A 57,211-nucleotide genomic window follows, 5' to 3' on the forward strand; every position below is an offset into this window, starting at 1 on the left:
TTTAGCGTGAGCTACTAGGAAATCTATACGAATTCAGGAGGCGCTGAACTGCGTGGTTTCGAGCGTCTAAACAAGGCCCTCTCAAACCCAACGACGAGCGACAGTCATGATCGGGTGTTGAAACACCGACCGAGGAGCAGATGCTACCGTGCCAATTAAGTTGTGTATACAACTATCCGTTGTATGTCCGATCGCGAGTCAGTCGCCTGGCACGTTTCCCTGGCGGGTCGTGCACTCAGCCGGACAATCGAAGCCGAGTTGTCGACGGTAGATCTGGGTCGCGGGGAGTATCGCGTGCTGTTCGCCCTTACAGAGCGCGAGGGTATCACGCAATCAGATCTGGTCGAACGCCACCACCTGGAGAAGAGTTCGATCGCCCGTGTCGTAGCCCAACTCGAGTCGAAGGGCTACGTCGAAAAGCGACCGGATCCAGACGACCGCCGCCGAAAGCGACTCTATCTGACTGAAACTGGCCAGACACTCCGTGAGGAGATTGCGGCCGTGAAAGATCGCGTCGAGTCACGCCTCACAGCGGGATTGTCACCCTCGGAGACTGACGCACTCCGTGAGCACCTGCGGGCAGTCTGTCGGAACCTGGACGTGGAACTAGCGGAGGAGCAAGCGTGACCAGTGGAACCCTAGGCCATCGTCTCCGGGATCGAATTCCGCTGTCGCCATCCGCGCGTGCCGCCCTCTGGGTGATCGTCGCCTCGGGCACGCTGACGGTCATGGCTGGAGCGATTCTCGGCCCGGTCGTCAACCAGATCCAGTCCGGGCTGGGAGTCAGTCAGTCGCTGGCGGGACTCATTATTACCACGCACGGTCTGTTCATCGTCCTTACGAGCCCGATCGCCGGTGCCCTCATCGACCGGTATGGGCCTCGAAAGCCCTACATTCTCGGGTTAGTCATCTACGCTGTCGCTGGCGGTGCCGGCCTGGTCGTCACGTCGTTTCCCGTCTTGCTCGCGACGCGGGCAGCCCTGGGCGTCGCCGTCGCCTTCGTCTACACGGGTGTGACCGTCCTCATCTACAATCTCTACGAGGGGCGACGGAAGGACCGCGCGATGGGGTTGCGAGCGAGTGCGAACAGCGTCGGGGCGTCGGTCTGGCCCCTCGTCGGCGGGATCCTCGGGACGATGTCCTGGCAAGTCCCCTTCGGCGTTTATCTCATTGGACTGCCACTGGGCGTGCTGGCGCTCCTCTTCGTCCCCGAACCGGCGATGGTGTCGACCAGTTCGGAAACGGGAGAGGCAAGCAGTAGTCTCGAAGCGCTCCTGGACGTGATCACGGGAACGCCGTTGCTCGTTCTCGTGTACTTGCTTTACTTTCTGGCGAACGTCCTGTTGTATTCGATTATCGTCTTCTATCCGGGCGTTCTGGCGACCTTCGGCATCGAGTCGTCCTTCCAGATCAGCCTGTATCTCTCGGCGATGGGCGTCGCCGGCGGCGTCAGCGCCGCGCTGTACGATCGGATCCATCAGCAGTTTTCCTACGGGCAATTGGCCCGGATCGCGCTGGTCCTCTGGACAATCGGCTTTGGGATCGTGCCGATCGCGGAATCGCCATTGGTCGCCATTCTCCCGGTCGTCCTGTTCGGACTGGGCCAGGGCCTGGTCTTTCCGACGGCGATGCTCTGGGTCGAGGAGTTGGTCCCACCCGATCGAAAGGGGCAGTTCAGCTCCTACATCGCCATGTTCGGCTACGTGGGACAGTTCCTCTCGCCGGTGCTGTTCGGTCCCGTCGCCGCCGGGTTAGGCGTCACTGCGGTCTTTTGCGTTGCTGCCGGCGTCGTCGCTGCGCTTCTGGCTGGAACGACAGTCTGGTATCTGGCGTAATCAATCGTCACTTGCTGGCACCCTTTCCGTCGAAGACTCGCCGACGACCACCCGATCGGGAATACTCGGATCCGGTTCTCGACCGACGGTCAACAACCGTTCGGTGAACGTCAGATCTGCCGTGGCGGGGTCGGGTTTCTCCATCGTCTCGTACTCGACTGCCACACCCTCCTCAGTCGGGGCGAACCGGGCGATGCTCAACCGGAACGACGGATGGAACACCGGCGGGAGCAATCCAGCGATGACAGGGCGACGGTGGAAGCGCTTCAACCACGACCCGGTGTTGACGATCGCTCGGCCGTCGACCTCCTCGACCGATGGTCGGTGGGTATGCCCGTAGCAAAAGACCGCGACCTCCGGGTCTTCCTCGAAGAGATCCCTCGCCACGTCGACGTAGGGCTCGCTCGGATCGACGGTAAACTCAGTCTCGACGAGGCCGAACCGATCGATCGTTCGCTTGAAGTCCTGGAGAATGAACCGGAGTGGAATCCAGACCAGCACCAGGACGCCGACGATAGCCACGTTGATCGCAAGCACCGCAAGGGCGAGCGTCCCGGCCGACCCGAGCCGACCGAAGGTCCCCTCGATTGTCTCGGTCGGCAACGACCAGACGCCGACCAGATCGAGAACGGCAGCGATCGCGATCAAGGCGCTCAAATTGAACAGCAGGAGGAACGGGACGGCGGCATACCGAAGCAATGGGTGCATCTCGTTGTAGAAGTACTTCGAGAGGAACCAGACGGGAACCCGCTCGGTCGGCGTCACCGCCTGGATGTCCTTCAACCAGTTGCGTCGCCCGCGATCGGACACCTGCCCGGCGCGACTCGTCACCAGCGTGTTGTAGTAGTAGCCCAGGGGCTTCTCGTGGGGATTGCCGAAGTCCTCGAAGCGGTTGTTCGGGTCGTGTTGATTGCCGTGCTCGAAGTGGATCACGCGGTCACCGATCGGTCGCCTGAGAGACTGTTGCTGGACGAGATCGACGTTGTAGGCGGCGAAACGAGCAACGTACTCTTCGTAGGCGGCGAGTTCGTGATCGTGATTGCCCGGCAAGAGCGTGATCTGGATGTTCTCGCCTGTCGCACGCAGTTGCTCGAACAACGCCGGGTAGCGCTCGACGAGAGCGTCGAACTTATCGAGTCCGTCCATCATGGTAAACTCCCAGAGCCCGAAGGCGTCCCCGTTAATGAGGAGTTCGGCGCGTTCGTCAGTTTCTTCGAGCCGTTCGAGGAACGCGAGCAGTTCGTCGAGAAACTCGACGTGTTCTAACTGTTCGTCGCCACCGATGTGGAGGTCACTGATCGCATAGTATATCGTCTCGGCGTCGGCCATCGTCTGTACGTTCGCGCCCAGCCCCAAAACGTCTCGTGAGTGGGACTTGCGCGATTCGCAACTACTTTGCTGGCGGCACGCGCCCACTCGCACATGAAGCTCGCCGGAATGGCCTCGAACAGAGGGCGCAACCTGCTGAATATCTCCGACCGCGCGCCGGGCGGGGCAGAGTTCGCCGTCGTCGTGACGAACGACGCCGACGCACCGATCCTCGACGCAGCCGCCGATCGCGGTATTCCGACTGAAGTCGTCGAACAGGCCGAAGACGAAAGTCGCACGGAACACGAAGAACGCGTCCTTGAGACACTCGCCGACTACGAGTTCGACGTCGTGGCACTGGACGGCTACATGCGTATCTTGTCAGAAACGTTCCTCGAAGGAACACCGACGACACTGAACGTCCACCCCGCGCTCTTGCCCGCATTCAAGGGCATGAGCCCCCACGAGGACGTCCTCGAGTCGGGGGTCAAGACGACTGGCTGTACTGTCCACGTCGTCGGGGAGTCCGTCGACGACGGCCCCATCGTCACCCAGGAGCCGATCCCCGTCCGGGACGGCGACACGGTCGAGGACCTCAAGGAACGCGTCCTCTATGAGGGCGAGTTCAAGGCCTATCCGCGCGTAATCGAGTGGTTCGCCGAGGATCGGGTCGAGATCGACTGGGAAGCAGGGACAGTCTCTGTGGAGGGCGACGACGGGGGGGCCTACCCTGCACGTCGGCTCGATAGCGATGACCGCGTTCGAACGCTCCGGTACGGCGAAAATCCCCACCAGGATGCCGCCCTCTATGCCGATCGCACCTGCGAGGAGGCAAGCGTCGTCCACGCGCCCCAGCTCAACGAGGGCGCGAAGGGGATGGGGTACAACAATTACAACGATGCCGACGCCGCGCTGAACATCGTCAAGGAGTTCGAGGATCCGGCCTGTGCGGTCATCAAACACACCAACCCAGCGGGCTGTGCGGTCGCCGACTCGATCAGTGAGGCCTACGCCGACGCGCTGGCGACTGATCCCAAAAGTGCCTTCGGCGGGATCGTCGCGCTGAATCGGGAGTGTGACGCCGCGACGGCCGAGCAGATCATCGACTCGTTCAAGGAGGTCGTCGTCGCGCCGGGCTACACCGACGACGCCCTGGACGTGCTCTTCGAGAAGGAGAACCTCCGAGTATTGGACGTTACCGATCAGTACGATCCAAGCGAGACCCTGACCGAGAAGCCGATCGTGGGGGGTCGACTCGTCCAGGATCGGGACCTGCAGACGGTCACCGCGGACGATCTTGAAGTCGTCACGGAGCGCGAACCAACCGACGAGCAAATCGAGTCGCTGCTGTTTGCCTGGCAGACCATCAAGCACGTCAAATCCAACGCGATCCTCTTTGCGAAGGGCACTGAGACGGTCGGCGTCGGTGCAGGCCAGGTCTCCCGCGTCGATGCGGTCGAGATCGCGAAGATGAAAGCCGAAAGTGATGCAGAGGACAAGGACGCCGATGGCGCCGTGATGGCCTCTGATGCCTTCTTCCCGTTCCCGGACGGTATCGACGCGGCCGACGAGGCAGGCATCGAGGCAGTCATCCAGCCCGGCGGGAGCGTGAATGATGACGACGTGATCGAGCGGGCTGACGAACTCGACATCGCGATGGTCTTTACGGGATCACGGGCGTTCCGGCACGATTGAATCCGGACCAGTCCGAGAAACACCCGGGAACGCTCAGCAGTAGCGATTGACCCGACCACTGCCGAAATGAGGATGCTTTAATAAGAGCCAACGAAACGGCAAGACGAATCCATGCGACGACACACATTCGCCCTGGTTGCCCTCGCCGGGATGTTGGTCCTTGCCGGGTGCACCGGTGGCGGGACCACGACCGCGCCGAGTCCAGACCAGGCAGACGACGTGCCGACAGCAACGCAACTCCAACAGGAAGCGATTGGGGCCATGGCCGAGGTCGAGGCATATCAGGCTCACCAAAACGCCACGATCCGCCAGCAGGCAAACAACCTCAACCGGACGACGACACTCGATATCGACTATCGAGTGGATCGCTCGGTACGCTCGCTTGCGTCCCATCGGACCGCGGTCCAAGGTGGTCGTGAAGACGTGGTCGATCGATACATCGTCGACCAGATGCTCTACCAGCGCAGTGACCGATACACGTCCGTGTACGGGTCCGAATGGGTCAAAAATGATCTCTCGGACAATTTCACTCGTCAATGGCATCTGAGCGACCAACTCTGGCGATACAAGTTCATGCTCGGGAACGCGTCACTGTCTGACGTCACAACTGAAACGATCAACGGCAGTGAAACGTACGTCGTCACCGCTGACGTGGACATGGAAGAATTCAATCAAGCGTTGAACGAGCAACTGGACCTCCCATCGAACGCCTCGCAAACGAGTGGCGGGAATACGATCATCGAGGCGACGTTCTGGATCGACGCCGAAACCGACCGCCCGATCAAAGTCCAGCGGTCAGTTACCGGAACCCAGACCGTCCAAGGCCAGACAATCGAGTTCGAACGGGAAATCGAGACGATGATGCAGTACGATGCGGTCTCGATTTCGCTTCCCGACGAGGCTGAAAACGCAATCGACATTGGCAATCAATAACGACTGCGATCAGCGACCGAATTCAAACGGCTGTTTTTCCAGTGAAGTTGCCGCCACATCGAGGGGAACTCCAATTGACTGCCGAACAGCCGCGTTTTTATTGCCGTGGCTGTGACAGTGACAACAATGAGGAAGTCACGATGGGTGGGCATCGCCCTGGTAGTGTTACTCGTCCTCGCGGGGTGTAGCGGCAACTCCGCGACGACGGAAGGGGCGCCGGACATCGCCGAGAATGGCACAGTCCCCGCGGCGGCTGACCTACAGACAGCGACCCTCTCAGCGATGAGTGGCGTCGATGCGTACACAGCCAATCAGACCACGACGATCGTCCGGGAAACGGACGAGGGCAATCGAACGACGACCGTGTCGGTCAGGTATGCCGTCAACCGGAGCGAGCGAACCTTGATTTCGAACCGGTCGACGACCAGCACGGACGGTACTGTAAATGTCACTCGCTACCTGATCGACGAGACGCTCTACCAGCACGGCGAGCAGTTCACCGAGGAATACGGCAGCACCTGGATTAGTCGCGACCTCTCGGAAAATCCGACTCGGTACAGTCAGTTATCTGACCAGCTCTGGCGACACCAGTTCACGCTTGGCAACGCCACGCTGTCGAACGTCACTACGGCAACCGTCGACGGTATCGAGACCTACGTCGTCACGGCTGACGTGGACACGGAAGCGCTAAACAACGCACTGAGAGAATCGCTCGATATCCCGCGGGGGACTTCGCTTGCGTCCGAACGCAACGTGAGCCTGACAGCGACGTTCTGGATCGACACGGACACGTATCTGCCAGTCCAGGTCGAGCGAACACTCGTGGAAACGGAAACGGACGACGGCACGACGGTTCGAGTCACGCGAGACGTAAAGACGAACCTGTCATACGGCAACGTGTCTGTGTCGCTCCCTAAGGCCGCTGAAGACGCCCAGTCAATCGACGGCCAGTGACGGTGGGCGGGACGCTGCAGGAACGAATCTGGCTCACGGCTGTTTGGGGAGATCGCTGTAGATCGAGACTGGCAAAGTGACTACATTTTTGCGTGTGAACGGTTTTCCAATGACCAACCACCGATGAGAACCGCTCGACTCGCCGTCGCCCTCCTCGCTATCCTCGCCGTGACCGGGTGTCAAGCGCCGATGGAGGAACCGCAGCTAGATGGGTCGATCGCCATCGAAGGTGAGACCATCTCGGTGTCCCCCGAACCGGTGTATGCAGGCGTTCGAACCGTCGCCGAAGCCGACGTCCCAGCGCCCGAGCGCATCAGCGTCCTCCCGAACGCGTCTGCGTTTCGATCGCTCCCCGGCTTCAGCGGCGGAAATCTGCCCCGGTTCTACGAGGTCCTCGGATTCGTCAACGAAACGGTCCCGAACGGATCGGCGCTCGAACGAATGGAGAACGGTGCCACCTACAACACGGGACTCATATACATCCTCCCGGCAGCGGACGCCGATCCCGCGAGCACCGAGTGGGTGCTGGCCCACGAGTTCGGCCACTACGTCAACCTACAACTCGGTCGAGTCAGTGATCTCGGGGCGAAACTGGGGACCTCGACGGACGAGTCCTACGTCGCGGGGGCACTCAGAGAGGGAGCGACCGTCTTCACGACGGACACGTACCTCCAACGGTACGGCAATCGAACCGAGCCGACGGCCCCGATGTACGAACGGCTACTCAGCACCCTCCCGGCGGGTGAGTACACCCGGTTCAGTCTCAGCAAGTACGTCCACGGGTATCGATACGTGTCGAACCGTGTGAACGATCCAAGCGAACTCGATACTGTCTTCTCCCAACCGCCGACGACGAGCGAACAACTGCTTCACGGCTATCTGCCGGACGAGGAGCCACCCGCGGCACTGAACGTGACTGTCAACGAATCCGACTCCTGGCGGGTCAGCAGAACCGACCGCCTCGGTGAGGCGTTCCTGCGTTACGCCCTCGAAAACGGCGTCGCCACGGATCGGGCTGTCGAAGCTGCGGCCGGATGGGGCGTCGACCGGCTGTACTATCTCCAGCCGGACGGCGAGGGGCACACGTCGTATGCCTGGACCTTCCGCTGGGACGACGCGGCGAATGCCAGCGAGTTCGAACAGACGCTCGAAGCGTATCTCGACGAGCGAGGGGACCGGCGGGGCGATGTCTGGACGATGATGGCACAGAGTTCCGCGGCCATCCGATCACCGAGCGATCGGACGACGGTTGTCCTTCTGGGGAACCGAACGCTCGTCTCCGAGACGACGGTGACCGCAGCCGCCGAGGGGCACGTACGACTCGACCTGCCGGACGGTTCGAACGCGGAGAACCAGTCGAGTGAGCGGTCCGACCAGTGAGGTGACAGCCGGACAATTTCGCTTGCGTGTCTGAGGAGTGACTCCGATAGGCTAAAGCGCGCCCGGCCGATGCCAACAATCATGCCCTATCACGAGGCGGCGAACTTTCTTTTCGACCTTCGCCGGTTCTCGCCACGGCCCGGGACCGAGGCGACTCGCGAGCTTCTGGCCCATCTGGACACCCCCCAGGAATCGCTGACCGCCGTCCAGATCGCCGGCTCGAACGGGAAGGGAAGTACTGCCCGAATGCTCGAATCAATCCTGCGCGAAGCCGGACTCGACGTGGGGATCTACACGTCGCCACACCTCGAAGACGTTCGCGAGCGGATCAACGTCAACGGACGAAAAATATCGAAGGCAGCGATCAGTGAGTTCGTTGCAGACATCGAGCCGTACGTGACTGATCGTGCGGCGTCCGGCGACTCGCCGACGTTTTTCGAGACGATGACGGCACTGGCCTTGTGGGAGTTTGGCCGTCAGGATGTCGACGTGGCAATCCTGGAGGTCGGCATCGGCGGGCGTCACGACGCGACGAGCGTCGTGGACCCGGTTGCTGCAGGGCTCACCAGCGTCACGCTCGAACACACGGACTTCCTGGGCGAGACCATTCCGGAAATCGCCCGGGACAAGGCCGCTGTCGCGCCGGCTGACGCGGCCCTGGTGACGGCTGCCACCGGCGAGGCCCGCGAAACGATCGAAACCGAAGTCAAAGACGTGCTTGGCGTCGGCAGGGACGACGCAGCCGTCAGCGTCGAGTACGAGGGTCGTGAGGGGCTCAGGAGCGTCATCTCTCTGGCCGGTTCCGACTGGTCGGTCGAGACGCGTCTCCCGCTGCTAGGTGCCCATCAGGCCCAAAACGCTGGTGTCGCCGCGGCGCTCGCCCGCCAGATCGCCGACGTGACGGAAGCCGAGCTGATCGCAGGCCTCAGCCGTGCCACCTGGCCCGGTCGCTTCGAAGTGCTCGGCCGGGAACCGCTGGTCGTCCTCGACGGCGCGCACAATCCCGGCGGGTGTGAACGCGTCGGCGAGACTCTCGAGAGCTTCGACTACGACGACCTGCACCTCGTCGTCGGCGCGATGTGTGATAAGGACCACCGGGGGATGGCCGCCGCGCTCCCAGACGCGGATCGGGTGACGGCCTGTGAACCCGCGATCGACCGCGCGGAGGACGAGACCGTGCTTGCGCGGGCCTTCAGCGAGCAGACCGACGCGGACGTCCGAACCCGATCTGATGTCGCCGGAGCGCTCGACGACGCCATCGAGGAGGCAGACCCCGCCGACGCCGTCCTCGTCGTGGGATCGCTGTACGCCGTCAGGGAGGCACGAACTCGCTGGACGCGCTCGACGACGCCAAAGCGCGTCGAGTCCCTTTCTGAGGGAGCAGAGACCCTCGAAGCCGCCCACGTCACGGATGCGGGCGTTCGGCACATGCGCGGGAAGGCCGCCCATCGGGTACTCAAGACGCGCGTCCAGCCCCGGCAGGCCCAGTACCTCAAGGAAGAACTGCTTTCCGTGGGTGGGGAGTGTGCGATTTCCGGACTGGCCGACCAGGACGAAGAACGCGTCGACGTGGTGCTGATGGGAACACTCGAACAGATCCGACGACTGACGGCAGGACTGGCCGATCAGCCCTACGGGCTTGCCCCGCTTGCCGACCAACTCCGGGCGACGCTTGGATTCGGCACCGAGGACGGCACCGACGACTACCCCTGGAGTGACAGCACGGCAGTCATGGGAATTCTCAACGTCACACCGGATAGTTTCCACGACGGCGGGCAGTACAACGCCGTCGAGGACGCACTGGCCCGCGCCGAGGAGATGATAGAGGCGGGTGTCGACATCGTCGACGTAGGCGGTGAGAGTACGCGCCCGGGGGCCGATCCGGTCGCCGTCGAGACCGAGCGGGACCGCGTCGTCCCCGTGATCGAGGAACTCGCCGGGCGAGACGTGACGGTCTCGGTCGACACCCGGAAAGTCGACGTCGCGGCGGCTGCCCTCGAAGCGGGAGCCGATATTCTCAACGACGTCTCCGGACTGGAAGATCCCGAAATGGCCGAACTGGCAGCCGAACACGACGCACCGGTGGTCGTGATGCACAGCATCGATACGCCGGTCGATCCGGATCACGAGGTCCACTACGACGACGTGGTCGAAGACGTGATCGACGAGGTGACCGAACGTGTGTTGCTGGCCGAGAAGGCGGGGCTGGATCGCTCACAGATCCTCGTCGATCCCGGGCTTGGTTTCGGCAAGACGCCCGCGGAGGACTTCGAAGTTCTCGATCGACTGGAGGAACTCGACGCACTCGGCTGCCCGATCCTGCTCGGCCACTCCCACAAGTCGATGTTCGGCCTCGTCGGCCGGGACGCCGAGGAACGGTACGATCCGACGGTCGCCGCGACGGCACTGGCAACCGAACGCGGGGCGGACGTGATCAGGGTCCACGACGCAGCCGCTGGCGTCGCAGCCGTCGACGTCGTCGAGGCCGCGGCCGATCCCGACGCATTCCGTGACTGAGCTGTCCGATTTTCTCCCGTTGGCACTCACAACAGTCCGTGTGACGCCACGACGTCCTCGTAGACATCGACGTAGGCGTCTATGACAGCCTCGTGATCGTAAGACGCGAAGGAATCGTCGAACGACCGGCGTTCGAGTCCGCCCGATTCGACGATGGCGTCGGCCAGTTCCTGTGGGTCGGTCACCCGGAAGCTGCGTCGATGGTTCTCGATCAGTTCGTGCGCGCTGGACTTGGCCTGATACTCGACAATGCCGACGGACCCGGCCGCAAGCGCCCAGAGCAATTCCGTGGCGAAATATTCCCGATAGGCAGTGTGGACGAAGGTGTGGGCACCCCGGTAGATCGCCAGGCGTTCGTCCCGTGAGGCCTCGCCGACGAACGTGAGACGGTCGTCGATTCGGAGGTCGGCGGCTTGGCGCTCATAGTCAGCCCGGAGCGGCCCGTCGCCGACGATCGTGGCCGACCACTCCCGGTCGCGCAACTCCGCGAGGGCCAGTAAGAGACTGTCGACGTTGGCACTCTCATCAAGCGGATGGGCAAAGGCGACTTCGACTGGCTCGGCCGGGTCGACCGACTGCACCAGCGAGAGGTCGATGCCGTTAGGGATCTGCTCGGTCCGGTCATCAGCAATCCCACGCTCGCGGACCTGTGTCCGGACGAGTTCCGAAGGGGTGATCACCGCGGCCGCTTCGCGGAGTGACTGGGCCACGGTCCGTGAGTCGGCCAGCCCCTCGTCACCGTACCACTCGATTATCAGCGGCGCGCGGGCGAGCGTCCCACCGGTCGAAGCCCCGAAGACCGCAGCCGGTGGGTTCGGGGCCGCATGGATCACGTCCGGGCGATGGCGAGCCAGTAGCAGTGGCAGCCGGGCCCCAAAGGAGGTCCGGGCCGGCGAGACCGTCACGCCGTGATAGGTTACGCCGTCGATCGTCCGTTGGTCCTGATACTCGTCCCACCAAGCGGCACAGTAGACAGTGACGTCGTGGCCGCGATCGGCCAGCCGGTGAGCGACGCGTTCGAGTCGACGGTTTCCCTCGGTGTCCCGATGACGGGTCGTCGTCATCGACACGAAGGCGACCCGCATACTCGGCCTGAGAACGCCGGCTCTCAAAAACCCCCCGTCTTCGACGGGCGCGTCACTGCCAACCTGCGAGTGAGGTGATACCCAGTTCTCCGTTGCGTTGCCGAAATGAAAACTATTTTTCAGTCCGACGGCGAGGGGCCAGTATGACCGCCATCGAGATCAAAAATCTTACCAAGCGATATGGATCGGGACCCGACGCCGTCCAGGCACTGGACGGCCTGGACCTCACCGTCCGGGAAGGTGAAGTCTTTGGCTTTCTCGGTCCAAACGGGGCCGGAAAGTCCACGACGATCAATATCCTGTTACACTTCATCGACGCGACGGACGGCACAGCGACTGTCTTCGGCCACGACGTCGGCACGGAGTCGATGGCCGTCCGGTCGAAGACGGGCGTCCTGCCGGAGGGATTCGAGGTGTTCGACCGGCTCACGGCCCGGGAACACCTGGAGTGGGTCATGGACGCCAAAGGCATCACGGACGACGCTGGGGCGATCCTCGAGACAGTCGGGCTCAGCGAGGCTGCTGATCGGCAGACCGGTGGGTTCTCGAAAGGGATGGGCCAGCGACTGGCCCTCGGGATGGCACTGGTCGGCGATCCCGACCTGCTGATTCTGGACGAACCCTCCTCGGGGCTGGACCCGACCGGGATGCAGGACGTCCGGAATATCATCCTCGACCTCGCAGAGCAAGGGACGACAGTCTTCTTCTCGAGTCACATCCTCGGCGAGGTCGAGGCGGTCTGTGATCGGGTCGCTATCCTCAATCAGGGCGAACTCGTCGCCCTGGACACGATCGAAGCCCTTCAAGAGCGTGACGGCGGTGTCGAATCGATCGAGGTGACCGTTGAGGCGGTCCCGGAGCCGGCCGGCCTGAACGAGTTCAACGGCGTTCAGCGCGTCAGCGTCGAGGAGGACACCGTCGTCGCAGTCTGTTCGGACACGGCAGCCAAAGTCGACGTCGTGCGCTGGCTGGACGAGCGAACGACAGTGACGGACATTATCTCCGAGGACACATCTCTGGAAGAACTCTTCCACCGGTATACGGGTGAGAATCCAGCGACCGAGCAGCAAACAGCAGGGAGTCCCGAGACACCGGCCCAGGCCACGGAGGGGAGCCAATGAGTCTGCTTGCCGTCGCGCGACGGGACTTCCTCGACGTCCGGCGCGCCAAACTCGTCTGGGCCCCGGTCGCGCTGTACACCGCGTTCATGCTCCTGTTCTTCTGGGGCCAAAGTACTGCATCCGATCCAGACTTCTATGGGATCATCTGGGGGCTCGTCGGCCTGGGTGGCGTCCTGCTCGTGCCGTTGATCGCGCTGGTCGCCGCGTACCTCTCAATCGCCGGGGAACGTGAGTCAGGACAAATCAAGTTCACGCTCGGCGTACCCGTCAGTCGCACAGCAGTCATCGGCGGGAAACTCCTTGCACGTGGGGCCGTCGTCTTGCTCGGTCTCGCTGTCTCGCTGGCGTTGGCCGTGCCGATCGCAATGGTCTTCGTTCCCGAGATGACGATCGAGTACGGCGATTACGCGCTGTTCGCGCTGACGACGCTCGCCTATGCCCTGGCGTACGTCGCGATCGCCGTTTCCCTCTCGGCGGTGACGGGCAGCCGCTCGCGAGCGATGGCCGCCGGGATCGGCTTTTTCTTCGTGTTCAACATCGGCTGGAACTTCCTCCCGGTCAGACCCATAGAGATGATCGAGTTCGTCCTCGACCAGTTCGGCATGACAGCTTCCGAGGAGCTGCTCGAACTGGTCTACAGCCTTTCTCCGACCGGGGCGTACATGAACGCGACCGAACTCTACATGCCAACCCGGTTCCTCGAGATGGTCGGCAACGTCCCACCCAGTGACCCACCGTTCTACATCCAGGGCTGGTTCATGGTCGTCATCCTCGCGGCCTGGATCGTCGTCCCGCTCGCGTTGGCCAACTGGCGGTTCTCGAAGGCCCAGCTCGGATAGGTCTCCACACAGCGTGTCATCGGCCTTCGGGCAGTCTTTTCATCCAATATCTGTCAAGAATCGCGTCAAGATGCAGGGCACGTATCTTGCACGACTGTCTGCCCGAAATGCGGGCGAAGAGAATCGGTCGATACAGTCGTTACAGGTAATAGTGGATGAAGATCGCTATTCGTCGTAACGTGCCTCGTACCGCCTGTATATGAGAGCAAAAGGAACAAAAGCGAGAGCGGCCCCGATTACGAACCCGACTGTTCCCGCGTATGGTAGATTCTGTGTTTGAGCGTATACACTGACTGCTTCTCCCGCGTACTGCATCCCTATAGATGCCGATATAATAAGTGCCGCCTGCACAGCAAAGTGGTTTTCAACAAAATTCTCAGCCATGACTAAAACTAGAGTACGAACACCGATAGATTTTATGTTGACTGTTACGTTCGCATCCTGTCCCGAGTGGCTGGTTCAATATCTTCAGTATGAAAGATAAAAATCCGTCTTGCTGAATGGGCGCTCTAGATCACGCCGGTCACTTCAGCCGCTTCAAGTGCCGCGGCTTCGCTCATCCCGTTCCCGAGGATCGTGTAGCGATCGCGGATCTCGTGGGCGGTCGTCAGCGCTTCGATGATCGTCGACTCGTCGATTTCAAGTTCCTCGGCGGTCGTCGGCGCGCCGATAACGGCCAGGGCGTCCCGGATGTCACGCCATTCGCCATCCGCCCCGCTGTGGAGGTACTCGACCATGATCGAGCCGACGCCGACCTGATGGCCGTGCAGTGCGGCATCCGGAACGAGCCGATCGAGCTGGTGGGAAAAGAGGTGCTCGGCACCCGAGGCCGGCCGAGAACTGCCGGCGATGGACATCGCCACGCCGGAGGAAACCAGTGCCTTGACGACCACCCAGGCGGACTCCTCTAACCCCTGCTTGATCGAGTCCGCGCGCTCGACGAGCAACTCGGCCGTCATCCGTGAGAGGGCCCCGGAGTACTCCGAGTAGGTGACGTTCTGGAGGCGCTGGGCGAGTTGCCAGTCTTTGACGGCGGTATAGTTCGAGATGATGTCGGCACAGCCTGCAGTCGTCAGTCGCCAGGGTGCGTCCGCCAAAATGGTCGTGTCGGCGATGACAGCCACCGGCGGGTGTGCGGCGACACTGTGTCGCGTCCCGGCCTCGGGCACCGAAGCGCGGCCGCTGACGATCCCGTCGTGGCTGGCGGCAGTCGGTACCGAGACAAACCCCGTCCCCAGTTCGTCGGCAGCCATCTTCGTGATGTCGATGGGTTTGCCGCCGCCGACGCCAATCAGGTAGTCCGCGCCGACGTCCTCGGCGGCGTCGATCACGCGCTGGACAGCCTCGAAACTCGCCTCCTCGATGATCGTGACAGCGGGGTCGTGACCGCGCTCTTCGAACTGTTCACAGACGGTCTGGCCGGCAACTTCGTTCGGTATCTCGCCGGTCACGATCAGCGGGCGGCCGGACAGGTGAAGCTCTTCGACGGCTTCCGCCGTCCGTCCGAGGACGTCGTGACCCACGAGAACGTTCCGAGGCAGGCGGATCCAGATTGACTTCTCGAACATGTCCCGACACTCGCCGCCAGTGCTCATAATCCTTTGCCGTCACGATACGAACCAGACCACACTGTCACTCAGCAACGTCGGCTCGCTCTGCCATCATGCCGGCCGCTTTCTCAGCCCAGTCACCCCAGACGAAGCCGGCCACCGCGACGGCCGCCCAGCAGGCGTAGTTCAGAATTACCCCGACATAGATGCCAGGAACACCCCACTCGAAGACGATCGCGAGGAGAGACGAGACGCCGAGCATGAATACGAACGAGCCGATCGCTCGGGCGTAAAACGGGATTCGGGTCTCCCCAGCCCCACGTAACGCGCCGGCAAAGGGAAAGAAGATCCCGAAGAACACCATCGATCCCCCAAACACCTGCGTAAACGGGATCGCGTAGCCGAGCGTGGCAGCGTCGTCCGTGAACACAGCTGCGATCGGAGCGGCGAAGATGACGAGTCCCGCCCCGACGATCCCCACCGTGACGACACTGAGTCCGGCGATCGCGAATCCGGTGTAGCGCGCCTGTGCAGGGTCCCCGTCACCGAGGGCCTGGCCGACCAGGATGCTGCTGACCGTATTGATCGCTCGGTAGATCGGTCCGGCGACCTGCTGGTAGCTCCGTCGACCGATGTGGAAGGCGGCGTTGACTTCCGTTCCGAAGACGAGCAGCAGCGAGTTGAACGGGAAATTCGCCAGCGACGAGCTCATCCCCTCCGCGAAGTTGGGCGCACTGATCCGGACAAGCTGGTCCGTAATCGTCAGCGATCGCGGGCGGGCAAAGGACAGATCGGTCCAGCGACTCGCGATCGCGGCCACGACAACACTGGCTTCCAAGAAGCGTGCGAGCAGTGTCGCCAGCCCGATTCCGACGATTCCCAATCGCGGGACCAGGCCGACACCCAGCGCCAGCACGACCGTTGTGACTGCGTTGAAGATGCTCGCGCCACCGTTGACAACCATTGGAGTCACCGTGTCGCCGGCCCCCTGTAACGCCCGTGAGCCGACCAACCCGACGATCCGGAACGGTGAAGCGACGAAGATCAACGTGAGATAAGCCCCGCCGAGGCGCACGACATCGGCTTCAGCGCCGAGGATCTCAATAAACCTGTCCGCGAACAGCAATCCGACGGCGACCAGCGGAATTCCGATCAGGAAACCGATGAGGATCGCCTGTGTAATTCCCCGGTTGCGCGTCGTCTTCGCACCCCGCCCGGTGTCCTGACTCGACAGCGCAATCGCGCCAGTCCCGAGACTGAGGCCCATTCTGAGCGGGATCTGTCCGTAGAGATCAGCTAATCCGACGGCCGTGACGTAGGCCGGGGCGAACAGCCCGGCGACCACGATATCGACCGTCCGCATCAGCGTCGTGAAGCCGTGCTGGACGGCGACTGGCCAGGAGAGCGTAAAAACCTGCCGCCAGAGCCCGACCAACCGATCGCGGTCGACCATTCACGTCCGCGAAGGGTGGGCGCCCGAAAGTCAGTGTCGATGTGCTCTCTGCTGCCCCGGGGTGTCTCTCACGTGCACGGTGTTTCGGCCGCCCGCGGTCACTCACTGCGAACCGATGACCATCTCGACTCGCTCGCGATCCGGCCCGTTACCTTGGCCCGTTCGATCGCTCTCGCGGTGTTCAGCCACGGTCGCCGCAAGTGCTTGCTCCTGGGGCGTCGACTCCCACCCGAGCGCGTGGAGTTTCGACGTCGATAGCAGATGTGGTTGCTCGCGATAAAGCGGGAATTCCTCGGGGGAGACCATCCCCGCGGCGAGTTCGTTTGCACTCACGCCCACGGGGCGGGCATCGCGGTCCATCGCGTCGGCGATCAGTTCGACCCACTGGCCAAGCGTCGGGGCGTGACGGTCGCCGACGTTGTAGGCCTCGCCAGCCTCGCCGCGTTCGGCGACGATCCGGAGCGCGCTGGCGACGTCCTCGACGTAGACGAATTGCCAGAGGCTGAGGCCGTCTCCTGGCACCACGACCCGGTCGAAGGTATCGACCCGGTGGAGCCAGTAGTCGAACCGTGCGGTGTAGTCATATGGCCCATAAACCACCGTCGGGCGAACGCTCATTGCCCGGACGCCGTCCTCGGCGGCGGCAAAGACCGCGCGGTCACCCTCGGCCTTCCGGTTGCCGTACGTCCGCGAGGAGTCGTCAGTCGCTTGCTCGTCAGTACACGGTTCCAGGGGCGTCTCGTCTTCCCGTTTGGGCACGCGTTCTTCGCCGTAGGCCGAGCCACTGGAGACGTAAACGTACGCCTCAACGTCGGCGAAGATGTCGGTCGCGACGCGAACGTCCCGCGGGTAGTAGGCCACGCAATCGATGACGACGTCAGGGTCAACTTGCTCGTGAGCGGCTTCGAGTGCCGCGTCGTCGGTCCGATCGCCCTGGACGTGGACGACGCGGTCGTCCGCCGCGAACGGGTTCTCGTGGTTACCCCGGTTGAACAGCGTCACGTCGTACTCGTGATCGAGAAACTCCTCGACGGTGTGGCGGCCGATAAATCGCGTGCCGCCGATGATCAGTACGTCGTCCATGGGTCATCGCTGGGCCGGGTGCGACAAGCCCGTGTCGTTCTCCGGCCTACCGAGGAAGGGCGTCGATCACTCTCACATCGACACGGTCGGTTCGTTCGGCGTCTCCAGACTCGGGGGGAGGTCGGTGTCACCGGTGAGGTGCAGATCGACGTGGCGGGCCACGTCGCGACCACTGCCGATCGCCCAGACGATCAGCGACGGTCCCATGTCGGCATCACCAGCTGCAAAGACACTCTCGGCGGTGGTCATCATCGCCTCGTCGGTCGCGAGCGTGCCGTCGTTGTTGGTCTCGACGCCCAGCGGTTCGAACGGACTCGATTCGGGTGCTTCAAAGCCGACCGCCAGGATCACCAGATCGGCGTCGATCTGGACGTTCGACTGCGTGACAGTCTTCTGTGGCGGGCCGGCCCCGCCCTCTTCCCACATGATGCGGTCGGCGAGGATCGCGTCGACCTGACCATCCTCGTCGGTGTCGACGAACTCGTTGGTATCGACGCAATACTCCTCGACAGCACCTTCCTCCTGGGCGTAGGTCTTCTTGTACGTCTGGGGCTGGTCGGGCCAGGGGTTGTCAGGCGGGCGCTCGACCGGCGGTTTCGGCAGGAGTTCGATCTGGACGACCTGTTCTGCGCCCTGGCGGTGGGCCGTTGCGACGCAGTCCGCGCCGGTGTCGCCCCCGCCCAGCACGACGACGTTCTTGCCGTCGGCATCGATATTCGGACCCGAAACGTCTTTCTCGGCGTTGAGCCGGTTCTGCTGGGTCAAGTAGTCCATCGCGAAGTGGATACCCTCAAGGTCACGGCCCGGCAGCGGGAGGTCGATGGGCTTCTGAGAGCCCACGGCGATGACTGAGGCGTCGAAATCCTCCTCTAAGCGCTCGACAGGCACGTTCCCGCCGATTTCGGCGTTCGTCTCGAAGGTGATTCCTTCCGCGCGAAGCTGGTCGGCCCGCTGCTCGACGCGATGTTTGGCGAACTTCTGATCGGGGATGCCGTAGCGCATCAACCCACCGACCTCGTCGGCGCGCTCGAAGACGGTCACGTGGTGGCCTGCGCGGTTGAGTTGCTGGGCGGCTGAGAGGCCGGCCGGCCCGCTGCCGACGACGGCGACTTCGTAGTCGGTGCGCTCTCCGGGCGGCTCGGGTTCGATCCAGCCTTCTTCCCACCCTCTGTCGACGATTGCCCGCTCGATGGACTTGATCGTTACCGGATCGTCGTTGAACGCGAGCACGCAAGAGTTCTCACACGGCGCAGGGCAGTTGTAGCCCGTAAACTCCGGGAAGTTATTGGTCGCGTGGAGCCGTTCGAGGGCTTCCTTCCAGTCGCTCCGATGGACGAGGTCGTTCCAGTCGGGGATGATGTTCCCGATCGGACACCCGCCCATACAGGTCGGGGTCCCACAGTCCATGCAGCGCTCGCCCTGTTCTTTGAGATGTTCCTCGTCCCACTTCTCCTCCCAGACCTCCTCGAAGTCCTGCTTTCGTTCCTCGGGATCGCGCTTGCCGATCGGTTGTCGGCGGTGGCGGCGGTAGCCGCCTGGGTGGTTTTCGGCCATCAGTCATCACCCTCCGTTGGGAACGTCGGACTGTTCGGTTTCGGCGGGGGTGACGCCCGCACGTCCTCATCCGCTTCGAGGTGCTCCTCGACGACGGCGGCAAAGGCATCGGGCATCACCTTCACGAACTGGGAGACGTAGGCGTCCCAGTCGTCTAAGATCGCCTCGGCACGCTCGCTGTCGGTGTAGCGGGCGTGATTCTCGACCATCCGGCGGATCATCTGTCGGTCGCGGTCCTCGAGTGCTTCGACGTGAACCATATCCGTGTTCAATCGATCCTCGAAGTCACCGGACTCGTCGAGGACGTAGGCCTCGCCGCCGGACATTCCGGCCCCAAAGTTCTTGCCCGTCTCGCCGAGGATCACGGCGACGCCACCGGTCATGTACTCACAGCCGTGGTCGCCGACGCCCTCGACGACCGTCTTGACGCCGGAGTTGCGGACGGCAAAGCGCTCGCCAGCCTGGCCGTTGAAGTAGGCCTCGCCATCGGTCGCGCCGTACAGCGCGACGTTGCCGGTGAGGATGTTCTCGCTGGCCGCATACCCGGCTTCAGGCGGCGTCTCGACGATCAGTTTGCCGCCCGAGAGGCCCTTGCCAGCGTAGTCGTTGACGTCTCCCGTCATGTCGATCGTGACGCCGGGGGCCAGGAACGCACCGAACGATTGGCCGCCAGTACCCGCAAGATCGAGTGAGACGGTATCGTCGGGCAATCCGTCTCCGCCGTGGGCCTTCGAGATCTCGGCGCTCAACATGGCGCCGATAGTGCGGTCCTCGTTAGTGACTCGGCCGTCGATGTCGACGTTGTCGCCGCGTTTGATCGCCGGCTGTGCTTGTGCGATGAAGTCATTGTCGACCTTGTCGGCGAGCTTGTGATTCTGGCCGCGTGTCTTCCGACGGTCGTCCTCAGCGTCTGGCCGCCAGAGGAGTTCCGAGAGATCGACGTGCTGGGCGCGCGGGTGATCGACGTCCTTCTGTTCGAGGAACTCGGTGTGGCCGATCAGCTCGTCCATCGTCTCGACGCCGAGTTCGGCCATGATCTCCCGCACCTCGCGGGCGATAAAGCGCATGTAATTGGCGACGAATTCGGGGTCACCCGGGAACTTCTCGCGCAACTCCTCGTCCTGGGTCGCGACACCGACCGAACAGGTGTTGCAGTGGCACTTGCGCAGCATCACACAGCCACAGGTGATCAGCGGCGCCGTCCCGAAGCCGTACTCCTCGGCCCCGAGCAGTGCGGCGATCGCGACGTCGCGGCCGGTCTTCATCCCGCCGTCGACCCGGACGCGGATGCGCGACCGGAGGTCGTTGTTCAGCAGGATCTGATTGGCCTCGGCGATGCCCAGTTCCCAGGGCAGGCCCGCGTTCTTGATCGACGTCTTTGGCGACGCGCCCGTCCCGCCGGACTGGCCCGAGATCAGGACGGCGTCGGCTTTGCCCTTAGCGACGCCGGCTGCGATGATGCCCACGCCGGCCTCGCTGACGAGTTTGACGTGGACGTCCGCGTCGCGATTCGAGCACTTCAGGTCGTGGATGAGCTGGGCGAGGTCCTCGATCGAGTAGATATCGTGATGGGGCGGCGGCGAGATGAGCGGCACGCCGGGCGTCGTCGAACGCGTCTCGGCGATCAACTCGCTGACCTTCTCACCCGGCAGGTGGCCGCCCTCCCCGGGCTTTGACCCCTGTGCCATCTTGATCTCCAGGTGATCGGCGTTGACCAGATAATTCGAGTCGACGCCAAAGCGCCCAGAAGCAACTTGCTTGTCCGCACACTCGCGTTCGGTGCCGAACCGTTCGGTTGGCTCACCACCCTCGCCAGTGGAGGCAAAGCCGCCGACGCGGTTCATCCCCGCGGCCAGCGTCTCGTGGGCCTCCGGGCTGATCGACCCGAATGACATCGAGGAACTGAAAAAGCGCTGGGTGATCTCCTCGACCGGTTCGACGTCCTCGATCGGGATCGACTCCCGCTGGTCGGTATCGAAGTCCAGCAGGCCCCGCAAGGTCTGGAGGCGCTCGTTCTGGTTGTTGATCATGCCGGCGAACTCCTGGTAGGCCTCGTATTCGCCGTGATTGGTGGCGTACTGGAGTTTGCCGATCGTGCTGGGGTTCCACTGGTGGAACTCGCCGTCTCGACGCCAGTATAGTTCCCCGCCCTGGTCGAGTTCGAGATTGCCCGCGACGGCCTCCTCGAAGCCGTTCTCGTGGCGTTCGAGGACATCCGCTTCCAGTTGGTCGAGGCCGATTCCTTCGGTCCGGTTTTCCGTTCCCTCGAAGTATTCGGCGACGAAATCGCTGTCCAGCCCGACGGCCTCGAAGATCTGGGCCCCCTTGTAGCTCTCAAGCGTTGAGATGCCCATCTTGGCCATGACTTTCTGGATGCCGTCCTCGATGGCGTGGCGGTACTGCTGGAGGGCCGTCTCACGGTCGACGTCGAGAGTGCCGTCGTAGACGAGTTCCTCGATGGATTCGTAGGCCAGATACGGCGTCACGGCGTCGGCACCGTAGCCCACCAGCGTCGCGAAGTGATGGACGGCGTTGGGCTGGCCGCTTTCGAGGACGATCCCGGCGTGCGTCCGGAGGCCCTCACGGACCAGATGGTGGTGAACGCCGCCGACCGCAAGCAAGCTCGGGATCGGGACGCGACCCGGCCCGGTCGCCGCGTCCGAGAGGATCACGAGCTCAGCCCCGTTTTCGATCGCTTCCCGGGCCGAGTCTCGGACGGTTTCGACGGCCGCTTCTAGATCAGTCTCGTCTGGATCGTAGGTGATATCGATCGATTCCGAGCGGATGCCGTTGGCTTCGATATCGGCGATCTTTCCGTGCTCGTCCCGCGAGAGGATCGGCGAATCGAGGGCCAGTTGCCGGCAGTGGTCGGGGGTTTCGGCCAGCAGGTTGTTCTGGCGGCCAACGTGTTGCTGGAGGGACGTGACGGTCTCCTCGCGAATGTAGTCGATCGGCGGGTTCGACACCTGGGCGAACAGTTGCTTGAAATAGGTAAAGAGGGTCTTGTTCCGACTCGAGAGAACCGACAGCGGCGTGTCATTGCCCATCGCGCCGATCGGATCCTTGCCCTCGGCGGCCATCGGCTCAATCAGGCGCTCGACGTGATCGAGCGTGTACCCGAAAGTGCGCTGGTACTTGGTGATGTCCTCCTCGACGTAGGTGGGCGTCTCGGCGTCGCCAGGTTCGACATCCGCTAGCGTGACCCGGTTCTGCTCGAGCCACTCGCCGTATTTCTCGTCGGTCAAGCGATCAAAGATTTCGTCGTCGGGGACGATTCGCCCTTCCTCGGCGTCGGCGTAGAACATTTGGCCCGGTTCGAGTCGGTCTTTGTGCTTGACCCGCGAGGGATCGACCTCGATGGCGCCAGTCTCACTGGACATGACCAGCCGGTCGTCTTCGGTGACGAGATACCGGCAGGGACGCAGGCCGTTCCGGTCGAGGATCGCACCGACGTTTTCCCCGTCGGTAACGGCCACGAGGGCGGGGCCATCCCAGGGTTCGTTGATCGTCGAATGATACTGATAGAAGTCCCTGCGTTCCTCGGCCAGATACTCGGACTCTTCCCAGGCCTCGGGAACGAGCATCCGCAAGGCGTGTGGCAGCGAGCGTCCGCCTTCGACGAGCAATTCGAGGACGTTGTCGACGACAGCCGTGTCACTCTGGCCGTCCTCGGTGATCGGTTTGAGTTTCTCGATGTCATCGCCAAAGACCGGACTGGCAAGGTCAGCCTCCCGGGCTTGCATCCAGTTGAGGTTCCCGCGAAGCGTGTTGATCTCGCCGTTGTGAATGATGTTCCGGTAGGGATGGGCGAGTTCCCAGGCACCCAGCGTGTTCGTCGAGAACCGCGAGTGGACGAACACGAGACTCGTCTCGACGCGCTCATCGGAGAGGTCCTCGTAGTAGGTCCGAACCTGCGCGTTGGTCAACAACCCTTTGTAGACGAGTTTTTGCCGATCGAGCGAACAGATGTAGAAGCGCTCGTGCCCGGTAGGTTTCGTTGACTCGATGCGGTTCTCGATGACGTTCCGGAGGATGTACAGCGCCGTGTCGAGTGCTTCGGGCGCGAGATCCTCACGGGGCCGGACGAAAAACTGCTGGACGTCCGGTTCACTGTCCAGCGCTGTCGCCCCGAGTCCCTCGTTGTCCGTCGGGACCGATCGCCACGCGACGACCTCGAACCCCTCGTCGGCCGCCGCCTCCTCGATTGTCTCTCGTAGCTCCGCATCCGGCTGCTCGTTGGGGAAGAACACCTGACCGACGCCGTAGTCGTCGTAGTCACCGAGACCCTCGACTTCTTCGGCGAAAAATGCGTGTGGCTTCTGAATCATGATCCCGGCGCCGTCACCGGTGTTTTCCTCGGCCCCGCGGGCACCGCGGTGGTCGAGGTTCTCCAGCAACGAAAGTCCCTCCGAGATGATCTCGTGTTCTTTGTCACCCGAGAGATTGAGGAGGACACCGACGCCACAGTTTGCCGTCTGGGCGGTGGCGTCGGCAAGCCCTCTCTCAGCTACAGATTCGTTTGAATCGCTCATTGTGTATCTGATTCGTGGAGATACGGATAAACAATCGGGTTGAGTGCAGGAATTGCGTGCCCCTCTCACATACCCGGACGTGTGCCGTGGTTTCTCGATGTGAGTACACTGATCGTGTCGTTTCGATCGCGCCTCTCGGTTGATCGTCCAGAAACGGCCTGACTGAGGGAAAAACCGCATTATCAACCGAGAAGATTCCTGACACTCGGGCACTCAACGGTCCAGTGGCTTTGTCATCGTGTCGGCGGGGAGTCCGCGCCACTCTGCAGCCGCTGACTGCTCGTATCCGTTCGCCTCGAAGAATTCGACCGCAATCGTCGGCACTGTGGCCCGAATCAACTGCGTGCCTGCTTGCCTCGACCGGGCTTCACTCCGCTCCAGCAAGACACTCCCAAACCCTTCGCGCTGGTACTCTGGGCTCGTAAAGATACCCCGAACGACCCCCGAATCAGGGGCAAAAACAACGTAACTAACTGGCGTAATGGGAGTTTCGGCAACGAGCACCGTCATCGTGTCATCGTCAACCCAGGCCTCCAGCTGATCGTTCGCCGCGACGACGAGGTCGGCATAATCCCCACGGTCGTAGACGCCGCTACAGGCATCCTCGATCGCCTGGCTACGCAAAATTCGAAGTCCCGGCACGTCGGTTCGCTCGGCCCCTCGCACAGTGACGTCCATCGTCTATCTCGTCGTATCGGCCCGAGACGTAAATTGCCTTGCCGGCCTGAGACGGCCCGATAAGTGTCTCATGGAGACACCTGGTGGTCTGTGAATCGTTCTCAGTCTGCCGATTGTCCGACTGAAGTCTGACGGTGATTTATGTATGCCCCACGGCGACGGTTTCACGGGGGCACCTGAAATGTCACACGCTCCCCCTCCCATCGTTTTGCGATAGTGCCAATCGAGTACAACCGCTGCGGGATCTCGTCCAGACCCACTGATACGGATTATTGTAGTGATATTCCGGTATCCGCCGACCCCGGGTCAGCATCATCCGGACATACTCGACCTAATCCGTATGACAGCACAGGGGAACGCTTTTTGGCACCCTTCTCGAACGTCGTTTCATACTACGGCCGTCACGGTCGACCACCCTCCCACGAAAGCATGGACGCCGACGCATCGTTACCGAAGCCGCGATACAAACCACGTGAGTCACCGCCCGGTATTCGATTCGTCGATCCGATCGACGGGGGGCAGTTTTCGCTGTTCACCGAGGAGCCGTTTGCGCCGATCGAACGATCGACTGACGCACTCCCGATACCGCTCGACACGGCCATCGAGATCGAGCCAGATACCTTTCAAACACCGTATCTCGTCGGCGTCTGGATTCGCGACAGTGAGTTCACCCTCGTCGATCAGTGTACCGGCGGAGACACCGTTTCCCTGGAAGACGGCGAGTATATCGTCGAATTCTCGGCAGTCCAGTTGAAGGTATATCTCGGTATCGACGGGCCGTTCGAGATCGACGCGACCGGCGACGCAGTGACGTTTTCGACCGAGCAAGCGTCTGACGTGGTACTCGGCGTCCGCTCGTACCACGAGCAACCGGCCCGGACGATCACGACGACGACCGACCCACGGGACCTGATGCACGCGATTTCACAATTTCGCGCGTCATTGATGACCACGAGTCCCGAACGCTCGTTCCCGACGTTGCGTGGGCACCCACCGTTGCTCGAACTCGGCGAGGAGTTGTCGATCCCGGCCGGCTCGGCCCTCTCGGAACCGTCGGTCTTTATCGAAGTGCCAGTCAGATGGGACCGAATATTGCCCGTCACGTCGCTTTCGTATTATCTGGATGCAGCAGTGGTCCCTGGCCGGGAACCGCGACTGGTCGTCGACGGAGAGCAGTTCCCGCTCGTCGGTCCCGAAGGGTTCGAACAGCGCGTTGAGGCCATCCTCAAACACGTTTTCACACTCGATTGTATCACACGCACGGAAGGGCTGTACGACGTCGAATTGCACGAGCGAACGCTTATCGAGGAGCACGTCGACCTCGACTTTGCCGAGCTATACGACGCTCCGATCGCCGACCGGATCGCGGCCTACATGGACGTTCCCTTCGACGTCGTCGAACCGGCAGTGCCGGAGTGGAAGCTCACGGCGGACGTCGAACCGGATCCGAACAACATCCCAGTGTTACCATTCCTGGCTTCCGATCTGGCGGTCATCAGAGTGCCACGGAACCAGGACATCGAAACGCGGATCATCGAAGACACGACGCCGGACGTCGAGGCGTTCTTCAGGGAAGATCCGGTGCTGGTTCGGGGCCAGCCCACCGCCGATCGGACGACCAGCACGACAGACAGTGAGACGATTTCGGATCGCGTGTTCCGTCCGGAGCCGACCGAGAGCCTGATGCAGACGTTCGTCGGCGACGGTATCCCGATGGGCGCGACGAAGATGACGCCGACGGCCTTCCGCCGACGCCTGGAGTACGAACCGGCCGAGCCAGGTCGCATCCAGGTCGACGTGGTGAACAACGAGGACGCGATGAGCGAGGAATCGGCCGTCTCGGACGTCTACGGGACCCGCGAGTGGATCGACTTCGACATCTCGGTCCACACGGAACTGACGAAAGCAGAACTCACCGACGTGCTGAAACAAGAGACGGATTTCTTCCACTACATCGGCCACGTCGAAGACGAGGGCTTTCGCTGTGCGGACGGCCACCTGGACGCAGAGACGCTGTCAGACGTGAATATTGGCGCGTTCCTGCTCAACGCCTGCAAGTCCTACGACCAGGGGCAGGCGCTCGTTGATGCCGGCGCGCTCGGTGGGATTGTCACGCTAGCGACGATTCCGAACCCGACCGCGACTGAGGTCGGGAAGAATGTGGCGAAACTACTAAACACCGGCTTCTCGATTGCGAACGCACGCTCATTGCTGGAAGAAGACGAACAACTTGCGAGTCGGTACATGGTTGTGGGGGACGGTCACGCGAATGTTGTTGAGAGTAAAGCTGGTTCCCCGGCATCTATTCAGGTGAAATCTGCTAGTAATACCGCTGTCAAAGTTGAGTTTCAAGGATACCCTTCCCCCGCCCACTCAGTGGGTGGTTTGCGTAGTTGGAACGTCGAAATGCCTGTATCAAACTGTATTGAAACTACAAGGATTCCGCATATTGAAATACAACGCGATGAATTCGAGTCACTCTGCAGAATGGATCAAATTCCCATTCTATCCGATAATGAACTACAGTGGAGTGGCGAAGTGGATCTAACTCAGATTTAAGGCCCGAAAGTAACGCTCGAGTAGCTTGCCGAAGCTGCTCCCACCTGTGTCAGCAACACGAGTAGGGTAAACAGGACGCCGATCATTTTGGGGTGCTCTTCGAGGAACGCCTCCATCTCCGATTCTGATTGGCTCATAGCCATCGTCTACTTTTTTGCAGATGGAAAAATAGATTACTAAAGATATTTAATAGTTGAATATTTAATATAAATTTGGGGAATGTCGGATATATCATCTCAAAATCATTCGAATCCAAGGTGAATCGGGCGAAGTCCATGGGATTGAGAACCCAAGACGAGGCCCCGAAACCTTCTTACTTGTTACTAATGTAATCAGTAGTAGGAAACACAGATGATCGAGCACTTCGCAACCCCGGCAAGAGAGGGGTAACCGTGAGCGACGATCACTCGCATTCTACTGACGTGGCTGATGCAGCGTCAAACGTTCTCTGTGCGACTCCAGCGATCGGGCACGCGAAAAACGAGCACTGTCGAGACTTGTTGACGCGGGCGGGACCGCCCGGGACGATCCTCGGCGTGACCGTTGCCTCCTCGCCCGGTGAACGGATGAGCGAGTGGAGCAACGCAATCGATCCCGTCCAAACCAAGCTCTCGTTCGTCGACGTATCCAACGGCGGCCGATCCGCAGCCATGTCTGTTGACGGGTTCGGCGGCCAGCACGGAGCGATGGTCAACATGGTCGAGATCGAAGATGTCGACCTCCACCAACTCGGGACACAGATATCGGCACAGCTCGACGCGGCGACGGACGGCCCTGTGGTGGTCTGTCTGGACTCGCTGACGGACCTGTTCCAGTTCGAATCCGAACGGAAGATCCATCGGTTCCTCAACGTCGTCACGACTCGCGTCGAAGCAGCCGATGCCATCGCACACTACCATATCGACGCGAATGGCCACCCGACATCCACGATCGAAACGTTGGCGCCACTGTTCGACGTGACCATTCGGGCCGACGAGTCGCTGTAGACCTCCACTGCAGTAGAGTGCCTCGCCATCCAGCAATTCTCGATTGAAGAGCCTCATCATTTTTGCCGTCGCCAAGGAAACGCTTCGATACGATGGCCGCGCCGCCCGACGTCGTGTTGGTATACGTACCTGACAAGACAAAACGTCGATCGATCACGACCGCCCTCCGGGACCGCTGGTCGGTCCGAACTGCTGCCTCACTAGATGCAGCCACCACTAGTCTGGACGAAACGATCGCTGTGGTCGTCGTCGGCGGGGACGACAGCACCGCAATCGAACATGCCCTCACGAACAGCCCAAATGAGTGCGATCACATACAGGTGCTGTGGCTCGGTAGTAACGAGGCCGATATCGCAGCCAGCGCTGTCAAGGTGCTTGCCGAGGATGTTACAGCGGCTGAACTTCAACAGACCGTCGCTCGACTCCATCAACGGGCGCGTTACAATCGGTTGCTCACGACGTGCTACGAACTATCTCGTGCACGAAGTGAAGCAAAAGCAGATGGGCTATCGGATGCTGTCGACACCCACGATCAAACGCTCGAATCAGTACAGCGCGAACTCGACGATCTTGCGGCAGACATAGACGACATCGACGCGTTCGACGTCGCCCTCGAAAAGTGACAAGACGCGACGATCGCCGTGTACGCTCGAGGGAGGCTAGGCCGACACGACGTTATTTCAGATACGGCAGTGACGCAGCCGTCGCCGAAATTTCGCCGCTGTTTGCGCTCATCAGCGCGGTCGTGTCCCAGATGCCCTCGACTAGGGCCTGTCGCTGTGCGTCGTCGACATCAACATCGACAGTCTGACCGCCGTAGGTGACCGTCTCGTTCTCGACGTCGATGTCGATGTCGCCGTCGGGATTGGCCTCGACCCAGTCCTGCAGATCGGCGATGGTTTCGCTGTCGGCCGTCACCGTCGGCATCCCGAGTGCGAGGCAGTTACCCGCGAAAATCTCGGCGAAGGACTCGCCGATGAACGCGTCGATCCCCCAGCGCATCAGCGCCTGGGGTGCGTGTTCTCGCGAGGAGCCACACCCGAAGTTGTCGTTGACAACCATCACGTTGGCCTCGTTGAACCGCTCCTCGTTCATCGGGTGGGCTTTCTGGTTGTCATCGTCGTCATAACGGACGTCGAAGAAGGCGAACTGCCCCAGGCCGTCGAAGGTGACGACCTTCATGAAGCGCGCGGGGATGATCTGGTCGGTGTCGATGTCGTTGCCCCGGATGGGCACACCCGTCTCACTCACCGCACGGACTTCGGGAATGTCGGCGTCGAAGTCGCTCATACAGGAGTCACCTCCGGCAGTTCGCGCACGTCAGTCACTTCCCCGGTGATCGCCGCGGCGGCGACCATCTGGGGATTCATCAGCACCGTCCGCCCGTCTTTGCTCCCCTGTCGGCCGACGAAGTTCCGGTTCGACGAGGAGGCGGAGGCCTCGTCGCCCTCCAGTTGATCCTCGTTCATGCCCAGACACATCGAACAGCCGGCGTTGCGCCATTCGAAGCCGGCCTCGCGGAACACGTCCGCCAGGCCCTCTTCCTCTGCGGCCTCCTGGACGCGCTGGCTGCCGGGGACGACCATCGCGCGGACGCTGTCGTCGACGTCCCGGCCTTCGACGATCGCCGCGGCCCGACGGAGGTCCGGCAAGCGAGCGTTCGTACACGACCCCAGGAAGACGACGTCGATATCGTAGCCCGCCATGGTCTCGCCAGGTTCGACGCGCATGTGCTCCTGGGCGCGGCGGGCGGTCTCCTGTTTGTCCTCGGGCAGGTCCTCGGGGTGGGGGATCGGCTCGGTGATGCCGATGCCCTGACCCGGGGTCGTGCCCCACGTAACGACTGGCTCGAGTTCGCTGGCGTCGATGTGGACCACGTCGTCGTACTCGGCGTCCTCATCTGAGCGGATCGACTCCCAGTAGGGCTTGAGCTCGTCGAACTTCTCAGGGTTCTCCTGGAAGTAATCAGTTTCCTTCATCCACTCGTAGGTGGTCTCGTCGGGGTTGACGTAGCCCGCGCGAGCGCCGCCCTCGATGGACATGTTACAGATCGACATTCGCCCCTCCATGTCCAGGTTCTCGATGGCTTCGCCAGCGTACTCATAGACGTAGCCGACGCCGCCGTCAGTGCCCAGCCGGCGGATGATCTCTAAGATGATGTCCTTGGCCTCGACGCCAGCCCCGAGTTCGCCGTCGACCTGGATTTTCCGCACTTTCTGTTTCTCCATGGCGATGCACTGGGTGGCCAGGACGTCCCGGATCTGGGAGGTACCGATGCCAAAGGCCAGCGCGCCGAAGGCACCGTGCGTGGAGGTGTGACTGTCGCCACAGACGATCGTCTTCCCGGGCTGGGTGATGCCCTGCTCCGGGCCGATAACGTGGACGATGCCCTGATCTCCCGTACTCGGATCGGAGAACTCGATGTTCGCCTCGCGGACGTTCTGCTCGAGTTCGCTCATCATCTCCTCGGCCGCGTCGTCGCTGTAGGGCCGGGACTGATCGCTCGTCGGCACGATGTGATCGACCGTCGCGTGGGTCAGGTCCGGGCGGGCGACCTCGATATCGCGCTCCCGGAGCATGCCGAAGGCTTGTGGGCTGGTGACCTCGTGGATGAGGTGGAGCCCGACGAACAGTTGGTCCTGCCCGTTGGGGAGTTGCGTTACCTTGTGCTCGTCCCACACCTTGTCGTACAGCGTTCCCTGACTCATACTCGTCCTCCGTCCGTTGTGTGCGTTCGATAGCGTGATTTCATTGTGTCGCGTCGCTCACTCCGCCTGCTCGTCCCAGGAGAACAGCTCCCGCAGGGACTCGCCGACGTTTTCGATGTCGTGGTTCTGTTCGGCTTCTCGCAGCTGCTTGTAGCTCGGCCGGTTGGTCTGATTCTCGGCGATCCACTCCTTGGCGAACTCGCCGTTCTGGACTTCCTCGAGAATCTCTTCCATCCCCTCGCGGGCCGAATCGTCGATGACGTACTCGCCGCGAGTGAGCCCGCCGTATTCGGCGGTATCGGAAACCGAGTTCCACATCTCCATCAGCCCACCTTCGTAGATCAGGTCGACGATCAGCTTCATCTCGTTCATGACCTCGAAGTAAGCCATCTCGGGGCTGTAGCCCGCATCCACGAGCGTCTCGTAGCCGACCTTCATCATCTCGGTGACGCCGCCACAGAGGACGGCCTGCTCGCCGAAGAGGTCGGTCTCGGTCTCCTCGCGGAAGGTTGTCTCGATGACGCCCGCCCGCGTACAGCCGATCGCCTTCGCGTAGGCGAGCGCTTCCTGCTTGGCCTCGCCGCTTCCGTTCTGGTAGACCGCGACCAGGCCGGGCGTCCCCTCCCCGCGCTGGTAGGTCCGCCGGACGAGATGGCCCGGAGACTTCGGGGCGACCATCGTGACGTCGACGCCCTCCGGGGGCTCGATCTGGCCGTAGTGGATGTTGAACCCGTGGGCGAACTGGAGGGTATCGCCGGGCTCCAGACTGTCCTCGATGTCGTCGTAGACAGCGGGCTGGATCGTGTCCGGGACGAGCATCACGACGATGTCGCCATCCGCGGCCGCCTCTTTGGGCGTCTGGACCGGCAGACCGGCGTCCTCGGCGACCGGCCGATCGTCGTTGCCCTCCGGCAGGCCGACGACTACGTCCACCCCGCTGTCGTCGAGATTCTGGGCGTGGGCGTGGCCCTGGCTGCCAAAGCCAAGCACTGCAACCGTCGCGTCTGCGAGATGCGATTCGTCTGCGTCGTCGTCGTAGTATACTGTCGCGTTGAATTCCTCGGTCATCGTTGTCGTCTCCATATCTGCGTTACGTGGGTGTCAATCTATCGTGTCGTCACGGGCAGGCGAGAATCGGCGTTACTCACCACTCGCGTACCCGTTTGCATCCATCGTTTCCGCGCCGCGTTCGAGGGCCGCCGCTCCCGTTCGGACGACTTCCTCGACATCGAACTGCTCGAAGGCCTCGATCGCGGCGTCTATCTTCTGTTTGCTTCCGGTGATCTCGACGGTCACGGCGTTGGGTGAGGCGTCGACAGCCTGGCCGTTGTACATCTCCGCGACCGACTGGACGTCGTCTGGCTTCTCGGCCCGCACTTTAACGAGGGCGAGTTCCCGTCGCATCGCCTCGGGTTGCAGTTCCTCGACGGCGATCGTCGGGATCAGCTTCCGGAGCTGTTTTTTCGCCTGCTCGACGCCCGGCTCGGGTTCCTCGATGACGATCGTCATCCGGGCGACGCCGTCGTCGGTCGTCGGGCCAACGGTGAGGCTCTCGATGTTGAACTGCCGGCGGCTAAAGAGCCCGGACACCTCCGCGAGGACGCCGGGCTCGTGTTTGACCAGCGCCGACAGCACCGCATAGCGGGGCTGGTGGGTCGCTTCAGCTTCCGGATCGATACGAATACCTTGCTCGTTGCGCCGCCCCTCGGGTCGCATTCGCTCTTCGGGGGCCGGCCCTGGGAGTTCTCCACTACTCATTGTTAGAGGGTGTCCAGTTGCTGCTCGTTCAGCGCGAACTGTCCGTTGTCGCCGCCGCTCGGAACCATCGGATAGACGTTCTCGCCGGGGTCGATGATCGCATCGATGACCGCAGGCCCGTCGTACTCCCGGGCCTTCTTGATCACGTCATCGACCTCGTCGTGCTCTTCCAGTCGGAATCCACGCGCGCCAAAGGATTCCGCCAGCAGGTCGAACTCGGGGATCCACGGGTACTCGCTGGCCATCCGTCGGCCCTCGTAGAACCCGTCCTGCCACTGGCGGACCATCCCGATCGCCTCGTTGTTGAGGATGACGTACGTGATGTCCAGATCCTCCCGCACGGCGACGGATAGTTCCTGCATCGTCATCAGGAACGAACCGTCCCCATCGAAGGTAACGACTTCACGGTCGGGCGCTCCCAGCTTGGCCCCGATGGCCGAGGGAACACCGTAGCCCATCGTCCCCAGCCCATTGCTGGAAACCCACGTGCGGGGTTCGGTGTACGTCCAGAACTGGCAGGCCCACATCTGATGTTGGCCGACACCCGTGGTGACGATCGCGTCGTCGTCGGCGTGCTCGGCGAAGCGTTCGACGACATATTGGGGCTTGAGCGGTTCGTCCTCGGGCGTCTCGTAGTCCAGCGGGTACTCCTCGGTCCACGTCTGACACTGTGCGCGCCACTCGTCGGCGTCGGGGGCCTCGGTCAGTTCGTCGTCCAACTGTTCGAGGACGCGCTCGGCGTCGCCCAGGAGCGGATAGTCGGCGTAGATGTTCTTGTTGATCTCGGCGGGGTCGATCTCGACGTGGATGACGTCGGCGTCCGGTGCGAAGCTGTCGACGCCGCCGGTCAGCCGGTCGTCGAAGCGCGTCCCGATACCCAGCAACACGTCGCAGTTGGTGATCGCCAAGTTGGCCGCGCCCGTGCCGTGCATCCCGGCCATGCCCAGCGAGAGGTCGTCGGTCTCGGGGAAACCTCCCAACCCAGGCATGGTCGTGATCACTGGAATCTCGTACTCGCGGGCGAACGCGCGCAATTCGTCGTGTGCTTCGCCCTTGATGACGCCCCCACCCGAGAGAATAGCCGGTCGATCGGCTTCCTCGAGTGCTTCGGCAGCAGCCTCGATGACCGCCTCGTCGGCAGTCTCTGGCGGGTGGTAGGTATCCGGCGTCTCAGGGGAGACCGGCTGGACGTCGGTCTCGGCCTTGCTGGCGTCTTTGGGCAAGTCGACCAAAGTCGGCCCCTGTCGACCGGCATCGGCCAGCGCGAAGGCCTCGCTGACGTCCTCGCCCAGGGTGTCCGGATCGCCGGCGAAGTAGTTCTGCTTGGTGATCGGCTGGGTGATCCCGACAGTGTCGACTTCCTGGAAGGCGTCGTTGCCGACGAAATCCGTCGCGACCTGGCCGGTCAGGGCGATCATCGGATCGGAGTCCATCGAGGCGTCGGCGATCCCTGTCACGAGATTGGTCGCTCCCGGCCCCGAGGTCGCCATCGCGACGCCCGGATCGCCCGAGACGATGCCGTAGGCGTCGGCCGCGTGGGCCGCACCTTGCTCGTGGGCCATCGTGATGTGCTCGATGTCCGAGTCATAGAGTGCGTCGTAGACGGGCATGATCGCGCCGCCCTGGACGCCAAAGGCCATGTCGACGCCGGCCTCCTCCAAGGCGATGATCGCGGCTTCTGCGCCCGTCGTCACTTCACGAGCGTCGTCACTCCCGTCGTCGGCTTCGTCTCCCGGCGAGTCCGGTTCCGGATCCTGATGGAACGCGCGTTCGCTCATGGTCGATACCTCCCTGCGGTGGGTGCCGGTCCCGGACTGGATGCCCGCGGACGCAGCGTCGATGAGTGCTGGTGTGTCATAGCTGGAGTCTTGTCGCTGGTGGTCACAACGCCGTACAATCGTCGTCGGAGATGTGGTACTGTTGGGGCTATAGGGCCCCTACAATACCGACGAGAAGCAGGTCGGACGCGCCGCTGGCACTGGATCGAACCCCGGACGTGACCAGCGGGCGCATCGGTACCGGAACGTAGTCGTCGTTCATTATAAACGTTCCGTGAGATTGATCCACGAACGTACGACACTGCGTCGTACAGCGGTCGCTGGCCGGTCTGGGCGGGCGACGTGGGTGACATGTCAGGCACGGACCTCCTCGCCGGCCCGCTCGACACCCACGTCGCGGGCGAACCGTTCGAGGACATCCATCGTGATACGGTTGTCCTCGGCACCGAACTCCTTGACCCGGCGCGTGACATCTCGGACCTCGCTGTCCGTGGGCGCGAACCCGGCATCCTGGAGACGTTCGCGAACCGAGTGCTGGCCGGTGTGTTTGCCCAGTACAAGTTCGCGCTCGGCCCCCACCATTTCGGGAGTCATCACGCCAGGCTCGAACGTTTCGCTGTTCTCGATAACGCCGGCGGCGTGGATGCCCGACTCGTGGGAGAAAGCGTTTTCGCCGACGACGGGCTTGTTGCCCGGCGTGTCGACGCCGCTTTTCTCCGCGATCAGGCGGGACAGTTCGGTGATCCGCGTCGTGTCGATCCCGGTGTCGACGTCGTAGAGGCTCTCTACGGCCATGACGACTTCCTCGTAGGCGGCGTTGCCGGCGCGCTCGCCGATGCCGTTGACGCTGACCTGGGCCTGGGCACCGCCGGCCTCGTAGCCCGAGAGGGCGTTGGCCGTCGCCAGCCCGAAGTCGTCGTGGGTGTGCACGTCGACGCGAGCGTCCGTGTGCGCGACCACGTTCCCGACCATCTCCGTGAACCGCCCGGGCGTGGCGACGCCAGTCGTGTCGGGGATGTTGATCCAGTCGGTGCCCGCTTCGGTGACGGCCTCGACGACCTCGATCAAGAAGTCCTCGTCGGTCCGGGTGGCGTCCATCGGCGAGAACATGCATTCGACGCCCGCCTCCTTGACGCGCTCGACGGACTCGACAGCCCGATCCAGTGCGTCCTGGCGCGTAGCGTGCATCGAATCCTGCAGTTGGACGTCGCTGGTCGAGACGAACACGTGAACTAACTCGACGCCCGAGTCGAGGGCTGCTTCGATGTCTGCTTCGACAACACGGGCGAGCCCGCAGGTGGTCGTCGCGGTACTTTCGGCGATGTCACGCACCGCCTCGAACTCCGCGTCGGAGTTGACGGGGAACCCAGCCTCGATGACGTGGGTGTTCATCTCGTCGAGCAGCGCCGCTATTTCCCGTTTGTCTTCGTAGGAAAACGAGGTCCGCGGCGTCTGTTCCCCGTCGCGAAGCGTCGTATCGAAAATCCGTGCGTCCGTGATTTCGGACGTACTATCGAGTGTGCCCTGGAAGAACTCGATCCGCCGGGGATCCCGACGCAACCTCGGATGTGTTAGACATTTGCGTTCGGGCGGATGGCGCCGGCGTATTTAAATCTTCTCAAACCCGCAGTTCGGATCGGGCAAACGTCAAGTCACGTCCTAATCTGGCGTCGAAAGTCGCGCGATTGTTGCGTAATTCGGTATGGGTGTCGTCACACAGTCCCGCTGTCGCCTGGCCATGGTCGAGCCCGCACGTTGCTCGCTTGTTCGGCGTGTTCTGGATTGAACATTATGTTGGATATCGGAGTTATTAGTATTGATACCAGGAGATACAGGCTTATCTTTTCGAGCCCATCTACTTCGGATAGTTACCCATCAATGCGCCCAAAACGATACAGTAGACGAGAGTTACTCGGTGCCACTGCTGGCATCGGTATTGCTGGACTCGCCGGTTGTATCGGCGATGGCAATTCAGCCACCGAGACCGAAACGGCCGCCTCGGCGGGTGAACAGATAGGCGAAGACACCACGCAGGTGGGTATGATCTACGCGCTCGCCGGCCTCGACGACCGCTCGTTCAACGATGCGGCCAACAGGGGGATCCAGCGAGCACGACTCGACTACGGCATTTCGTTCTCGAATCACGAGCCGGACACGGCCAAAGACATCTCGGCGTTGCAACGCCAGCTCGCACGCAGTGAGACACCGGCCTACGATCTTCTCTGTTGTATCGGGTTCGTCCAGCAGGAATCGCTTGGAACGATCGCGTCCGAATACCCGGACCAAAAATTCATGATCGTCGACGCGACCGTTGACGCCGAGAACGTTGCCAGTTATGTGTTCAAGGAGCACGAAGGCTCGTTCCAGGCAGGCCATCTCGCTGGCCAGTTGACCAGCAGGGAGATCACGCTTGGTACCGGCACAACCAACCCCGAGGAACGAACCGTGGGGTTCGTTGGTGGCGTCGAAAACGACCTGATAAAACGCTTCGAGGCGGGATATCGGGCAGGCGTAAGCTACGCCGATTCGGAGGTAACTGTCCGCTCGTCGTACGTCGGGAACTTCGCGGACGTGCAGACGGCCTTCGATATCGCACAGGGCATGTACGACGACGGAGCAGATATTGTCTATCACGCGGCCGGCGGGGCCGGGCTGGGCGTCTTTCAGGCGGCCCAGGCCGCTAACCGGTACGCGATCGGCGTCGACGCCGACCAGTCCCGGAGTAATCCACGATACGCGGACGTCATCCTCGCGAGTATGGTCAAGCGTGTCGATAACGCCATCTACAGCGCCACCAGCAACGTCGTCGACGGTGGATTCCAGGGTGGGAGTATCATCCCGCTTGGCCTTGAATCGGACGGCGTCGATCTGGTCTACGGGACTTCGCTTGAACCAGCGATACCGAAGGCCGTCAAGACAGCAATCCAGACCTCCAGAGAAGAGATCGTCGCGGGACGTATTACGGTCCCAACAGAGGTCGAGGGGTGAGTACGGATGGCCGATAGTCTCAGGACGCTACTCGCACGGTACGGTCGTCGAATCGTCCCCGAATTCGTCCGCAAGCGGTACGCCGCACAGTTCGCGATTGCGTTTCTCGCCGTCGTGCTCGTGATCGCAGGTGTCGGTGCCCTCACCTACGTACAGGCGGGGCAAACCGTCGAATCGAGTACGACCCAGCAGTTAGAGGAAACCAGTAACCTACAGGGCCAGTCTATCGGCTCGTGGGTCCAGGAGATGCGGACGAGTACCAGATCGGTCTCTGGCGGTGACGGGCTCCAGACCGATCGAACGGCCGCCGCACACATTCTTCTCCAGGATCAGCTGCTCTCTGAAGACATCGTGAGCATGCACTACGTCAACACGAGCCAAAACCAGGTCGTCGCGAGTACTGAACTCCCGATCGAGGGGCGGACACTCGATGAACTCTCAGCGCCCTGGACGAACGCCGAAGTGCCGGAAGGCCCTGGAGAGAACAGCCGCGTCTGGCAGTCCTCGCGATCCTATCGCTCCCCGGTTCTGAACGACCGGCCAGTTATGGCCTTTGCCAGTTCTGTCCCGCAGCGGGCAAATTCCTATCTTGTCGTCGTTAGCCGGATCCAGCCACAGCTCGAGCGCGTCCAGGGAGAGAACACTGACCAGCGGACGACCATTGTCAACGCGGACGGCGAGACGGTACTCGATCTCGATCGAAGCGTCTCGGCCACGAGCCACGCCACACAATTCGAAACGATCCGTAACGGATCGGCCAACGGGACAACGTCGCGGATCGGATCAAGCCACGTCTTTGCCTACGCGTCGGTACCCGGGACCGACTGGGTGGCCATGACTGACATCGAGACGTCGACGGCCTTCGCCGTCCGTGACGATGTCGCTCAGTCGGTTCTGCTGTTGGTCGCACTGGCACTGGTATCTCTCGTCATCGTCGGGCTTGTCCTCGGCCAGCGGACAATCAGACCCTTGACACGGCTCCGGTCCCGGGCCGAGCAGATGGAATCGGGTGAACTCGATGTGGACTTAGAAACCAAACGCGAAGACGAGATCGGGCGCCTATACGACAGTTTCGACGCGATGCGCAATTCCTTGCGGGAGCGCATCACCGAGGCCGAAGAGGCACTCGACGATGCAGAGAACGCCCGGAGCGAAGCGGAAGCAGCCAAGCAAGACGCCCAAGCGGTCAGCAGGCGACTCAAACAGCGCGCCGCGGCCTACAGCGACGTCATGCGCTCCGTTGCCGAGGGCGACCTCACGCGACGGATGGATCCCGACGCCGACCAAGAGGCCATGGCCGAGATCGCACGAGAGTTCAACGCGATGATCGACCAACTCGAAGAGACAGTCGGCGGCGTGATGGCATTCGCCGAAGCGGTCGCAACGGCAAGTGAGGAAGTCGCATCCGGTGCCGGCGAGATAGAGACGACGAGCCAGACGGTCGCGACCCGCGTCCAGCAGATCTCGGACGGCGCACGCCAGCAAAACGAGACGCTACAGGAAACCGCTGGTGAGATGAACGATCTCTCGGCGAGCATCGAAGAGATTGCGTCCGCGTCCGCATCTGTCGCCGAGACGGCGAGCGACACAGCCGAACGCGGCCGGGAAGGGCGTCAGGCGGCTCAGTCCGCTATCGACGACATGGCCGAAATAGAGACACGATCGGAGACGGCCGTCGAACAGATCCTCGAGTTGCAGTCCCAGATGGACGAAATCGGCGAGGTGGTCGATTTCATCACCGACATCGCCGAACAGACGAACCTACTCGCCCTCAACGCGAACATCGAAGCGGCCCATGCCGATGACAGCGGCGATGGGTTCGACGTCGTTGCCAACGAAGTCAAGAACCTCGCCGAGGAGACCAGAACGTCCGCCGAACAGATCGAGACCCAGATCGAAGAACTCCAGAACGCGACCGACGAGACCGTCTCAGACATCCGGACGACGAGTGAGCAGATCAGCAACGGCGTCGAGACAGTCAGAGAGGTGTCCAACGCACTGGACGAAATCGTCGACTCCGTCGAAGACACCAACCAGGGCATTCAAGACATCAATACGACGACCGACGAACAGGCCGAATCGACACAGCGCGTCGTCAGCCGCGTCGACGAAGTCTCCGACATTAGCCAGAACGTCACTGAGGACGCCGAGCAGGTTTCGGCTGCCGCCGAGGAACAAACGGCGTCCGTCACGGAAATCGCAACCAACGCAACCGAACTCAAAGACCGGGCAACGGAGCTGACTGCCACACTCGATGCATTCACTGTCGACGACCAGCGAAAAGCAACGACGGATCACTCCGGGTCGACAGCCGATCGCGACAAACAGTAGCACCACGTCAGTGCTGCTTGGCGCCTAGGGCTGTCGGCGGTGTCAACGCGATACTCAACGGCAAACCGCGCTCGCGATTCAGTAGTCCGTCGCGTGGATTTTTATCGTCGCCGAACGCAGTTGTGTGTATGCCCGAGTTCGATCTGGATCTGCAGGCCGTCGAATCTCAGCTAGAAGGCGACGAGGGCGCGGACCACCGCGTCATCCTGGACATCCTCGACGGGACGACACCCGACGAGGAGTGGGTGAGATGTATCACAAACGGGGCCATCTTGGTGTTGAACGTCGACGGAGACGTCAACGAGCAGGCCGGTGGGTTCGCCCGCGACGTTCGGGACAGTGGCGGGAGCCTGGTTCACTTCAGGGGCTTTCTGATCGTTACCCCCCCGAGCGTAGAGATCGATACGGACCGTCTCGAATGATCAGCGGTCGGGGGAAACCTGAGCGCAATTGGCCACGGTCGAAGTCGCCACCTCAAGATCATCCGACGACTGATGGTTTATGCCAGTTCGGACCGTAATCTGATGTATGCCAACGAACGGGTCCGAAACCGGAACGGTTGGGCCGGTCGACCGCCGCGAGGGGGGTTCGACCTGGATCGCACATCCCGAGGAAACGATGCAGCGGGCGAGTCACGCGCTGGGCGTCGACGGCGAGGTCTGGCTCGTCGACCCGGTTGACGTCGCCGGACTGGACGACCATCTCGCCGACCTGGGCGAAGTCGCCGGCGTCGTGATCCTGCTGGATCGGCACAAACGCGACTGCGAGACGATTGCCACACGCCACGATGTCCCGGTGTTCGTGCCAGAGTGGATGGACGGCGTCGCCGGCGAGATCGACGCCGACGTCGAGCGATTTGGGACCACACTAGCCGAAACGTTTCAGGTCTATCCGATCGTCAACTCACGCTTCTGGCAGGAGGCCGCGCTGTACGACGAGGACAGCGGCACACTGGTCGTCGCGGAATCGGTTGGCACAGTGTCGTACTTCACAACTGGCGGACGACCCCTCGGTGTCCACCCGATGCGACGCCACCGTCCGCCCCGGCGACTCAGACAGTTCGACCCCGAGCGGATTCTCGTCGGCCACGGCCCACCAGTGACGACAGAGGCGAGTGCTGCAGTGACCGAAGCACTGGACGGCGCTCGCCGCCGCGCACCGCGGCTGTACGCTGAGTCCCTCCGAGACCTACTCTTCGGGTAGCCGATGGACGCGGACCCAATCTATGCGACGACAGGGCTCGTCGACGTGCTCTTAGCACGCGCTGGCGAGCAAGCACCCGATCCAACGACGATCTCGGTGTCGGTCACGCCAGCCGCCGATCTCCCGGACGTAGACCTATCCGGGGACGTGCCGGTGTTCACACACTTCTATGTACCCACTGCCGGCAACTCCGTCAACTTCGTCTTCGGCGTCGACCTTGGGACGCCGGTCGGCCAGACCCAGGGGCGGTTCGTCTCTCACCCCGAGGGCCGACTCGAACCGGCCCAGTCCGACGACTTCCACGAGGTGCTGTTCGTCGCCGTCCCGCCCTGGGATCGAGACTCGATCGCTACGTTCGACCGGGACAGCACCCGGCGGGATCTCCAGTTACTGGACGTCGAGCCGCCCGAAGAAGTCTTCGAAGCCTGAACGACAGTGGGTAATGTCATCGCTCACTCAAGATAGCCCAGGTCCTGCAGCTGGGACGTGATTTCGTCGAACTCTGCCTCGGTGAGTTCCTCTGATTGCTGGTGCTGGATGACAATACTCCGGAGCAAAAATCGGACGAGATCACTCGTCGATGAGAAACTCGTCCCCTCGATCGTATCCTCGACGCGGTTGGCGAGATCCTTTGGGATCGATACCGTGGTGTATTCGGTCATACATGCCCGGTCGGTGCCACGCGAGAAAGGCATTGCGTCCGCGTGACGAGCCGAGCGATCGTGTGATGTTACCGATCCTGATACTCGGCTTCCGTCTCGAACATATCCGGCAGACTCGACTGTTCAGCCGGGGCAAAAACGCTCGGTGCAGACGAAGGATCGCTGTTAGGCGAGTCCGCGCCTGGCGAACGATCGTGCTCCGGGATTTCCGGCTGTTGAGTAGTTGGTGGGCGATACGCGGTCTCGGTCGGACGTCGGTTCGGATTGGAACTCATCGGTACGTGGTTCGCAGGTGGTCGAAAGACGATGCTGACCGGAATCAGCGGAATGCTGCGCCACGTACACGGAGTTTGAACATCGTATCTCTCCCGACGATAGCCGGGCTAATAAATATAACGATTGTAAATGATAGACTTCACTCGACAAGCGAGATTGGATAGTCAGTCAGATTTTCGGCCCCGGTTTCGGTCACGACGAGGAAATCCTCGATACGGACTCCACCGACTGCGGGGTCGTACAGTCCGGGTTCGATCGTGATGACGTGGCCGGGTTCGAGTTCGTCCCCACCCGGCCCGATACTGGGTTGTTCGTGAACGGCAAGCCCCACGCCGTGGCCAGTCGTGTGAATAAATCCGGTCTCAGTACTCCCGTCACTCCGGAGCGTCGCGAATCCGGCGTCTTCGTAGATGTCACAGACGACATCGTGGACGGCTTCCCCGGTAACGCCTGGTTCGACCGCGTCGATAGCGGCCGCTCGTGCCTCGTTGGTCAGGTCGAACCACTCTTGAATCGTCTCGCTCGGCTCACCGACCAGAAACGTCCGGGTCATGTCGGCGTGGTACTTCGTCGCCTTGTCCTGGGGAAAGATGTCGACAATGATCGGCTCGTCGGCCAGGAGTGGCCCGCTCCCGCGATCGTGGGGGTCAGCCGCGTCGGCCCCGCAGGCGACGATCGTCTCGTCGAGCGCACAGCCGTTCCGGAGTAACGTCACTTCGATTTCTTCGCGGACGCGCTCGCTCGTCAGCACGTCGCCGTCGTGAATGAGTCGTCTCTCGCTGTCCACTGATGCCCCGCGGATCAGTTCTTCCGCCGCCGCCATCGCACGCTCGTTGGCCCGCTGGGCGGTCCGGACGTGTTCGATCTCTGTCTCGGTCTTCGTCGCCCGGACAGACTCGATTACGTCGTCGTAATCGACTGAGACAGTGACGCCCTGCTCTCGGAGGCCGTCAGCAGCCCCGGTCGGGAACCGCGGCGGGACGACGAGGTGCTCGACGTCGTGGGCAGCGAGAAACGCGGCGCGGACGCGATCTGTGGCTTCGCGCCGATCGAACTCCTCGCGCAATCGATCGTAGTCGTAATCGACGTATCGCTCGACGCTTTCGGCATCCGATTCCCGCTTGGCTCGCCCGAATTCGAGGCTTCGGGGGAAGAAGAGATGCACGTCCCCGGCGTACAGCGTCAGGAATGGGTCGGGGGCGTCGAATCCCGAGAGATACTGCTGGTTCGGATCGGTGCCGTCGGCGTCTAGCAGGTAGCCGTCAGCCTCCAACTCGCCGAGTCGTTCGTCCAGTTGTGAGAAATCCGTGTCCATGCGCTTTGATCGACCCGCCGCGGCCAAAGGGTTATCGACCGTCGGCCAGCAGCCGCGTTTCGACGTACGCCTCGGCCTCCGCCCGCAACGTCGAGTGGTCGACATCGGCCGTGGACTGCTGGGTCATTACCCCGGTAATCGTCGCGTGGAGCATCGTCGCCACGGCCTCGGGATCGACGTCACGAAACGTGCCGTCCTCGACACCCTCACGGACGATCGCAGCGAGTCGATCCCGGAAGAAGGCGTCGTGTTCGCTGAAGTGTTCCCGGTAGGCCGGATCGGTCGTCGCCTGGGCTCGCAGCCCGACCATCGCCTGCCGGAACGCCGCTGCCTCGGGGTCGTCGTCGGGTGAGAACACGCGATCGAAGATTACCCCCAGTCGCTCGGCGGGACCCAGGTCGCCCTCGATACCGAGGTCTGCCTCAGCATCTTCGAGCAGATAGGATAGAAAGTCACGCAGGAGTTCGTCCTTGCCATCGTAGTGATGGTAGATCAACGACGTACTCTTTGGGAAGTGTTCGCCGATACGTTCGATCGTCAGGTCCGCATAGCCGTGTTCGCGCAAGGCCCCGTACGTGGCTTTCAAAATCCCGATGCGCGTCTCCGCTGGCTCGTCCGGAAAGAGATGATGGGACGACATTCCGTTAGCTCACCCGTGCCCCTGTAGCCTCGAAGGCGTCACGGTTCGCCCCGGCCCAGGGGGCAAGCGCCGTGGGTGGGCGACCGAGAACCCGTTCTGCGTCAACGGAAACTCGCTCGGCCAAACCGAGGCGTGCAGTCGTGTACAGTCCGACCATGACGACGGTCAATCCCCAGGGCCGTCCGATCCGGGAGTGACGGACGAATTCGAGCAGCGACGGCTCAGTGTACTGCACGTCGTGATCGAGGACCGTCCCCAACGTCGCAGCGACCTCGTGGTAGGTCAGCGCTGCGGGGCCTGTGAGGTCGTAGGCTCGATTCCGATGGCCCGAGGCGGTCAGCACCCGCGTGCCGACCGCGGCGACGTCATCGGCAGCCACGAAACTCGTCGCGCCATCACCCGCAGGGACGACAAGTTCCCCGCGCTCGACGATTTCCTGACCGTGTGTCTCGACAAGATTCTCCATGAAAAACGACGCGCGCAGGAACGTCCAGTCGAGCGAACTGCCCTGGAGGTGTTTCTCAATGCGGCGGTGTGGCAACAGCGGGATGTTCTCCGCGCCGAGAACCGATAGCACGACGACGTGCTCGACACCCACCCGCCCGGCAGCGTCGATCGCGGGCAGAATCGACTCGCCCACGCGACTGATCGCCGGCGGCCGGACGAGGAAGAGACGATCGACGCCCTCGAACGCGGGCCCCCACGTTTCTGGACGCTCGAAGTCGAACGCGACTGTCTCGTCAGCAGCCGATACGGACGTCTCGTCCGGATCACGCGTGGCTGCCCGAACCGTCCCCGCCCAGTCAGCGAGGGCCCCGACGACGCGTGAGCCGACGGTCCCCGTCGCCCCGGTGACGAGTACCCGGTTGTCGTCGCTATCCATACGATCAGTGAGGGGCCGAAGAACCAAAACGGTGTTGAATAAATATTCAATCAATCCATTTTTCCCTGCGTGGCTCCGACAGTCGGGGCGATGAGTACGAACAGCGACGACGACCGGAACAGGCCGGTTGACACCGATCGCCGCCGCGCGATCGAAGCCGAGGGTCTCGAACTCACGTACGCCGACGGGACGGAAGCGGTCTCGGGCGTGTCCCTCGCCGTCCCCGAGGGGGAGTTCTTTGGCTTTCTCGGCCCCAACGGCGCGGGGAAGACGACGACGATCAAGGTCCTGGCGACGCTGCTGGCCCCGACTGCCGGGTCAGTGCACGTCAACGGGTTCGACGTCGAGGGTGAGGCCCAGAAGATCCGTGAGTCGATCGGGTACATGGCCCAGGAGACCAGCGTCATCAACGAGATGACCGCCCGGGAGAACCTCCGATTCGCCTGTGACGCCTACGGCGTACCGAGTGCCGATCGAGGCGACCGCATCGAAGAGTTGCTCGATCTCGTCGATCTGGCTGCCGTTGCCGATAAGCAAGCCCAGGATTTCTCAGGTGGTATGAAAAAGCGCTTAGACGCCGCGATGGCACTGGTTCATCGGCCGCCGCTGGTGTTTCTGGACGAGCCAACGACCGGGCTCGATCCGAAAGCGCGCAACCGACTCTGGGACTACTTCGAGGAGATCAACGACCGCGGGACGACCATCTTCCTGACGACCCAATATCTGGAGGAGGCCGATCACCTCTGTGATCGACTCTCGGTCATTCTCGACGGCGAAATCGTCGCCGACGGCTCGCCCGAGACACTCAAACGAGAGGTGGGCGGCGAAATTCTGGACGTCGAACTCGACGATGGGACCGAAGCCCGCGAACGGGCCGCCGAAATCGTTCGCTCGGACGGCCTGTTCGGCGATGACCCAATCGTTGAGCTCACCGACGACGGCATCTCCATAACCTCTCGGGAGGCCCGAAAGCGTGGCCCGGACCTACTCGTCGCGCTCCGGGATGCGGAAATCACCGTCACCGGGTTCAACGTCCGTTCGCCGACGCTTGACGACGTTTTCCTCGCGATTACCGGTGAACACGTCGACGCCGACGCCAGCTCGGACGAAGAGCGCGTCGAGACAGCCGCTGATCCGTCGACAGCCGCCGATGGAGGGAACCCATGAGCACAGATACGGTCGACGACAGGGACGTTGTCCGGACGTCGAATACGTTCCTGCGGGACATCTGGACGAACTTCATGCGCTGGAACATCAACGCGATTCGGAATCCATTCGTGGTGGTGTCCTCGCTCGTCCAGCCGATTATCTTCCTCGTCCTGTTCACGCAGATATTCGGGAACGTCGTCACTGGGACGCTCCCAGGTGGGATCAGCTACGAGTCCTATCTCGTACCCGCGATTGCCGTCCAGATCGCGCTGATCGTCGCCTCCTCCTCGGGAATCGGGCTCGTCGACGACATCGAGAGCGGCGTCTTCCAGAAGACGCTGGTCACGCCGATGAACCGGGTCGCGATCTTCCTCGGCAAGACGCTCTCGGAACTGATCCGAATCGTCATCCAGGTCGTCATCATCCTGGTGCTTGGCGTTATCCTCGGGGCAGACGTCGCCACTGGCCTGCCCGGTGCGCTGGCGATCATCGGTATCGCAATCCTGTTCGCGCTGTGGTTCCTGGCCTTTTCGAACGTCATCGCGCTCATCACGCGCGATCAGGAGTCGACGATCATCGCCGCCAACATGGTCCAGTTGCCGCTGTTGTTCGTCTCCAGTGCCTTCCTCCCGGTGAGTTCGATGCCCGGGTGGGTCCAAACGGTCGCGACGTACAACCCGATCACGTATGGCGTCGACGCTGCGCGGGCACTCATGCTCGATGCCGACGTCATGGAAGTCCTCGATATCACTGCGTTCGGTGGGATCTGGAACACGCTCGTCCCCTCACTGGCGGTGCTCATCGTCCTCGACGTGATCCTGGGGGCGATTGCTGTCTACATGATCAATCGCGCCTCCAGTGCGAGCGTCCAGTGATCGACGCTTACGATCGACGTCACGCAGCGTTCAGGCAACGACGTCGACGCCGGTGAACTCGAAGCGCACACCACCCTCCCGACTCTCAGTCACGGTGACATCCCAGTCATGGGCATCGGCGATCCGTTCGACGATCGTCAACCCGAACCCGGTCCCATCCGTTGTCGTAGTATATCCCGGTTCGAAGACATCTGGCCGCTCGTCTTCGGGAATGCCAGGTCCATCGTCGGTGACGTAAAAGCCGCGATTATTGAGCTGCCCGATAGTGATCGTCACAGCCTCGGGCAGCTCCGATTCGTCGGCGGCCGAAGCTGCACTCCCTCCGGTCGCGTGCTCGACCGCGTTGCCGAAGAGATTCTCGAAGATGTGGCGAACGCGATCGGGATCGCCTCGGATCCGAAACTCGTCGGCGAGCTCGATCGAGGCCGTCTCGGTATCGATCATCGCCGCACACTGCTCGACGACATCCGGCACTGCAACGGCTTCGGTTTCGCCGACGGTATCACCCTGCCGGGCGAGCATCAGTGTATTGTCGACGATATCCCCCATCCGTTCGAGGGCGTCGATCAACGGACGGGTGTGTTCACTCTCAGAGGACTCCTCGAGTAGGGTCGCCCGCCCGGTGGCGACGTTCAATGGATTCCGAAGATCGTGTGCGACAACTTCCGCGAACTCGTCTAAGCGTTCGTTGTGACGTTCGAGTTCCCGTTCGTACTCCCGTAAGACGGTGACGTCGGTGACCGTCCCGACGACGCGAGGTGCGTCTCCGTCGGTCAACACTTCGGCCTGCTCGCGGACCCAGATCCGTTCCTCACCCGGTTCGACCGGGTACGTGAGATCATAGCTGGCCCCCTCGTCGATCGCACGCTGGATGGCGTCTTTGATCCGATCGCGGTGATCCGGTGGGACGATCTCGAAATAGGTATCGAAGACCGGCTTGACTGCCGAGGAGTCGATACCAAAGACATCCTCGAAGGTCGGGTAGCGCCGGATCGCCTCGTCTTCGGGGTGCCAGTCGAACGTATAGGCGTTGGTCGTCTCCAGGGCGAGTTCGAGTTGATCGCGCACTGATTCGAGTTGGTCGTTGATTTGCTGTAGCTCGCGTTCGCGTTCGATAGTGTCGGTCACGTCCTGATAGAGCCAGAGATTCCCCATGCCGTCGGGCAGCGAGAACGGAATGTAACTCCGGGAGAGCGTTCGGCCGTCAGCCATTTCGATGTGCTCGTTCAGCGTGGGTTCTCTCTCAGCCAAGATCTCCTCGATACGTTCGAGGAACCCGTCCGCGTTCTCGAGATCGTCACTGACGTCCGCCGCGACCGCCAGACAGTCTTCGCCAACGAGTTCCTCGCAGTCAGCGGAGAAATCGAAGATCTCGCAGAGTTTCGGGTTTGCGGCCATGATCTCCCGGTCAGGGTCCTCGACGAGGACGCCAAACGGGAGGGTATCGAGTAACGTCGAGAGGAGCGTGTTGGTCTCGACCAGTTCCTGATCGCGCTCGACCAGGGTCGTGATGTCGATGAACGTCGTGACAAACTGGTCCCCGCCAAGCGGGAACGCCCGAATGGCGTAATGTGTATCCAAGGATGTCGCATAGTGCTCGAACCGGGCCGGTTCGTTTTCCAAGACAACCTGCCCGTATCGTTCGACAAAGGACGGGTCGAGGTCCGTCAGGACGTCTGTGGCACGCTCGCCGACGACCACCTCTCGTTCGAGCCCAGTCGTGTTCTCGAAGGCCTCGTTGACGTCGAGAAAAACGTAATCCACCGGCTGGCCGTTCTCGTCCGTCCGGAGTTCGTGGACGGCAGTCGCGTTGATGGACTCCTTGAAGAGCCGCCGATAGCGATGTTCTTGTTCGAGACGATGGATCGCGTGCCCGATGTCACCGCCGAGTTCGCGGAGCAGGTCCTTCTCGGCGTCGTCGAAGGGCTCTCGTTTGCCGCTGTAGACGTTCAACACGCCGTACTGTTCATCCTCGAAGAACAGTGGAACGGCCACACTGGAGTGAAAGCCACACTGGAGGGCGGCCTCCCGCCAGGAGGCGAACGCATCGTTGTCGGCGATCGACTGCGCCACAGCAAGGTCGTTCTCCCGGAGAGCCCGGGCGGTCGGACTGTCCGCAGTCGGCACGTCATCGAGTGTGATCGTGATGTCGGACAGATACCTCTCACCGTTTCCGGCGCTCGCGCGTGGCCGGACGATGCCTTCGTCGGCATCCCGCTCGCCGATCCACGCGAACTCGTAGGGCTTCCCGCTCGCGACGATGTCACACACTCGGTGTTCGAGATCCGACCGAGATCGCGAGCGGACCAGCACCTGATTGACGTCACGGACCGTGTTGCGGACACGATCCAGTATCGCCGCGTGCTCGCTGGCCCGATACTGCTCGACGGCGTTCTCGATCCGGTTACGGAGAACGGTATACTGTGCCGGGTCACCGGATTTCTCCAGATAATCGGTGACGCCCGCCGAGATGGCCTCGCTGGCAACCCCCTCCGATCCGCGAGCCGTATAGAGGATAAACGGCACATCCGGATACTCGCTGCGGACAGCATCGAGCAATTCGAGCCCGTCTCGGCCAGGCAGTTCGTACTCACTGACGATACATTCGAATCGACCCTCGCCCAACATCTCCAGCGCTTTTGCCCCACTCGATGCGGTCTCGACAGTGAGACGATCGCCCTCGGCGTCGAGCATTGTCGACGTCCGCTCGAGAAAGTCCGGGTCGTCGTCGACGTGAAGCACCCGAATCGACTCGCGCATGTGCTGATATCAAACGGTTCAGCGGAAAAATGTATGGCATCATGTCACACATCAAACGACACGCAGCTGGCAGAGATACGGGGCCGTCAAACACACCACTGGCTGATCGATACGGTCTGGCTGGGATGTGCACCGGTACCCTCATGTCGCCCCCTCCCGATCACTCGCGCATGGATGTCCACGTTTCCCAGTCGACAGTCGACGGGACGGTACAGGCACCGCCCTCGAAGAGTTACACGCACCGTGCAATCCTCGCCGCGGGGTACGCCGACGGCGCAACCGTCCGAGATCCGCTGGTCAGCGCCGACACGGAGGCGACGATGGGAGCTGTCGAGGCCTACGGGGGCAGGGTCGATCGCGGTGACGGCCACCTCGAGATAACTGGTTTCGACGGGAAACCGTCGGTGCCGGACGATATCGTCACTTGTGCCAACAGCGGCACGACGATGCGCCTGGTGACGGCCACGGCTGCCCTCGCCGATGGCATCACCGTGCTAACGGGCGACGACTCCCTCAGGTCGCGCCCGCAGGGGCCGCTCCTGGATGCGGTCGAACAGCTCGATGGGCGCGCAGAGAGCACGCGCGGGAATGGCCAGGCCCCGCTCGTCGTGAAAGGGCCAGTCGACGGAGACTCCGTCTCGATCCCAGGGGATGTCTCCTCGCAGTATATCACTGCGCTGCTGATGGCCGGCGCCGTCACCGACGAGGGCATCGAAATCGACTTAGAGACAGCGTTGAAGTCCGCGCCGTACGTCGACATCACGATCGAAGTCCTCGAGGCGTTCGGCGTCGAGGCCGAATCGACGGCCGATGGATTCGAAGTGCCGGGCGGCCAGACGTACGATCCCGCGGGCGGTGAGTACGCTGTCCCGGGTGACTTTTCCTCGATGTCCTATCTGCTGGCGGCGGGCGCACTCGCCGCCCCCGAGGGACTCACCGTCACGAGCGCCCATCCCAGCGCGCAAGGGGACTCGGCGATCGTCGACGTCCTCGATCGAATGGGTGCGGACATCGAGTGGGATCGGGACGCGGGCGAGATCACCGTCTCGCGCTCCGATCTCTCGGGCGTCGAGGTCAGCGTCGCCGACACACCCGATCTCTTGCCGACGATTGCGGTCCTCGGAGCCGTGGCCGACGGCGACACCCGGATCGTCGATTGTGAACACGTCCGTTTCAAGGAGACCGACCGCGTCCGCGCGATGGCCGAGGAATTGGGCGCGATGGGCGCGAACGTCACCGAACAGCAGGACGTGCTGACGATCCACGGTGGCGACACTGATCTATCGGGCGCGGACGTCGACGGACGGGCCGACCACCGAATCGTGATGTCGCTGGCGATCGCCGGGCTGATCGCCGACGGCGAGACGACCGTCCGGGGTAGCGAACACGTCGACGTGTCGTTCCCAAACTTCTTCGACGTACTGGACTCGATCGGGGCGGACGTGCAGCGAGATTGATCGATCCGTCTCCGCGAGTCACGTTCATGTAGCGGGCAAGCGGACAGTGTGTTATGAGCATCTTCGACGGAGCGGATTCGGGCGAATCGACCGTGGAACCCGACATCGCCGACCTGGTCGAGCAACTGGACGAACTCGAAGATACCGTCGACAGCCCCGAAGAACGCGAACGTGTCGATTCCGTCAGGGAGACTGCCCTATCCGTGAGTAGACAGGGTTCGTTCGGCCGCGTCATCGCGGGGTTCGACCGCGCCGACGCCTCCGAGGCGCTGCTTGGCAGCGTCCTCTTTGGCATCCCGATGTTCGTCGAAGGCGGGACCAGCGAGGTCGGGGCGTACCTCGCAACGCGTCCCCATTTCCTGGTCGGGACAGCGGGATTTACCTTCGCCCTCGTCTATGGGATTCTCTACGTCGCCGAGATCCAGGACGTCCGCGTGAAAAAACGGCTGCTGGGAATCGTTCCCCATCGGTTCGCCGGCGTGTTGTTCATCGCGTCGGCGACTGCCCTCGTCCTGATGACGATGTGGGGTCGACTGACGTTTTCAGAACCACTCGTTGCCCTCGGCGAACTCGCCGCCGCAATCCTGCCGATGGCCGTCGGTGGCGCGCTGGGCGACATCCTGCCCGGCTCGTAAGCACCTCGACTGGCTGCCGTCACTCGGCGGTCTCGGCGACGTACGCCAGTTGCTCTTCGAGTTCGTTCGTCCGCTGGCGCTTGATCAGCGTGGCGTCCAGCGCTGACCCGATCATCCCCCCGAGTTCGAACTCCGTCATCGCCGTGATCGTCACCCCGTCCTCTCCATCTTCGACCTGATACGTGGTCCACATTTCGTCGAACATCCCCTCGACCTGCTCGTATCGCAGTACGGCGTCGCTGTCGACGAGTTCGAGGGTGAGTTCGAGTTCGGCCAGCCCAATAGTTCGCCCGACGGTGACACGATCGCCCTCGACCGTGACGTCATCGAATCCTGCGGCGCGCATGAACGCTCCCACGTCCTCGAACGCCCCCCGAATCGCGTCTGGCGCTGCCGAAACGTCCCGCGAGACAGTGACCTCTTGCATACATCCACGAGCGCCCCCCGCTCGCGTTAATCTGTCGTCGAACCAGTTCGGCTGCCGGCGGGCTGGCGGCCATCGTATGCGAATATGTTCGGAACAATTACCCTACGAGAGCCCGAACACGTTCCCCATATGGTACACGCGACGCTGACATTATCGATACCGCGACGCATCTGGATCGGCGCGCTTTCCCAGGATCATCCCGAGTCACGCATTCGCGTCCTCTCGGCGTTCCCGAAGGGGGAAGAATCCGGAGTGGGGCTGGTCGAGGTCGACGGACCCGACGTCCCTGCAGTCGTGACAGCGATCGACGACGAGGAGACCGTCACGGACCTGGCGGTGCTGGGCCGGCACGACGATCAGGCGCTCGTGCAGTTCGAGACGACCGATCCCCTCCTGCTCTTTCCGATCGTTGGGTCGGGCATCCCGCTGGAACTCCCCTTCGACATCCGGGACGGCCAGGCCCGCTGGGAGTTGACCGCCTCCCAGGATCGGCTCTCGGAACTGGGCGAGCAACTGGAGACGCTCGGGATCAGTTTCACCGTCGAGCAACTCCGCCAGCACGTCGAACCCGAACAGGTCCTGACCGACAGTCAGACGGAACTCGTCAAAGAAGCCATCGACCGCGGCTACTACGACACGCCGCGGGAGTGTACGCTGACTGAACTGGCCGACGCCATGGACATGGCCAAATCGACATGCAGCGAAACCCTGCACCGCGCCGAGGAGAAGATCGTCAAGGGCTTTTTCGAGGACGAGCCAACGGCGAGCGCAAGACGGCAGGTGTGATTGACGGCGTTGCCAATTGACAGCATAGCCGGCCAGTCCTCCCCTTATGGTTCGAAGTGGTAACCTCGAAGTGTTCCATCCGGATGATTCACGACGACGTGCCCGTTTGCGACCGCAGGTGTCGACTCAGTGTTGAACGCCTCATCCATCACCCAGCGTTGGGACTGTAAATCCCGTCCGAGTCCCATCAGTCCCCGACCGATCGATCCGGCGATGACAGTGTCACCAACGACAACCGGCGAAGAATAGATATCTCCTTGCAAGTCGTGTTTGGAGATCCGTTTCCCGGTCTCGGGATCAATTTTGACAATGGCAAACCCATCCGTCGCGTACAGTGCCGTGTCAGTCGCCGCGGGTGATGTCCAGGGCGTAGGATCTCTCCAATGCTGCTGTACTTCGCCCGTGTCCGCCGCAACTGCCAAAATACCATCGTTCACGCCAGCGACGACGACAGTCGATTCGTGTACCGTCGGTGACGCACGTACCTTACGTGAAGGAACTGTCCAGAGATGGGTGCGTGACTCTCGACTGTATGCCGAAACGCTGTTCTCGTTAGGGACGTAGACTCGTGACTCGTCAATTGCGATAGATATGTCTTTACGCGCTTTTTGAGCGCCCACTTCGAACGTTGGCACGTCCGTCTGGTGAAGAACATCTCCAGACTCGCTGTCAATCCACAGCAATCGTTCCGACGTTCGAACAAAGACAATTCGGTCTGAAACGGACGGAGAAAACAGTTTCTCATCCGGAAGGTCCACCGTCCACAGCGGTTCTTTGTCCCTCGTGTGATACGCAAGCAGTTGACTTCCCTGCTTTGTCTGTACCGGAACGTACACTCGCTCCGCTGAGGCTGTCGGACTGGCCGAGACGACGCCACCGACTCCGTGTTCCCACCGCAGTCCGCCCGTTTCCAACTCAACCATTCCGACGCCGTCGACCGTCCCCGTAACGACCCCACCATCGGTGATGATGGGAGAGAGCCACCCACGGCCAGTCGAAAAGATCCACGTTTCGGAGACATTGGAAGGGAGAGCACCATCAGTGAATCCCGTGTTTTGGGTGTTTGCTTGTACGCTCGGCCAAGATGTAGGGGTTGTACTGTTAGATGTACCTGAAAATGCCATCTCGGAACACCCGGCCAATAGAACACTCCCCGCTACAGCTAAAAATCCTCGACGAGAGGAGTTTATCCCTTCCGTTCGCATACACTCACCAAACTTCTCCAGGGAAATGTGATTCTTCATCAATTATTCTCTTTTACTGAGAGTTGCCATAATTATCTTATTTTCTGTACGTAATGGCGATCACGGGTTCGACGAACAGACGCAGTCGTGCTCCAGAGACGCGTACTCGAGAACATACCGATGGACAGCTTCGGCCAGCGCCACCATCGCGTCCGCTTGCTCGGCACTGGCGACAGTCTCACGGTAGTACACCTCGGCCCGGTTTTGTTGCCAGAGTTGTGTGAGTCGGTCCGCAAACGCCTCGCTGAACAAGTTCACAGTGGTTGCGTGTCGGTAGACCCTCGTGTGCTCGTATCGTAGGTCTTCCGCCGAGACGTGTCCCCGGTCGAGGAGGTAGAATTGGAGACTCCGCTCGACGGCGACAAAGGAGGCTTCGATCACGACCGTGTAGTAGCCGTTTCGCTCCCTGAGCGTCCGGGCGGCTTCCAAGAGACGGCACGCTTTCCGCAGTTGGACGAGCGCACTGTCAGTGACGGCCAGTCCGGACTCGGCAGTATGACCGCGGGTGTCCTGAAAAGCGTTTTCGGCGTCCGTGAGTGCTGTCTCGACGTAGCTACCGTCCATCCGTCAGGACCTCCGATTTGAGCGCAGACAGGGCCTCGGAGTCATCGAGTGTGAGCCCGGTCGCGAAGATCTCACGGAGTCGATCCCCATGTCGACTGGCGCTCTCGATGGATTCGGCCAGTATGTGGAACTTGTAGCGGTCCCCGTCGAAGGGTTCCTCGTTCAGTTCGCCAGTGATCTCGTCGGCGATTCGCTGGGCGGTGGCTTGCATTCCCCCGACGAGCACGAAACAATCAATATCGCTCCGACGGTCTGCCTCACCCCGGGCGACGCTCCCGAAGAGCACGATCCCACGAACCTCGTCCAGCTGTTCGGTCAAGCGGGCGCGGAGTTCCCGGACTGGGGTGTGGAATTCGGGCTGGGGAATCCCGACGATCGGGTCATCGGGCTTGTCCAGCCGACGCCGATTGATTCGAACCAGTTTCTTCCGACCGTCGTGCTCAGTTTCGACAAACCCGACGGCCTCAAGGTCCTCGACGGCCGCGGAAATACTCCGATGTGGGTGATCCGTCGCCCGACTCAGATCCCGAATGCCGAATGCAGTATGTGGATTGTCGACGAGAACACCCAATACGTCGGGGGTACAACCGTGGCTGAACAGTCCCGTCGGTGGTACGGGTACTGGCAAGGCGAGTGACACACCAGTTTGGATATTTTTACTGCCCATGGATAGAATAACTATCCAAAACTGAAAGACGTTTCGGCGACGGCTCGCTCGTGAGAACGGCCAAACAGCGCGGAACGAAAGGGCTAATCGGGACGCTGCACCGCGCTGAAGAGAAGATCGTCACGGGCTTCTTCGAGGATGAATCGACCGCTAGCGCCCGTCGGAGGCTGTGAACGGATCGGCGGCGATTGTCACTCTGTACTGGCGCGTCCGGATCCCGCTTGGGCCCCGTCCCGCCTCCCACCACGTCACCGGGTGATCGCGACTGTGAGCGTGTCACAGAGACGGCCGAGAACACGTCGTTTTTCTGCCTCGATCCATGGCTGGCTCAGTATGTACCAGTCACTCCTTGATGGAGCATCGCCCGCTTACCGCCCTTGGCCCCCATTCTCGGTTGTGTGTTGAGATGTTCGGGACCGGAATCTCCCCAATAGGCCTGCTAACGCTCGTGCTCCTGGGGTTCACCATTGCGACGATCGTCAACACCTTCGCCATGGAGGCGGCGGTGCTGTTCGTCCCCGCGTTCCTGTTCCTGTTTCCCGTATTCGTCCCTGGCTTTCCGGACCTGGCGACGAACGGGGCCATCGGGTTGGCGCTGTACGTCGAGTTGTTCGGGTACTCCTCGTCGGTGCTGGCCTACTGGTATCGCCACCAGATCGACTTCAACGTCGCCGGCAAGCTGCTGGTCATCACGATCCCGGCTGCCGTCCTGGCGCGAACGGTGTCGTATGCCGTGCCCTCGACGGTGCTGATGGTCGGGTTCGGTCTCCTGCTGGTTGCCCTCTCGCTGGTGCTGTACGAGGCCCACGAACACGGCCCCTCCATCATCGACACCGTCGCCGAGAAACCCGAACTGTCGTTGCTGAGTGTCCTGCACACCGACTACGAGCCCCGGACTCGGGTCCTCACGGACCGGCACGACGCGGGCGAGACCCCACCCAGCGAGACCATGGGTGGGGCGGCCGAGACACCGGCCGAGCGGGCGAACGGCCGGGCGCTGCTGGGCGACGGCGAGGACACCACCGCGTTCCATCTCGAACTCCCCGACGTCCTCATCACGCTACTCGGCGGGACGCTCGCGGGCCTGGTCGGCATCGCCATCGGCGAGTTGACCCAGACCATGCTGGCGATCCGCCGGCGCGTCCCGCTGTCCCTGTCGACCGGGACGGCCGCCCTCGTCCTCCACGCCACGATCGTCGCCCCCCTGCTCACCAATATCGGCCTGCTCACCTTCGCGCCGGCGCTGACGAGCGGCCTGTCGGTCCCGTTCGTCACCGGCTCGTTCGTCGCCTTGGGCTGTGTCTTTGGCGGCCAGGCCGGGGCCTACCTCAATAATCGCCTGCCGGAATCGACGGTGATGGTGTTACTCATCGCCGTCTACGCCACTGTCGGGGTGTTCGTGCTCGTCCGCACGCTGGCGTTCGCGGGCGGCGGGCACTGATACGGCATCGTGTCGCTGGCTCTTCTCTCTCCTGGTGGGCACCAGACAGCTTGCTGGTATTGCTACCCGTTGTCGTGTAAAACTTAGAGCATACAGTCAGCACCTAAATGTAGTCAGCATGGCTCATACAAATAGTCAGCTGGGGGATAAGTATCTAAATAAAATGATCCGTGAGATTTCAAGGGAAAATGTATTTCACAATTAGATATAACGACAGTAGATTCACCTGGTAGTTGTGGGACTCATCCGGGACAGTCAGATTGGTTGTATTTTTGATGTCTGTCCTACAGGAACCATCTCCATATTGACAGCAGAGCTAGTATCTGCCGCATCTTCGACCTCGTTAATATTTTTGATTTTGGCTTTTGGGAACTCAAGTTTCACGTCGCCAACCTCAACATATTCACCCAAGATAAGAATTTCAAACCCTTTAAAATTGATACTTATTCCTTCAATCACTCCATTTTCGTCAATCTCATCCACTAATGTCTCATCAAATCCGGACTCTAATTCGGCAGAGAAGGTATCTACAGGAGATTTAGTTCCTTTTCCTTCGAGAAGCTCTCTCGCGATTCGGGCATTCTCGAAGTCTAACTCATCCC

The 57,211-nt window shown here is 61.9% G+C and carries 49 protein-coding genes; 23 read left to right on the forward strand and 26 right to left on the reverse strand.

The features are described from left to right. Positions 1-183 precede the first annotated feature (183 nt). Positions 184-627, forward strand: coding sequence for a MarR family winged helix-turn-helix transcriptional regulator (locus tag HZR20_RS13240; protein ID WP_181687219.1), 444 nt, complete (start codon positions 184-186; stop codon positions 625-627). Continuing rightward, positions 624-1,835: an MFS transporter gene (locus tag HZR20_RS13245; RefSeq protein ID WP_309484938.1), complete on the forward strand. Its 1,212-nt coding sequence runs from the start codon at positions 624-626 to the stop codon at positions 1,833-1,835. The genes HZR20_RS13240 and HZR20_RS13245 overlap by 4 nt, the downstream gene beginning before the upstream one ends. On the opposite strand, the gene HZR20_RS13250 is transcribed toward HZR20_RS13245, so the two are convergent. Beyond that, the gene (locus HZR20_RS13250; protein WP_181687220.1) at positions 1,836-3,164 is read right to left on the reverse strand and encodes a metallophosphoesterase; all 1,329 of its coding nucleotides are present in this window, start codon (positions 3,162-3,164) and stop codon (positions 1,836-1,838) included. 93 nt (positions 3,165-3,257) lie between these two features. Here HZR20_RS13250 and purH point away from each other — a divergent pair, with 93 nt between their 5' ends. From purH to folP, 5 genes are all read left to right on the forward strand, one after another. Beyond that, the gene (purH, locus tag HZR20_RS13255) at positions 3,258-4,838 is read left to right on the forward strand and encodes a bifunctional phosphoribosylaminoimidazolecarboxamide formyltransferase/IMP cyclohydrolase (protein ID WP_181687221.1); all 1,581 of its coding nucleotides are present in this window, start codon (positions 3,258-3,260) and stop codon (positions 4,836-4,838) included. Positions 4,839-4,949: 111 nt separating this feature from the next. Beyond that, positions 4,950-5,771: a hypothetical protein gene (locus HZR20_RS13260; RefSeq protein ID WP_181687222.1), complete on the forward strand. Its 822-nt coding sequence runs from the start codon at positions 4,950-4,952 to the stop codon at positions 5,769-5,771. A 126-nt stretch (positions 5,772-5,897) separates the two neighbouring features. After that, positions 5,898-6,725 carry a hypothetical protein gene (locus HZR20_RS13265; protein WP_181687223.1) on the forward strand — a complete coding sequence of 276 codons (828 nt, stop codon included), beginning with the start codon at positions 5,898-5,900 and terminating at the stop codon, positions 6,723-6,725. A gap of 123 nt (positions 6,726-6,848) precedes the next feature. Continuing rightward, positions 6,849-8,105, forward strand: coding sequence for a hypothetical protein (locus HZR20_RS13270; RefSeq protein WP_181687224.1), 1,257 nt, complete (start codon positions 6,849-6,851; stop codon positions 8,103-8,105). A gap of 81 nt (positions 8,106-8,186) precedes the next feature. After that, entirely contained in the window at positions 8,187-10,622 is a 2,436-nt protein-coding gene (gene folP / locus HZR20_RS13275) for a dihydropteroate synthase (protein ID WP_181687225.1), read from the forward strand. A gap of 26 nt (positions 10,623-10,648) precedes the next feature. Here the strand turns inward: folP and HZR20_RS13280 are convergent, their stop codons facing one another. Continuing rightward, positions 10,649-11,707, reverse strand: coding sequence for a glycosyltransferase (locus HZR20_RS13280; RefSeq protein ID WP_181687226.1), 1,059 nt, complete (start codon positions 11,705-11,707; stop codon positions 10,649-10,651). A gap of 143 nt (positions 11,708-11,850) precedes the next feature. On the opposite strand from HZR20_RS13280, the gene HZR20_RS13285 reads away from it, so the two are divergent. Together HZR20_RS13285 and HZR20_RS13290 are read left to right on the forward strand one after the other, a co-directional pair. Further along, complete coding sequence (locus HZR20_RS13285) at positions 11,851-12,828, forward strand: ABC transporter ATP-binding protein (RefSeq protein WP_181687227.1); 978 nt, start codon at positions 11,851-11,853, stop codon at positions 12,826-12,828. Then, entirely contained in the window at positions 12,825-13,667 is an 843-nt protein-coding gene (locus HZR20_RS13290) for an ABC transporter permease subunit (RefSeq protein ID WP_181687228.1), read from the forward strand. The genes HZR20_RS13285 and HZR20_RS13290 overlap by 4 nt, the downstream gene beginning before the upstream one ends. 165 nt (positions 13,668-13,832) lie before the next feature. Here the strand turns inward: HZR20_RS13290 and HZR20_RS13295 are convergent, their stop codons facing one another. The 7 genes from HZR20_RS13295 to HZR20_RS13325 all read right to left on the reverse strand — a co-directional run bounded on the left by HZR20_RS13295 (position 13,833) and on the right by HZR20_RS13325 (position 24,517). Continuing rightward, a complete protein-coding gene (locus HZR20_RS13295; RefSeq protein ID WP_181687229.1) occupies positions 13,833-14,051 on the reverse strand; it encodes a hypothetical protein in 219 nt (72 codons plus the stop codon). A 125-nt stretch (positions 14,052-14,176) separates the two neighbouring features. Continuing rightward, complete coding sequence (locus HZR20_RS13300; RefSeq protein WP_181687230.1) at positions 14,177-15,235, reverse strand: NAD(P)-dependent glycerol-1-phosphate dehydrogenase; 1,059 nt, start codon at positions 15,233-15,235, stop codon at positions 14,177-14,179. A gap of 64 nt (positions 15,236-15,299) precedes the next feature. Beyond that, positions 15,300-16,670: an MATE family efflux transporter gene (locus HZR20_RS13305; protein WP_181687231.1), complete on the reverse strand. Its 1,371-nt coding sequence runs from the start codon at positions 16,668-16,670 to the stop codon at positions 15,300-15,302. A 102-nt stretch (positions 16,671-16,772) separates the two neighbouring features. Further along, the gene (locus tag HZR20_RS13310) at positions 16,773-17,753 is read right to left on the reverse strand and encodes an NAD-dependent epimerase/dehydratase family protein (protein ID WP_181687232.1); all 981 of its coding nucleotides are present in this window, start codon (positions 17,751-17,753) and stop codon (positions 16,773-16,775) included. A 72-nt stretch (positions 17,754-17,825) separates the two neighbouring features. After that, positions 17,826-19,307 (reverse strand): glutamate synthase subunit beta, encoded by a 1,482-nt coding sequence (locus HZR20_RS13315; RefSeq protein ID WP_181687233.1) that lies wholly within the window; start codon positions 19,305-19,307, stop codon positions 17,826-17,828. Further along, on the reverse strand, positions 19,307-23,839 hold the full coding sequence (gene gltB / locus HZR20_RS13320) for a glutamate synthase large subunit (RefSeq protein ID WP_181687234.1): 4,533 nt from the start codon (positions 23,837-23,839) through the stop codon (positions 19,307-19,309). The genes HZR20_RS13315 and gltB overlap by 1 nt, the downstream gene beginning before the upstream one ends. 213 nt (positions 23,840-24,052) lie before the next feature. Continuing rightward, positions 24,053-24,517, reverse strand: coding sequence for a GNAT family N-acetyltransferase (locus tag HZR20_RS13325; protein WP_181687235.1), 465 nt, complete (start codon positions 24,515-24,517; stop codon positions 24,053-24,055). A gap of 429 nt (positions 24,518-24,946) precedes the next feature. Here HZR20_RS13325 and HZR20_RS13330 point away from each other — a divergent pair, with 429 nt between their 5' ends. Continuing rightward, positions 24,947-27,076 (forward strand): hypothetical protein, encoded by a 2,130-nt coding sequence (locus tag HZR20_RS13330; protein WP_181687236.1) that lies wholly within the window; start codon positions 24,947-24,949, stop codon positions 27,074-27,076. Here HZR20_RS13330 and HZR20_RS13335 read toward each other — a convergent pair. Continuing rightward, positions 27,073-27,213 (reverse strand): DUF7503 family protein, encoded by a 141-nt coding sequence (locus HZR20_RS13335; protein ID WP_181687237.1) that lies wholly within the window; start codon positions 27,211-27,213, stop codon positions 27,073-27,075. The genes HZR20_RS13330 and HZR20_RS13335 overlap by 4 nt on opposite strands. Before the next feature lie 255 nt (positions 27,214-27,468). Between HZR20_RS13335 and HZR20_RS13340 the strand changes: the two genes are divergently transcribed. After that, entirely contained in the window at positions 27,469-28,062 is a 594-nt protein-coding gene (locus HZR20_RS13340; protein ID WP_181687238.1) for a DUF7504 family protein, read from the forward strand. A 92-nt stretch (positions 28,063-28,154) separates the two neighbouring features. After that, positions 28,155-28,685: a hypothetical protein gene (locus HZR20_RS13345; RefSeq protein WP_181687239.1), complete on the forward strand. Its 531-nt coding sequence runs from the start codon at positions 28,155-28,157 to the stop codon at positions 28,683-28,685. A gap of 52 nt (positions 28,686-28,737) precedes the next feature. Here HZR20_RS13345 and leuD read toward each other — a convergent pair whose 3' ends face one another. The 6 genes from leuD to HZR20_RS13375 form a co-directional block, all read right to left on the reverse strand. Then, a complete protein-coding gene (leuD, locus tag HZR20_RS13350; RefSeq protein ID WP_181687240.1) occupies positions 28,738-29,352 on the reverse strand; it encodes a 3-isopropylmalate dehydratase small subunit in 615 nt (204 codons plus the stop codon). Then, on the reverse strand, positions 29,349-30,770 hold the full coding sequence (gene leuC, locus HZR20_RS13355) for a 3-isopropylmalate dehydratase large subunit (protein WP_181687241.1): 1,422 nt from the start codon (positions 30,768-30,770) through the stop codon (positions 29,349-29,351). Before leuC ends, leuD begins: the two co-directional genes overlap by 4 nt. A gap of 57 nt (positions 30,771-30,827) precedes the next feature. Beyond that, positions 30,828-31,838 (reverse strand): ketol-acid reductoisomerase, encoded by a 1,011-nt coding sequence (gene ilvC / locus HZR20_RS13360; RefSeq protein ID WP_181687242.1) that lies wholly within the window; start codon positions 31,836-31,838, stop codon positions 30,828-30,830. A gap of 72 nt (positions 31,839-31,910) precedes the next feature. Beyond that, positions 31,911-32,528, reverse strand: coding sequence for an acetolactate synthase small subunit (ilvN, locus tag HZR20_RS13365; protein WP_181687243.1), 618 nt, complete (start codon positions 32,526-32,528; stop codon positions 31,911-31,913). A gap of 2 nt (positions 32,529-32,530) precedes the next feature. Continuing rightward, positions 32,531-34,306, reverse strand: coding sequence for a biosynthetic-type acetolactate synthase large subunit (gene ilvB / locus HZR20_RS13370; protein WP_181687244.1), 1,776 nt, complete (start codon positions 34,304-34,306; stop codon positions 32,531-32,533). 354 nt (positions 34,307-34,660) lie between these two features. After that, a complete protein-coding gene (locus HZR20_RS13375; RefSeq protein ID WP_181687245.1) occupies positions 34,661-35,866 on the reverse strand; it encodes a LeuA family protein in 1,206 nt (401 codons plus the stop codon). 318 nt (positions 35,867-36,184) lie between these two features. On the opposite strand from HZR20_RS13375, the gene HZR20_RS13380 reads away from it, so the two are divergent. From HZR20_RS13380 to HZR20_RS13400, 5 genes are all read left to right on the forward strand, one after another. Then, positions 36,185-37,294, forward strand: a complete 1,110-nt coding sequence (locus HZR20_RS13380; protein ID WP_181687246.1) for a BMP family lipoprotein — start codon at positions 36,185-36,187, stop codon at positions 37,292-37,294. Between the two features lie 6 nt (positions 37,295-37,300). Continuing rightward, complete coding sequence (locus HZR20_RS13385) at positions 37,301-39,625, forward strand: methyl-accepting chemotaxis protein (protein ID WP_181687247.1); 2,325 nt, start codon at positions 37,301-37,303, stop codon at positions 39,623-39,625. Positions 39,626-39,753: 128 nt separating this feature from the next. Next, positions 39,754-40,047, forward strand: a complete 294-nt coding sequence (locus tag HZR20_RS13390) for a DUF5779 family protein (RefSeq protein ID WP_181687248.1) — start codon at positions 39,754-39,756, stop codon at positions 40,045-40,047. A gap of 106 nt (positions 40,048-40,153) precedes the next feature. After that, positions 40,154-40,828: a hypothetical protein gene (locus HZR20_RS13395; protein ID WP_181687249.1), complete on the forward strand. Its 675-nt coding sequence runs from the start codon at positions 40,154-40,156 to the stop codon at positions 40,826-40,828. A 3-nt stretch (positions 40,829-40,831) separates the two neighbouring features. Next, positions 40,832-41,257: a hypothetical protein gene (locus HZR20_RS13400; protein ID WP_181687250.1), complete on the forward strand. Its 426-nt coding sequence runs from the start codon at positions 40,832-40,834 to the stop codon at positions 41,255-41,257. A 23-nt stretch (positions 41,258-41,280) separates the two neighbouring features. Here HZR20_RS13400 and HZR20_RS14660 read toward each other — a convergent pair whose 3' ends face one another. From HZR20_RS14660 to HZR20_RS13425, 4 genes are all read right to left on the reverse strand, one after another. Then, positions 41,281-41,490 (reverse strand): ribbon-helix-helix domain-containing protein, encoded by a 210-nt coding sequence (locus HZR20_RS14660; RefSeq protein WP_181687251.1) that lies wholly within the window; start codon positions 41,488-41,490, stop codon positions 41,281-41,283. A gap of 415 nt (positions 41,491-41,905) precedes the next feature. After that, the gene (locus HZR20_RS13415) at positions 41,906-43,081 is read right to left on the reverse strand and encodes a M24 family metallopeptidase (protein WP_181687252.1); all 1,176 of its coding nucleotides are present in this window, start codon (positions 43,079-43,081) and stop codon (positions 41,906-41,908) included. Positions 43,082-43,112: 31 nt separating this feature from the next. Beyond that, on the reverse strand, positions 43,113-43,721 hold the full coding sequence (locus HZR20_RS13420) for a TetR/AcrR family transcriptional regulator (protein ID WP_181687253.1): 609 nt from the start codon (positions 43,719-43,721) through the stop codon (positions 43,113-43,115). Between the two features lie 4 nt (positions 43,722-43,725). Continuing rightward, the gene (locus tag HZR20_RS13425; RefSeq protein WP_181687254.1) at positions 43,726-44,604 is read right to left on the reverse strand and encodes an SDR family oxidoreductase; all 879 of its coding nucleotides are present in this window, start codon (positions 44,602-44,604) and stop codon (positions 43,726-43,728) included. A gap of 90 nt (positions 44,605-44,694) precedes the next feature. On the opposite strand from HZR20_RS13425, the gene HZR20_RS13430 reads away from it, so the two are divergent. Both HZR20_RS13430 and HZR20_RS13435 read left to right on the forward strand, forming a co-directional pair. Beyond that, positions 44,695-45,771: an ABC transporter ATP-binding protein gene (locus HZR20_RS13430; protein WP_181687255.1), complete on the forward strand. Its 1,077-nt coding sequence runs from the start codon at positions 44,695-44,697 to the stop codon at positions 45,769-45,771. Then, positions 45,768-46,628, forward strand: coding sequence for an ABC transporter permease (locus HZR20_RS13435; RefSeq protein WP_181687256.1), 861 nt, complete (start codon positions 45,768-45,770; stop codon positions 46,626-46,628). Before HZR20_RS13430 ends, HZR20_RS13435 begins: the two co-directional genes overlap by 4 nt. A 30-nt stretch (positions 46,629-46,658) precedes the next feature. On the opposite strand, the gene HZR20_RS13440 is transcribed toward HZR20_RS13435, so the two are convergent. Beyond that, complete coding sequence (locus HZR20_RS13440; RefSeq protein WP_181687257.1) at positions 46,659-49,388, reverse strand: ATP-binding protein; 2,730 nt, start codon at positions 49,386-49,388, stop codon at positions 46,659-46,661. 170 nt (positions 49,389-49,558) lie between these two features. Between HZR20_RS13440 and aroA the strand changes: the two genes are divergently transcribed. Continuing rightward, complete coding sequence (gene aroA, locus HZR20_RS13445; RefSeq protein ID WP_181687258.1) at positions 49,559-50,845, forward strand: 3-phosphoshikimate 1-carboxyvinyltransferase; 1,287 nt, start codon at positions 49,559-49,561, stop codon at positions 50,843-50,845. Positions 50,846-50,898: 53 nt separating this feature from the next. Then, the gene (locus HZR20_RS13450; protein WP_181687259.1) at positions 50,899-51,480 is read left to right on the forward strand and encodes a DUF2391 domain-containing protein; all 582 of its coding nucleotides are present in this window, start codon (positions 50,899-50,901) and stop codon (positions 51,478-51,480) included. A 19-nt stretch (positions 51,481-51,499) separates the two neighbouring features. Here the strand turns inward: HZR20_RS13450 and HZR20_RS13455 are convergent, their stop codons facing one another. After that, entirely contained in the window at positions 51,500-51,907 is a 408-nt protein-coding gene (locus HZR20_RS13455) for an SRPBCC family protein (RefSeq protein WP_181687260.1), read from the reverse strand. A gap of 129 nt (positions 51,908-52,036) precedes the next feature. Between HZR20_RS13455 and HZR20_RS13460 the strand changes: the two genes are divergently transcribed. Further along, positions 52,037-52,693, forward strand: a complete 657-nt coding sequence (locus HZR20_RS13460; RefSeq protein WP_181687261.1) for a helix-turn-helix domain-containing protein — start codon at positions 52,037-52,039, stop codon at positions 52,691-52,693. Between the two features lie 44 nt (positions 52,694-52,737). On the opposite strand, the gene HZR20_RS14835 is transcribed toward HZR20_RS13460, so the two are convergent. From HZR20_RS14835 to HZR20_RS13475, 3 genes are read right to left on the reverse strand one after another with little or no spacing between them, the layout of a single operon-like run. Beyond that, positions 52,738-53,937 carry an outer membrane protein assembly factor BamB family protein gene (locus HZR20_RS14835; RefSeq protein ID WP_181687262.1) on the reverse strand — a complete coding sequence of 400 codons (1,200 nt, stop codon included), beginning with the start codon at positions 53,935-53,937 and terminating at the stop codon, positions 52,738-52,740. A 60-nt stretch (positions 53,938-53,997) separates the two neighbouring features. Beyond that, positions 53,998-54,501: a hypothetical protein gene (locus HZR20_RS13470; RefSeq protein ID WP_181687263.1), complete on the reverse strand. Its 504-nt coding sequence runs from the start codon at positions 54,499-54,501 to the stop codon at positions 53,998-54,000. Next, the gene (locus HZR20_RS13475; protein WP_181687264.1) at positions 54,491-55,168 is read right to left on the reverse strand and encodes a nucleotidyltransferase domain-containing protein; all 678 of its coding nucleotides are present in this window, start codon (positions 55,166-55,168) and stop codon (positions 54,491-54,493) included. The genes HZR20_RS13470 and HZR20_RS13475 overlap by 11 nt, the downstream gene beginning before the upstream one ends. A gap of 406 nt (positions 55,169-55,574) precedes the next feature. Between HZR20_RS13475 and HZR20_RS13480 the strand changes: the two genes are divergently transcribed. Next, on the forward strand, positions 55,575-56,609 hold the full coding sequence (locus HZR20_RS13480) for a sulfite exporter TauE/SafE family protein (protein ID WP_181687265.1): 1,035 nt from the start codon (positions 55,575-55,577) through the stop codon (positions 56,607-56,609). 255 nt (positions 56,610-56,864) lie between these two features. Here HZR20_RS13480 and HZR20_RS13485 read toward each other — a convergent pair. After that, the coding region (locus HZR20_RS13485) for a hypothetical protein (RefSeq protein WP_181687266.1) at positions 56,865-57,211 on the reverse strand (347 nt) is incomplete at its 5' end.

Source organism: Halorhabdus salina (genome assembly GCF_013839425.1).
GTDB classification, from domain to species: domain Archaea; phylum Halobacteriota; class Halobacteria; order Halobacteriales; family Haloarculaceae; genus Halorhabdus; species Halorhabdus salina.

What these genes read in the sequence shown, in the direction of transcription:
- HZR20_RS13240 (WP_181687219.1), top strand. Translation starts at nt 184, where the DNA reads ATGTCCGATCGCGAGTCAGTCGCCTGGCACGTTTCCCTGGCGGGTCGT.
- HZR20_RS13250 (WP_181687220.1), bottom strand. Translation starts at nt 3,164, where the DNA reads ATGGCCGACGCCGAGACGATATACTATGCGATCAGTGACCTCCACATC.
- purH (WP_181687221.1), top strand. Translation starts at nt 3,258, where the DNA reads ATGAAGCTCGCCGGAATGGCCTCGAACAGAGGGCGCAACCTGCTGAAT.
- HZR20_RS13260 (WP_181687222.1), top strand. Translation starts at nt 4,950, where the DNA reads ATGCGACGACACACATTCGCCCTGGTTGCCCTCGCCGGGATGTTGGTC.
- HZR20_RS13265 (WP_181687223.1), top strand. Translation starts at nt 5,898, where the DNA reads ATGAGGAAGTCACGATGGGTGGGCATCGCCCTGGTAGTGTTACTCGTC.
- HZR20_RS13270 (WP_181687224.1), top strand. Translation starts at nt 6,849, where the DNA reads ATGAGAACCGCTCGACTCGCCGTCGCCCTCCTCGCTATCCTCGCCGTG.
- folP (WP_181687225.1), top strand. Translation starts at nt 8,187, where the DNA reads ATGCCCTATCACGAGGCGGCGAACTTTCTTTTCGACCTTCGCCGGTTC.
- HZR20_RS13280 (WP_181687226.1), bottom strand. Translation starts at nt 11,707, where the DNA reads ATGCGGGTCGCCTTCGTGTCGATGACGACGACCCGTCATCGGGACACC.
- HZR20_RS13285 (WP_181687227.1), top strand. Translation starts at nt 11,851, where the DNA reads ATGACCGCCATCGAGATCAAAAATCTTACCAAGCGATATGGATCGGGA.
- HZR20_RS13290 (WP_181687228.1), top strand. Translation starts at nt 12,825, where the DNA reads ATGAGTCTGCTTGCCGTCGCGCGACGGGACTTCCTCGACGTCCGGCGC.
- HZR20_RS13295 (WP_181687229.1), bottom strand. Translation starts at nt 14,051, where the DNA reads ATGGCTGAGAATTTTGTTGAAAACCACTTTGCTGTGCAGGCGGCACTT.
- HZR20_RS13300 (WP_181687230.1), bottom strand. Translation starts at nt 15,235, where the DNA reads ATGTTCGAGAAGTCAATCTGGATCCGCCTGCCTCGGAACGTTCTCGTG.
- HZR20_RS13305 (WP_181687231.1), bottom strand. Translation starts at nt 16,670, where the DNA reads ATGGTCGACCGCGATCGGTTGGTCGGGCTCTGGCGGCAGGTTTTTACG.
- HZR20_RS13310 (WP_181687232.1), bottom strand. Translation starts at nt 17,753, where the DNA reads ATGGACGACGTACTGATCATCGGCGGCACGCGATTTATCGGCCGCCAC.
- HZR20_RS13315 (WP_181687233.1), bottom strand. Translation starts at nt 19,307, where the DNA reads ATGGCCGAAAACCACCCAGGCGGCTACCGCCGCCACCGCCGACAACCG.
- gltB (WP_181687234.1), bottom strand. Translation starts at nt 23,839, where the DNA reads ATGAGCGATTCAAACGAATCTGTAGCTGAGAGAGGGCTTGCCGACGCC.
- HZR20_RS13325 (WP_181687235.1), bottom strand. Translation starts at nt 24,517, where the DNA reads ATGGACGTCACTGTGCGAGGGGCCGAGCGAACCGACGTGCCGGGACTT.
- HZR20_RS13330 (WP_181687236.1), top strand. Translation starts at nt 24,947, where the DNA reads ATGGACGCCGACGCATCGTTACCGAAGCCGCGATACAAACCACGTGAG.
- HZR20_RS13335 (WP_181687237.1), bottom strand. Translation starts at nt 27,213, where the DNA reads ATGAGCCAATCAGAATCGGAGATGGAGGCGTTCCTCGAAGAGCACCCC.
- HZR20_RS13345 (WP_181687239.1), top strand. Translation starts at nt 28,155, where the DNA reads ATGGCCGCGCCGCCCGACGTCGTGTTGGTATACGTACCTGACAAGACA.
- leuD (WP_181687240.1), bottom strand. Translation starts at nt 29,352, where the DNA reads ATGAGCGACTTCGACGCCGACATTCCCGAAGTCCGTGCGGTGAGTGAG.
- leuC (WP_181687241.1), bottom strand. Translation starts at nt 30,770, where the DNA reads ATGAGTCAGGGAACGCTGTACGACAAGGTGTGGGACGAGCACAAGGTA.
- ilvC (WP_181687242.1), bottom strand. Translation starts at nt 31,838, where the DNA reads ATGACCGAGGAATTCAACGCGACAGTATACTACGACGACGACGCAGAC.
- ilvN (WP_181687243.1), bottom strand. Translation starts at nt 32,528, where the DNA reads ATGAGTAGTGGAGAACTCCCAGGGCCGGCCCCCGAAGAGCGAATGCGA.
- ilvB (WP_181687244.1), bottom strand. Translation starts at nt 34,306, where the DNA reads ATGAGCGAACGCGCGTTCCATCAGGATCCGGAACCGGACTCGCCGGGA.
- HZR20_RS13380 (WP_181687246.1), top strand. Translation starts at nt 36,185, where the DNA reads ATGCGCCCAAAACGATACAGTAGACGAGAGTTACTCGGTGCCACTGCT.
- HZR20_RS13385 (WP_181687247.1), top strand. Translation starts at nt 37,301, where the DNA reads ATGGCCGATAGTCTCAGGACGCTACTCGCACGGTACGGTCGTCGAATC.
- HZR20_RS13390 (WP_181687248.1), top strand. Translation starts at nt 39,754, where the DNA reads ATGCCCGAGTTCGATCTGGATCTGCAGGCCGTCGAATCTCAGCTAGAA.
- HZR20_RS13395 (WP_181687249.1), top strand. Translation starts at nt 40,154, where the DNA reads ATGCCAACGAACGGGTCCGAAACCGGAACGGTTGGGCCGGTCGACCGC.
- HZR20_RS13400 (WP_181687250.1), top strand. Translation starts at nt 40,832, where the DNA reads ATGGACGCGGACCCAATCTATGCGACGACAGGGCTCGTCGACGTGCTC.
- HZR20_RS14660 (WP_181687251.1), bottom strand. Translation starts at nt 41,490, where the DNA reads ATGACCGAATACACCACGGTATCGATCCCAAAGGATCTCGCCAACCGC.
- HZR20_RS13415 (WP_181687252.1), bottom strand. Translation starts at nt 43,081, where the DNA reads ATGGACACGGATTTCTCACAACTGGACGAACGACTCGGCGAGTTGGAG.
- HZR20_RS13420 (WP_181687253.1), bottom strand. Translation starts at nt 43,721, where the DNA reads ATGTCGTCCCATCATCTCTTTCCGGACGAGCCAGCGGAGACGCGCATC.
- HZR20_RS13425 (WP_181687254.1), bottom strand. Translation starts at nt 44,604, where the DNA reads ATGGATAGCGACGACAACCGGGTACTCGTCACCGGGGCGACGGGGACC.
- HZR20_RS13430 (WP_181687255.1), top strand. Translation starts at nt 44,695, where the DNA reads ATGAGTACGAACAGCGACGACGACCGGAACAGGCCGGTTGACACCGAT.
- HZR20_RS13435 (WP_181687256.1), top strand. Translation starts at nt 45,768, where the DNA reads ATGAGCACAGATACGGTCGACGACAGGGACGTTGTCCGGACGTCGAAT.
- HZR20_RS13440 (WP_181687257.1), bottom strand. Translation starts at nt 49,388, where the DNA reads ATGCGCGAGTCGATTCGGGTGCTTCACGTCGACGACGACCCGGACTTT.
- aroA (WP_181687258.1), top strand. Translation starts at nt 49,559, where the DNA reads ATGGATGTCCACGTTTCCCAGTCGACAGTCGACGGGACGGTACAGGCA.
- HZR20_RS13450 (WP_181687259.1), top strand. Translation starts at nt 50,899, where the DNA reads ATGAGCATCTTCGACGGAGCGGATTCGGGCGAATCGACCGTGGAACCC.
- HZR20_RS13455 (WP_181687260.1), bottom strand. Translation starts at nt 51,907, where the DNA reads ATGCAAGAGGTCACTGTCTCGCGGGACGTTTCGGCAGCGCCAGACGCG.
- HZR20_RS13460 (WP_181687261.1), top strand. Translation starts at nt 52,037, where the DNA reads ATGGTACACGCGACGCTGACATTATCGATACCGCGACGCATCTGGATC.
- HZR20_RS14835 (WP_181687262.1), bottom strand. Translation starts at nt 53,937, where the DNA reads ATGAAGAATCACATTTCCCTGGAGAAGTTTGGTGAGTGTATGCGAACG.
- HZR20_RS13470 (WP_181687263.1), bottom strand. Translation starts at nt 54,501, where the DNA reads ATGGACGGTAGCTACGTCGAGACAGCACTCACGGACGCCGAAAACGCT.
- HZR20_RS13475 (WP_181687264.1), bottom strand. Translation starts at nt 55,168, where the DNA reads ATGGGCAGTAAAAATATCCAAACTGGTGTGTCACTCGCCTTGCCAGTA.
- HZR20_RS13480 (WP_181687265.1), top strand. Translation starts at nt 55,575, where the DNA reads ATGTTCGGGACCGGAATCTCCCCAATAGGCCTGCTAACGCTCGTGCTC.